The organism is Phycobacter azelaicus, from assembly GCF_014884385.1.
Classification (GTDB): domain Bacteria; phylum Pseudomonadota; class Alphaproteobacteria; order Rhodobacterales; family Rhodobacteraceae; genus Phycobacter; species Phycobacter azelaicus.
The window spans coordinates 3,710,822-3,768,065 of the sequence record NZ_WKFH01000003.1 but is presented as its reverse complement, the minus strand read 5'-3'; the positions used below and the strand labels follow the sequence as shown (position 1 = coordinate 3,768,065).

The 57,244-nt window shown below is 60.9% G+C and carries 50 protein-coding genes (2 of these 50 cut by a window edge); 25 read left to right on the top strand and 25 right to left on the bottom strand.

Annotated features, from left to right (window positions below):
* Positions 1–919, bottom strand: the 5' portion of a protein-coding gene (gatB, locus tag INS80_RS19090) for an Asp-tRNA(Asn)/Glu-tRNA(Gln) amidotransferase subunit GatB (RefSeq protein WP_192967133.1). The gene continues 590 nt to the left of window position 1, outside the view; the window shows 919 of its 1,509 coding nt (coding positions 1–919); its start codon is at positions 917–919; the stop codon falls past the left edge of the window.
* Positions 920–1,099: 180 nt separating this feature from the next.
* On the opposite strand from gatB, the gene INS80_RS19085 reads away from it, so the two are divergent.
* A complete protein-coding gene (locus tag INS80_RS19085; RefSeq protein ID WP_369411437.1) occupies positions 1,100–3,469 on the top strand; it encodes a Tex family protein in 2,370 nt (789 codons plus the stop codon).
* Positions 3,470–3,681: 212 nt separating this feature from the next.
* On the opposite strand, the gene queF is transcribed toward INS80_RS19085, so the two are convergent.
* From queF to pepN, 7 genes are all read right to left on the bottom strand, one after another.
* Complete coding sequence (gene queF / locus INS80_RS19080) at positions 3,682–4,146, bottom strand: preQ(1) synthase (RefSeq protein ID WP_192967132.1); 465 nt, start codon at positions 4,144–4,146, stop codon at positions 3,682–3,684.
* Between the two features lie 16 nt (positions 4,147–4,162).
* Entirely contained in the window at positions 4,163–4,870 is a 708-nt protein-coding gene (queE, locus tag INS80_RS19075; RefSeq protein ID WP_192967131.1) for a 7-carboxy-7-deazaguanine synthase QueE, read from the bottom strand.
* Positions 4,867–5,220 (bottom strand): 6-carboxytetrahydropterin synthase QueD, encoded by a 354-nt coding sequence (gene queD / locus INS80_RS19070; RefSeq protein ID WP_192967130.1) that lies wholly within the window; start codon positions 5,218–5,220, stop codon positions 4,867–4,869. Before queD ends, queE begins: the two co-directional genes overlap by 4 nt.
* Entirely contained in the window at positions 5,220–5,921 is a 702-nt protein-coding gene (gene queC, locus INS80_RS19065; RefSeq protein WP_192967129.1) for a 7-cyano-7-deazaguanine synthase QueC, read from the bottom strand. The genes queD and queC overlap by 1 nt, the downstream gene beginning before the upstream one ends.
* Positions 5,922–6,255: 334 nt before the next feature.
* On the bottom strand, positions 6,256–7,548 hold the full coding sequence (locus INS80_RS19060; protein WP_226892675.1) for a hypothetical protein: 1,293 nt from the start codon (positions 7,546–7,548) through the stop codon (positions 6,256–6,258).
* Positions 7,549–7,710: 162 nt separating this feature from the next.
* Positions 7,711–8,184, bottom strand: a complete 474-nt coding sequence (locus INS80_RS19055) for a hypothetical protein (protein ID WP_226892674.1) — start codon at positions 8,182–8,184, stop codon at positions 7,711–7,713.
* A complete protein-coding gene (pepN, locus tag INS80_RS19050) occupies positions 8,177–10,729 on the bottom strand; it encodes an aminopeptidase N (protein WP_192967128.1) in 2,553 nt (850 codons plus the stop codon). Before pepN ends, INS80_RS19055 begins: the two co-directional genes overlap by 8 nt.
* 196 nt (positions 10,730–10,925) lie before the next feature.
* Between pepN and INS80_RS19045 the strand changes: the two genes are divergently transcribed.
* The 7 genes from INS80_RS19045 to INS80_RS19015 all read left to right on the top strand — a co-directional run bounded on the left by INS80_RS19045 (position 10,926) and on the right by INS80_RS19015 (position 17,595).
* Positions 10,926–11,552 (top strand): VPLPA-CTERM sorting domain-containing protein, encoded by a 627-nt coding sequence (locus INS80_RS19045; RefSeq protein ID WP_192967127.1) that lies wholly within the window; start codon positions 10,926–10,928, stop codon positions 11,550–11,552.
* A gap of 45 nt (positions 11,553–11,597) precedes the next feature.
* Entirely contained in the window at positions 11,598–13,106 is a 1,509-nt protein-coding gene (locus tag INS80_RS19040) for an FAD-binding domain-containing protein (protein WP_192967126.1), read from the top strand.
* Complete coding sequence (locus INS80_RS19035) at positions 13,106–13,270, top strand: DUF2256 domain-containing protein (protein ID WP_192967125.1); 165 nt, start codon at positions 13,106–13,108, stop codon at positions 13,268–13,270. Before INS80_RS19040 ends, INS80_RS19035 begins: the two co-directional genes overlap by 1 nt.
* Positions 13,271–13,379: 109 nt before the next feature.
* Entirely contained in the window at positions 13,380–15,512 is a 2,133-nt protein-coding gene (locus INS80_RS19030; RefSeq protein ID WP_192967124.1) for a malate synthase G, read from the top strand.
* An 85-nt stretch (positions 15,513–15,597) separates the two neighbouring features.
* Complete coding sequence (locus tag INS80_RS19025; protein WP_192967123.1) at positions 15,598–16,023, top strand: GlcG/HbpS family heme-binding protein; 426 nt, start codon at positions 15,598–15,600, stop codon at positions 16,021–16,023.
* A 205-nt stretch (positions 16,024–16,228) separates the two neighbouring features.
* Positions 16,229–17,008, top strand: coding sequence for a gamma-glutamyl-gamma-aminobutyrate hydrolase family protein (locus tag INS80_RS19020; protein WP_192967122.1), 780 nt, complete (start codon positions 16,229–16,231; stop codon positions 17,006–17,008).
* 137 nt (positions 17,009–17,145) lie between these two features.
* On the top strand, positions 17,146–17,595 hold the full coding sequence (locus tag INS80_RS19015; protein WP_192967121.1) for a hypothetical protein: 450 nt from the start codon (positions 17,146–17,148) through the stop codon (positions 17,593–17,595).
* 117 nt (positions 17,596–17,712) lie between these two features.
* Here the strand turns inward: INS80_RS19015 and INS80_RS19010 are convergent, their stop codons facing one another.
* Positions 17,713–19,953 (bottom strand): xanthine dehydrogenase family protein molybdopterin-binding subunit, encoded by a 2,241-nt coding sequence (locus INS80_RS19010; protein ID WP_192967120.1) that lies wholly within the window; start codon positions 19,951–19,953, stop codon positions 17,713–17,715.
* A 3-nt stretch (positions 19,954–19,956) separates the two neighbouring features.
* Positions 19,957–20,421, bottom strand: a complete 465-nt coding sequence (locus INS80_RS19005; RefSeq protein ID WP_192967119.1) for a (2Fe-2S)-binding protein — start codon at positions 20,419–20,421, stop codon at positions 19,957–19,959.
* Positions 20,422–20,517: 96 nt separating this feature from the next.
* On the opposite strand from INS80_RS19005, the gene INS80_RS19000 reads away from it, so the two are divergent.
* A complete protein-coding gene (locus INS80_RS19000; RefSeq protein WP_192967118.1) occupies positions 20,518–21,087 on the top strand; it encodes a TetR/AcrR family transcriptional regulator in 570 nt (189 codons plus the stop codon).
* A gap of 197 nt (positions 21,088–21,284) precedes the next feature.
* Here the strand turns inward: INS80_RS19000 and kynA are convergent, their stop codons facing one another.
* The 3 genes from kynA to INS80_RS18985 form a co-directional block, all read right to left on the bottom strand.
* On the bottom strand, positions 21,285–22,118 hold the full coding sequence (kynA, locus tag INS80_RS18995) for a tryptophan 2,3-dioxygenase (RefSeq protein ID WP_192967351.1): 834 nt from the start codon (positions 22,116–22,118) through the stop codon (positions 21,285–21,287).
* A 162-nt stretch (positions 22,119–22,280) separates the two neighbouring features.
* The gene (gene kynU / locus INS80_RS18990; protein WP_192967350.1) at positions 22,281–23,474 is read right to left on the bottom strand and encodes a kynureninase; all 1,194 of its coding nucleotides are present in this window, start codon (positions 23,472–23,474) and stop codon (positions 22,281–22,283) included.
* A gap of 169 nt (positions 23,475–23,643) precedes the next feature.
* Entirely contained in the window at positions 23,644–24,414 is a 771-nt protein-coding gene (locus INS80_RS18985) for an SDR family NAD(P)-dependent oxidoreductase (RefSeq protein ID WP_192967117.1), read from the bottom strand.
* A gap of 173 nt (positions 24,415–24,587) precedes the next feature.
* Here INS80_RS18985 and INS80_RS18980 point away from each other — a divergent pair, with 173 nt between their 5' ends.
* From INS80_RS18980 to INS80_RS18960, 5 genes are all read left to right on the top strand, one after another.
* The gene (locus tag INS80_RS18980; protein ID WP_192967116.1) at positions 24,588–25,541 is read left to right on the top strand and encodes an MBL fold metallo-hydrolase; all 954 of its coding nucleotides are present in this window, start codon (positions 24,588–24,590) and stop codon (positions 25,539–25,541) included.
* 222 nt (positions 25,542–25,763) lie between these two features.
* Positions 25,764–26,213 carry a methyltransferase family protein gene (locus INS80_RS18975; RefSeq protein WP_192967115.1) on the top strand — a complete coding sequence of 150 codons (450 nt, stop codon included), beginning with the start codon at positions 25,764–25,766 and terminating at the stop codon, positions 26,211–26,213.
* A 139-nt stretch (positions 26,214–26,352) separates the two neighbouring features.
* On the top strand, positions 26,353–27,927 hold the full coding sequence (locus INS80_RS18970) for a Re/Si-specific NAD(P)(+) transhydrogenase subunit alpha (RefSeq protein WP_192967114.1): 1,575 nt from the start codon (positions 26,353–26,355) through the stop codon (positions 27,925–27,927).
* Between the two features lie 13 nt (positions 27,928–27,940).
* Positions 27,941–29,374, top strand: coding sequence for an NAD(P)(+) transhydrogenase (Re/Si-specific) subunit beta (locus INS80_RS18965; protein WP_192967113.1), 1,434 nt, complete (start codon positions 27,941–27,943; stop codon positions 29,372–29,374).
* Between the two features lie 177 nt (positions 29,375–29,551).
* Positions 29,552–30,832 (top strand): DUF3422 family protein, encoded by a 1,281-nt coding sequence (locus tag INS80_RS18960; RefSeq protein ID WP_192967112.1) that lies wholly within the window; start codon positions 29,552–29,554, stop codon positions 30,830–30,832.
* Here the strand turns inward: INS80_RS18960 and INS80_RS18955 are convergent.
* The 4 genes from INS80_RS18955 to INS80_RS18940 all read right to left on the bottom strand — a co-directional run bounded on the left by INS80_RS18955 (position 30,768) and on the right by INS80_RS18940 (position 35,937).
* Positions 30,768–31,841 carry a YeeE/YedE family protein gene (locus INS80_RS18955; protein ID WP_192967111.1) on the bottom strand — a complete coding sequence of 358 codons (1,074 nt, stop codon included), beginning with the start codon at positions 31,839–31,841 and terminating at the stop codon, positions 30,768–30,770. The genes INS80_RS18960 and INS80_RS18955 overlap by 65 nt on opposite strands.
* 251 nt (positions 31,842–32,092) lie before the next feature.
* A complete protein-coding gene (locus tag INS80_RS18950; RefSeq protein WP_192967110.1) occupies positions 32,093–33,085 on the bottom strand; it encodes an ABC transporter permease in 993 nt (330 codons plus the stop codon).
* On the bottom strand, positions 33,078–34,085 hold the full coding sequence (locus INS80_RS18945; protein WP_192967109.1) for an ABC transporter permease: 1,008 nt from the start codon (positions 34,083–34,085) through the stop codon (positions 33,078–33,080). Before INS80_RS18945 ends, INS80_RS18950 begins: the two co-directional genes overlap by 8 nt.
* 151 nt (positions 34,086–34,236) lie before the next feature.
* Complete coding sequence (locus INS80_RS18940; RefSeq protein WP_192967108.1) at positions 34,237–35,937, bottom strand: peptide ABC transporter substrate-binding protein; 1,701 nt, start codon at positions 35,935–35,937, stop codon at positions 34,237–34,239.
* Between the two features lie 370 nt (positions 35,938–36,307).
* Between INS80_RS18940 and INS80_RS18935 the strand changes: the two genes are divergently transcribed.
* The 5 genes from INS80_RS18935 to INS80_RS18915 all read left to right on the top strand — a co-directional run bounded on the left by INS80_RS18935 (position 36,308) and on the right by INS80_RS18915 (position 43,170).
* Complete coding sequence (locus INS80_RS18935; protein ID WP_192967107.1) at positions 36,308–38,128, top strand: ABC transporter ATP-binding protein; 1,821 nt, start codon at positions 36,308–36,310, stop codon at positions 38,126–38,128.
* A gap of 4 nt (positions 38,129–38,132) precedes the next feature.
* On the top strand, positions 38,133–39,299 hold the full coding sequence (gene argE, locus INS80_RS18930; RefSeq protein WP_192967106.1) for an acetylornithine deacetylase: 1,167 nt from the start codon (positions 38,133–38,135) through the stop codon (positions 39,297–39,299).
* Positions 39,300–39,600: 301 nt separating this feature from the next.
* Entirely contained in the window at positions 39,601–40,773 is a 1,173-nt protein-coding gene (locus tag INS80_RS18925; RefSeq protein WP_192967105.1) for a M20 aminoacylase family protein, read from the top strand.
* Between the two features lie 10 nt (positions 40,774–40,783).
* Positions 40,784–41,944 carry a M20 aminoacylase family protein gene (locus INS80_RS18920; protein WP_192967104.1) on the top strand — a complete coding sequence of 387 codons (1,161 nt, stop codon included), beginning with the start codon at positions 40,784–40,786 and terminating at the stop codon, positions 41,942–41,944.
* Positions 41,945–42,006: 62 nt separating this feature from the next.
* Positions 42,007–43,170: a M20 aminoacylase family protein gene (locus INS80_RS18915; RefSeq protein ID WP_192967103.1), complete on the top strand. Its 1,164-nt coding sequence runs from the start codon at positions 42,007–42,009 to the stop codon at positions 43,168–43,170.
* Positions 43,171–43,229: 59 nt separating this feature from the next.
* Here INS80_RS18915 and INS80_RS18910 read toward each other — a convergent pair whose 3' ends face one another.
* Genes INS80_RS18910 through moaA form a run of 3 tightly spaced genes read right to left on the bottom strand, consistent with a single transcriptional unit; the run spans position 43,230 to position 46,615 of the window.
* The gene (locus INS80_RS18910) at positions 43,230–44,273 is read right to left on the bottom strand and encodes a glycosyltransferase family 4 protein (protein ID WP_192967102.1); all 1,044 of its coding nucleotides are present in this window, start codon (positions 44,271–44,273) and stop codon (positions 43,230–43,232) included.
* The gene (locus INS80_RS18905; protein ID WP_192967101.1) at positions 44,266–45,606 is read right to left on the bottom strand and encodes a 3-deoxy-D-manno-octulosonic acid transferase; all 1,341 of its coding nucleotides are present in this window, start codon (positions 45,604–45,606) and stop codon (positions 44,266–44,268) included. Before INS80_RS18905 ends, INS80_RS18910 begins: the two co-directional genes overlap by 8 nt.
* A gap of 1 nt (position 45,607) precedes the next feature.
* Positions 45,608–46,615 carry a GTP 3',8-cyclase MoaA gene (moaA, locus tag INS80_RS18900; RefSeq protein ID WP_192967100.1) on the bottom strand — a complete coding sequence of 336 codons (1,008 nt, stop codon included), beginning with the start codon at positions 46,613–46,615 and terminating at the stop codon, positions 45,608–45,610.
* A gap of 112 nt (positions 46,616–46,727) precedes the next feature.
* Here moaA and INS80_RS18895 point away from each other — a divergent pair, with 112 nt between their 5' ends.
* Entirely contained in the window at positions 46,728–47,198 is a 471-nt protein-coding gene (locus tag INS80_RS18895; RefSeq protein WP_192967099.1) for a hypothetical protein, read from the top strand.
* Here the strand turns inward: INS80_RS18895 and INS80_RS18890 are convergent.
* The 3 genes from INS80_RS18890 to glmU are packed head-to-tail and all read right to left on the bottom strand — an operon-like array spanning position 47,177 to position 51,075.
* Entirely contained in the window at positions 47,177–47,893 is a 717-nt protein-coding gene (locus INS80_RS18890; protein ID WP_192967098.1) for a DNA alkylation repair protein, read from the bottom strand. The genes INS80_RS18895 and INS80_RS18890 overlap by 22 nt on opposite strands.
* Positions 47,894–47,896: 3 nt before the next feature.
* On the bottom strand, positions 47,897–49,720 hold the full coding sequence (glmS, locus tag INS80_RS18885) for a glutamine--fructose-6-phosphate transaminase (isomerizing) (protein ID WP_192967097.1): 1,824 nt from the start codon (positions 49,718–49,720) through the stop codon (positions 47,897–47,899).
* Entirely contained in the window at positions 49,720–51,075 is a 1,356-nt protein-coding gene (gene glmU / locus INS80_RS18880; protein ID WP_192967096.1) for a bifunctional UDP-N-acetylglucosamine diphosphorylase/glucosamine-1-phosphate N-acetyltransferase GlmU, read from the bottom strand. The genes glmS and glmU overlap by 1 nt, the downstream gene beginning before the upstream one ends.
* 130 nt (positions 51,076–51,205) lie before the next feature.
* Between glmU and INS80_RS18875 the strand changes: the two genes are divergently transcribed.
* Both INS80_RS18875 and INS80_RS18870 read left to right on the top strand, forming a co-directional pair.
* On the top strand, positions 51,206–51,868 hold the full coding sequence (locus tag INS80_RS18875; RefSeq protein ID WP_192967095.1) for an HAD-IA family hydrolase: 663 nt from the start codon (positions 51,206–51,208) through the stop codon (positions 51,866–51,868).
* A 48-nt stretch (positions 51,869–51,916) separates the two neighbouring features.
* Positions 51,917–53,119, top strand: a complete 1,203-nt coding sequence (locus tag INS80_RS18870) for a DegT/DnrJ/EryC1/StrS family aminotransferase (RefSeq protein WP_192967094.1) — start codon at positions 51,917–51,919, stop codon at positions 53,117–53,119.
* On the opposite strand, the gene INS80_RS18865 is transcribed toward INS80_RS18870, so the two are convergent.
* On the bottom strand, positions 53,112–54,080 hold the full coding sequence (locus tag INS80_RS18865; protein ID WP_192967093.1) for a capsular polysaccharide export protein, LipB/KpsS family: 969 nt from the start codon (positions 54,078–54,080) through the stop codon (positions 53,112–53,114). The two genes, INS80_RS18870 and INS80_RS18865, sit on opposite strands and share 8 nt — an antisense overlap.
* A 260-nt stretch (positions 54,081–54,340) precedes the next feature.
* Between INS80_RS18865 and INS80_RS18860 the strand changes: the two genes are divergently transcribed.
* Together INS80_RS18860 and INS80_RS18855 are read left to right on the top strand one after the other, a co-directional pair.
* On the top strand, positions 54,341–55,504 hold the full coding sequence (locus INS80_RS18860) for an isovaleryl-CoA dehydrogenase (RefSeq protein WP_192967092.1): 1,164 nt from the start codon (positions 54,341–54,343) through the stop codon (positions 55,502–55,504).
* The gene (locus tag INS80_RS18855) at positions 55,504–55,848 is read left to right on the top strand and encodes a hypothetical protein (protein ID WP_192967091.1); all 345 of its coding nucleotides are present in this window, start codon (positions 55,504–55,506) and stop codon (positions 55,846–55,848) included. The genes INS80_RS18860 and INS80_RS18855 overlap by 1 nt, the downstream gene beginning before the upstream one ends.
* 138 nt (positions 55,849–55,986) lie before the next feature.
* Here the strand turns inward: INS80_RS18855 and INS80_RS18850 are convergent, their stop codons facing one another.
* Positions 55,987–56,592 (bottom strand): OmpW/AlkL family protein, encoded by a 606-nt coding sequence (locus tag INS80_RS18850; protein ID WP_192967090.1) that lies wholly within the window; start codon positions 56,590–56,592, stop codon positions 55,987–55,989.
* Between the two features lie 149 nt (positions 56,593–56,741).
* Here INS80_RS18850 and INS80_RS18845 point away from each other — a divergent pair, with 149 nt between their 5' ends.
* Positions 56,742–57,244 carry the 5' end (the start) of an AMP-binding protein gene (locus tag INS80_RS18845; RefSeq protein WP_192967349.1) on the top strand. 1,033 nt of this gene lie beyond the right edge of the window, so only the first 503 of its 1,536 coding nucleotides appear in the window; its start codon is at positions 56,742–56,744; its stop codon lies beyond the right edge, outside the window.

The following is a 57,244-nucleotide window of genomic DNA, read 5'->3' as shown; positions in this document are numbered from 1 at the left end:
GCAGGTCGGGATCGGGGAAATAGCGGTAGTCATGCGCCTCTTCCTTGGAGCGCATCGACCGCGTCTCGCCCTTGTCCGGATCGTAAAGGCGGGTCTCCTGCTCGACCTCTCCGCCCGCTTCAACGATGGCGATCTGGCGGCGGGCCTCGACCTCGATCGCTTGCTGGATAAAGCGCATGGAGTTCATGTTCTTGATCTCGCAGCGGGTGCCGAGGTGGCTGAAATCCTGCGTTTCCTGGTATTTATCATAGGCGCCGGGCAGGCAGATCGAGACGTTCACATCCGCGCGCAGGTTACCGTTCTGCATGTTGCCGTCGCAGGTGCCTAGGTAGCGCATGATCTGGCGCAACTTGGCGATATAGGCGGCGGCCTCTTCGGGGCCACGGATATCAGGGCGGGAGACAATCTCCATCAGGCAGACGCCGGTGCGGTTGAGGTCCACGAAGGACATGTTAGGGTCCATGTCGTGAATGGATTTGCCCGCATCCTGCTCCATGTGGATGCGCTCGATCCGCACCATGCGCGCGGTGCCGTCGCCCAGTTCCACCAGCACTTCGCCTTCGCCCACGATGGGGTGGTAAAGCTGCGAGATCTGATAGCCCTGCGGCAGGTCGGGGTAGAAGTAGTTCTTGCGGTCAAAGGCGGACCAGAGGTTGATGTCGGCCTTGAGACCCAGACCGGTGCGCACCGCCTGCTCCACGCAGTATTCGTTGATCACCGGCAGCATGCCCGGCATCGCCGCATCCACGAAAGACACGTTCGAGTTCGGCTCGGCGCCGAACTGGGTTGAGGCGCCGGAGAACAGTTTCGCATTGGAGCTGACCTGAGCATGCACCTCCATGCCGATGACAAGTTCCCAGTCGTGCTTGGCGCCCGAGATCACTTTGGGCTTGGGGAGTTCATATGTCAGGTCGAGCATGTTTTTCCGCCGTATGAAATGTCCATGTTTGGCAGGTGTTCTAGGCCTCTGCCGCGCGCGGGGCAAGGGGCAATGCTGTACGCGGCGGGTGCGGTGCATCGCTGATGGTGAAACATGCTCTTGGCGATGCTTTCGCGGGCAGCTAAGACGGACCTCCGACAAGACAAAGGAGCAGCCCCCGTGGACACTTCCCCTGAGATCAGCGCCCGCATAGCACAGACCATCGCGACCGAGATCGGCGCCGGGGCCAAACAGGTGAGCGCCGCCGTCGCACTGTTGGATGAAGGGGCGACCGTGCCCTTTGTGGCACGCTACCGGAAGGAGGCGACCGGGGGCCTTGATGACAGTCAGCTGCGGACCTTGGATGAGCGGCTGTCCTACCTGCGTGAACTCGAAGCGCGCCGCGCCAGTATCGTTGAAACGATCAAGAGTCAGGACAAGCTGACCGACGATCTGGCCGCAAAGATCGCCAAGGCCGAGACCAAGGCGCAGCTGGAAGACATCTATCTGCCCTATAAGCCCAAGCGCCGCACCAAGGCGATGATCGCGCGGGAAAACGGGCTGGAACCACTGGCCGAGGCCATCCTCGCCGATCGCAGCCTTGAGCCCGAGGCGCTGGCCGAGGGCTACGTCTCCGAAGCGGTGCCGACGGTGAAGGATGCCCTCAATGGAGCGCGTGACATCCTGACGGAACGGCTGACTGAGGACGCCGATCTTCTGGGCCGTCTGCGGGACTTTCTGCAGCGCGAGGCATATCTCACCGCAAAGGTGGTCGAAGGAAAGGAGCAGGAGGGCGCCAAATTCTCGGACTATTTCGACCATAGGGAGCGTTGGGCCGATGTGCCCTCGCATCGGGCGCTGGCGATGCTGCGCGGATCGAACGAGGGCGTGCTGACGCTGGACATCGGCCCGGACCCGGAGGAAGGCGTGGCTCGGGCCGAGGCCATGGTGGCAGCTGTGCTTGGCGCAGGCGGCGATGGTCCCGGCGACAAGTGGCTGCGCAAGGTGGCGGGCTGGACGTGGCGGGTGAAACTGTCCCTTTCCATGATGCTGGAGCTGATGGGCGATCTGCGTGCCCGCGCGCAGGAGGATGCAATCCAGGTCTTTGCGCGCAACCTCAAGGACCTTCTGTTTGCAGCGCCAGCCGGTGCGCGACCAACGCTTGGGCTGGACCCGGGCATTCGCACCGGCGTCAAGGCGGCAGTGGTGGATGCAACCGGGAAATTGGTGGCCACAGAGACGCTATACCCGTTTCAGCCGAAGAATGATCTGCGCGGCGCTCAGGTATCCATCGTCAAGCTGATCGCAGAACATGGCGTTGAGCTCATTGCCATCGGCAACGGTACTGCCAGCCGCGAGACGGAGCGGATGGTGGCCGAGGTGCTGAAACACTTGCCTGCCAAGGTCAAGGCCCCGACCAAGGTGGTGGTCTCAGAGGCGGGGGCCTCGGTCTATTCCGCCTCCGAGCTGGCGGCGCGGGAGTTTCCCGATCTCGATGTGTCCTTGCGCGGCGCGGTCTCCATCGCGCGGCGTCTGCAGGATCCGTTGGCGGAACTGGTAAAGATCGAGCCGAAATCCATTGGCGTTGGCCAATATCAGCACGATGTGGACCAGCACAAACTTTCGAAATCGCTGGAGGCGGTGATCGAGGATGTGGTGAACGCGGTTGGCGTCGATCTCAACATGGCCTCTGCGCCGCTCTTGTCACATGTGTCGGGCCTTGGCCCGGGTCTGGCTGAGGCGATTGTCGCGCACCGCGATGCCAATGGCGCTTTTGCGACCCGCAAAGAGCTGCTGAAAGTCGCACGTCTTGGCCCCAAGGCCTTTGAGCAATGTGCGGGGTTCCTGCGGATCCGGGATGGAAAGGAGCCGCTGGATGCCTCGGCCGTGCACCCCGAAAGCTATGATGTGGCGCGCAAGATTGTCTCGGCCTGCGGGCGTGATATCCGCCAGATCATGGGAGACGGGCAGGCGCTGAAGCGGTTGCGGGCCGAAGACTTTGTTGGCGGCGGCGTAGGCCTGCCCACAGTGCGCGATATTTTCTCTGAACTGGAAAAGCCGGGCCGCGACCCGCGCCCCAGTTTCGTCACGGCGTCCTTCACCGATGGGGTAGAGGAGATCACTGACCTGAAACCCGGTATGGTGCTGGAAGGCACCGTCACCAACGTGGCGGCCTTTGGCGCCTTTGTGGACATCGGGGTGCATCAGGATGGCTTGGTACATGTCAGCCAACTTGCCGACCGGTTCGTCAAGGACCCCCATGAGATTGTGAAAACTGGGCAGGTGGTGAAGGTCACGGTGACCGAGGTCGATGTGCCGCGCAAGCGTATTGGTCTGACGATGAAAAAGGACGGCGGCGCCTCGGCCCGAGACAGCCGCAATGAGCGCGGCCAGGACCGGCGCGACCGGCAAGGTCCGCGTCACGGCGGTAAGCCGGCTGGCAAGGGCAAGATGTCGGGCTCTCCGAAAGGGAAGGCGGCCAGCAGGTCCGAGGGTACCTCAACCGGTGCGCTGGGCGCGGCCCTGATGGATGCGTTCAAAAAATCCTGATGCAGGGCAAAGGCAACGGGACTGGGTTCGCCCCAGTCCCTTGGATGCGTTGATCAAGGCTTGACGTCAGCTGTGCGGGACCTTGCTGCCGCTCGCTGCACCCGCTTGGTTTCCGCTGCGTCTGCGCGGGTTCTGGGAGGATGGGCGGGAGAGCTGCCATTCGCTGCGATGTGCGCGTATGTCCGGATTACGCAAGGCAGGTCTTGCGGCCTTTAACCCCTGCCACGGTAAGGGGGAACACCCTGATCAGGAACCCACACATCTTCCGGAAGCGGGCCGGTCTGCCAGAACACATCAATCGGGATGCCACCGCGCGGATACCAATAGCCACCGATCCGCAACCATTGTGGATCAAGGAAATCAGCCAGACGGCGCGCAATGGAGATGGTGCAATCTTCGTGAAACGCGCCGTGGTTGCGGAACGATGTGAGGAACAGCTTGAGCGATTTCGACTCGATCAGCCAAGGGCCGGGAACATAATCGATCACCAGATGGGCAAAATCCGGCTGGCCGGTCATCGGGCAGAGCGAAGTGAACTCAGGCGCGGTGAACCGCACGTTGTAGGCGACATCCGCCTGCGGGTTGGGCACCCGCTCCAGTTCTGCGTCTTCCGGGCTGGAGGGGATGCGGGTCTCGCCGCCGAGCTGCTTGAGGTTGCTGTAGATATCTTGGGACATGGTGGGTTCCATCATTTCAGACGCCGCGCTGGTTGCCCCAGATCAGGACATGCAGCTGCGGCAGGATACGGGCGGCGAACCAGCCATCGGCCATCGCCTTCTCGGTCAGCCAGCGCAGACGGCCGGCGAAAGCTTCCAGATCGACCGGGGTCGCGGGGTCGACATCCGGGTTGCCGGGCTGAAGATAGAGCGGCAGATCAGGGTGGCGGCTGTGCGCCTCCTGCGCCCATTGGTAGTCGGCCTCTTCAAAAATCACGATCTTCATCACCTGCTGGCGCGCGGCGGCGCCGGCCTGGCGGCAGGCGTCAAACGCCTCCCAGTTCACCTGTTCGCCGCTTGACGGCGGCTTGGGAGACAGCACCAGCGTATCAAGTCCGGCGAACCAGGGCCGCGCCACCGAGCCCTGCGTCTCGCAGGCAAAGCGGTAGCCTTGGGCGCGCCCGAGTTCGATCAGCGGGCCGAAGTCCTGGATCGCGGGGTTGCCGCCGGACAGGGACACTGTCAGCGGCTGCCCGCTGGAGAGCCGCCGGACCTCGTCCCAGACCTCTCCGGTCTGCATTGCCGCCCAGCTATCGCGGTTCTGGCTGTCGACCGCATGCAGGCTGTCGCACCAGCTGCAGCGGTAGTCGCAGCCGCCTGCGCGGACAAAGACGGTGGGCTCCCCGATCAGTGCGCCTTCGCCCTGGATCGTTGGGCCGAAAATTTCGGCGATGCGCAGGGTCATGGCCTGTATTCCGCCCAGGTCTTGGGGGTTTCGCTGACCAGCACCGCGCTGGTTTCCGGCCAGCGCTGGGCGCACCACTCGTAGAAATGCCGGGCCATGTTCTCGGCCGTCGAGGGGGCGTCCATGACATCATTCAGATGGCGGTGATCGAAGCTGTCGTCGATGTAGGTCTTGAGCGGCTTCAGGTCATGGTAGTCGCGCACGAACCCATCGGCATTCAGCGTCTTTGCGGCCAGTTCGACCACGACGATGTAGTTGTGCCCGTGCAGGCGCGCGCATTGGTGATCGGCGGGCAGATGGGTCAGCTGGTGCGAGGCGGAAAAGTGGAATTCCTTGCGGATACGGAACATCAGCCCTCCTCCTTGCCTTTGATCGCCGCGGCCCAGAAATCCGGGTCGGCGTAGGCGGTGGGGTCGCTGACCCCGGCAAGGTGGAAGGCCTCGCGCCGTTCAACGCAGGTGCCGCAGCGGCCGCAATGCAGGTCGCCGCCCTTGTAGCAGGACCAGGTTTCGGCAAAGGGCGTGCCATAGCGCGCGCCCTGGCGGACGATTTCGGCTTTGCTGTGCTCGACGAAGGGCGTGTGCAGCCGCACCTCCGCATAGCCGTCCAGCGCCGCCTGCTGCATCGCGTCAAAGGCGCGCGTGAATCCGGGGCGGCAATCGGGATAGATGAAGTGGTCGCCGCCATGCACGGCGGTGGCCACCGCATCGTCGCCCTGCGCGGCCGCAATGCCGAATCCGATCGACAGCATGATCGCATTGCGGTTCGGCACCACGGTGACGCGCATCGTGTCCTCGGCATAGTGGCCGTCGGGGACGTCGATGTCGTCGGTTAGCGCCGACCCTGAGAGGGCCGCTCCGATGCCGCGCATGTCGATCAGGTGGAACGGAACGTCCAGCCGCCGGGCGGCGGCTTCGGCGAAGTCGATCTCCTTGCGGTGGCGTTGGCCATAGTCGAAGGAAACAAGCCGGGTGAGCTCATGCTCATCAGCGGTGATATGTGCAAGCGACACGGAATCGAGTCCGCCCGAGCAGATGACAAGTGTTTTCATTTTGGGGCCCTTGTTTTGATGTCCGGGTAGGCTGCGACCGGATGGTGGGGCTTATTGCAGATCTTACACAGATTGCAAGCGGGGTAGGTATCGCATCGTGATGTGCTCGACGTGATCATTTTGTTCAAGAGCGGCCGTTCACCACAGAGCGTCTTGATGTTCGGTTAGGGCCGTGGACTGTCTTGCGCTATTTTGCTGCGGTTGCAAAGTGCTGCAACTGCTCGCTCGGTGGACTGGGCTCAAACCGGACAGCCTGATCCTAGGCGGTGAGCTTCTGACCCGGACCGCAAGAGGCAAAACACTTGGAGGGGCGGTCTTTGTCAGAAAACTTGCCTTATCCGGCTGACATGTGAAGCCCGTCTGGCGAAATGGCGATCTTTTGTCCGCGCGAGAGCTCTTCGCGGAAGATCTGCGCAATGAACTCGGTGGCCTGGGCCTGCCCGCGTGCCGAGAACCGCCGCAGCGACTTGACGCGGGCGTTATTGTCAAATCCCTGTCCGGCATGGGCCCAGATCAAAGGGTGCACCTCGCGCAGATGGTCCCGGATCAGCCAGTCTGCGGCGGTTGCGATCTCTTCGCGGGGGGTTCGGGCCGATTTGCCGTTCAGTTGCGCCCCGCCCAAGGCCACGGCGCAATATGCGCTTAGCAGGTTCGCCATGGCCTGTGACGGGACATGGTTCAGAATGTCTCGCAGGCCATCCACGAAAAACTTTGTATCCACATGTCCGCTGGCCTCAGGGTCCGTCGTTAGGGCATCGAAGTAGACCCAAGTGTAGCCTCCCGCGCCCCAGATGTCTTCGGTCCGTGCAGCTGTGCGCCGTGCCTCCAGCTCCAGCGCCGCATATGAGCCAGAGCAGCGTGGCAGCATTTGAAGCCCAAGCGCCCGCATGGGGCGGTGGTTTCGCGGCGCTAGATCTATTAGCCGCGCATAGGCATCGGCCACATGTAGGGTACCAGCCTTTTGGGCGGAGAAGAGGGAGCAATCCGCAGCGGCGAGGAAGGCGCTGTCGCTAGGTTGATCCGACAGTTTCGCCAGTAGCACTCTGGCCCTCTCAAAATGCGCAGCGCAGCGGCGCAGGTGGACCCGCGACGGGGGCTCTTCCAGCCCAGGTCCGCGCCAAAGCCAGCCGATGTCGATATGCGCAAATGCGATCAGTGCCGTGAGGTAGGGGTCACTGCGATGATCCTTTCGGATCGCCTCGAGGGCCATGATGCCATCGATCAGCTGTCTTTGATCCCAGGGAGCCCCATCGCTGAGAGCATGTTCGACGGCGTTGACGACATCGGCACGGGCGCCATAGGCCAATAGCTCAGCTTCGGGCATTCCGCAGGGCGTGCTGTGGCTGGCAGCGTCTGCGGCAGCGAGCCGTTCGGACAACTCCTGCCAACGTTCCTGCCGGGCGAGGAACTGGCCCTCTTCCTGAAGGGCGCTGCAGGCAGCGTCCTCTTCGCTTTCGGTGCGAACGGAGATCGAAAGGCACTCTTCCGGCCTTGGCCAATCTGCGCTGGCCGCACGCGGTGCTCCGATCGGAAGGCCTGACGCTTCCCGTCGCGGCTTTTGCCCGATCGCAAAGGCCGCCGGAAGACGGGACAGGATCTCCATAAACGGAAAAGAGGGTCTTGGCATTCTTGTTCCCTGCACGTTTCGCACTGCTTAGCTGTCTTGCAACGTGATCAGGTTTTGCGGCGCAAACATGGCAGCTCTGAGGTATGGAAGGTGCCAATTTGGGGAATTAGACGTAGCCACCGCGAAAAGGGTTAGTTTGTGGCCTGAACCCATAAAATATGACTAAAAAAGAGAAAAATGATGTCGCTCGTGTGGGATTCCCCGGGCGTCCAACGCCTGCGTAAGCGCTTCGACCGGCGGGGTCGCGGGCAGAGGCAGGCGCAGTTTGTCACCCGATGTCAGGATGAGTGTCGCGCGCACCGACAGATCCAGTCGCGTATCGAGCCGTAGCCGCGCGATCTGAGAGACCGGGACTGCGCCCTGTAGGGATCCAGTGAACCAGCTCAACCTGTCTTCCGTCAAATCCAATCCGGACTGCGGATTCTTCCCCAACTCGTAAAGGCCGGGCAGGGTGGGCAGGCCAAGAAGTGCAATCAGCCAGAGACTGGCCTGCGCAAAGATCGCCAGAGCTGCCAGGGCCAATAGCCAGGCGGCCAGAGCCAGCGCTAGCGCCAAAGAGCGTCCCTGCCTGCGAAAACGATAGTCTGCTGCAGGCAGGGGAGGATTGCTTTCCTTGATGTCGCCCGGATCAGGCATCAAGGATCCGGCTGACCATTTCGGTCGTGTCGCGGCTCAGCCCCTCGGTGCCTGCGATCCGCTGCAATTCGGCGCGGATCAGGCCCTGTCGGTTCACATCATAGCGTTTCCAGGTCTGGAAAGCGGCACACATGCGGGCAGTGGTCTGCGGGTTAAGACTGTCCAGCGCAATGAGGTTCTCGGCCAAGAGGCGATAACCCGCGCCGGATTGGTGGTGGAAGCCCGCGTGATTGCCTGCCAGCGCCCCCATGACGGCGCGGAACCGGTTGGGGTTCTTCAGCGTGAACAGCGCATGTCCGGTCAGATCCCGGGCAACCTTTGCAGCGGCTTCGGGGGCGGCGGTGGCGATCTGCAGGGCGAACCACTTGTCCATCACCAGCCGGTCGTCCTTCCACTGCTCATAGAAGGCCTGCGACTGCGCCGTGCCTTTCTCTGCTTTCAAAAGGCAAGCGAGCGCGGTGTACTGCTGGGTCATGTTGTCGGCGGCCTCGTACTGGCGCGCGGCCTGCTGCCCACCATCAATCCGCGTCAGCAAGGACAGGATGCGCCCGTTGAGGTCCCGCTTGCCGGTGCTGGTGGCATCGGGGCTGTAGGCGCCGTCGACCGTTGTGGCGGCATAAAGGCGGGGCAGCGTATCTGCCAACTGTTCGGCCAGGGTCTGCGCAAAGGTTTCTGACGCGTCGTAGATCTTTTGCGGATCGGGCACATGGCCACGCTCGAACAAGGTCTGGGCAATGTCCGACTGGCTTGGAGGCGACAGAACCAGCGCACGGAACGCCGGGTCCAGTTCGTCGTCCCGCAAGAGTTTCTGCAGCGCATCGAGATAGTCCGCATCGGGCGCTGCGCTTTCGAGGATCATGTCAACGCGCGCCTCGCGGGCCAGCGCATTGCCCGCTTCCCATCGGTTGAAGGGATCGGTGTCATGGGCCAGCAGGAAGGCGCGTTCGGCGTTGGTCGTCTCGCGTTCCAGGATCACCGGCGCCGAGAATTCCCGCAGGATCGAAGGTACGGGTTTCGCCGCAAGGCCCTCGAAGCTGAAGCTCTGCTTTGCTTCGGTCATCTCCAGCACCTGGGTTGGCAGCACCTCGTCTCCATTGGGCCCCAGAAGACCAACGGCGATGGGGATCACGCGGGGCGCCTTGTCGGGCTGGCCGGGCGTGGGCGCGGTCTTTTGTTCAAAGGTCAGCGTATAGGTGCCGTCGGCGTAGCTTTCCTCGACGCTCAGGCGTGGGGTGCCCGCCTGGCTGTACCAGAGCTTGAACTGGGTCAGATCCCGGCCGGTGGCGTCTTCGAACACCTTGAGCCAGTCCTCGATGGTGCAGGCCTGCCCGTCGTGACGCTCAAAGTAGAGATCCAGCGCCTTTGAATAGCCTTCATCCCCCACCAGCCGCTTGAGCATCCCGATCACCTCGGCGCCTTTTTCGTAGACGGTGGCGGTGTAGAAGTTGTTGATCTCCTGGAACTGTTCCGGGCGCGGTGGATGGGCGAGGGGGCCTCCGTCCTCGGGAAACTGGCGCGCGCGCAGATCGATCACATCGGAGATCCGTTTTACCGGGGCCGAGCGCATGTCAGAAGTGAACTGCGCGTCGCGGAAGACGGTTAGCCCTTCTTTCAGGCACAGCTGGAACCAGTCGCGGCAGGTGATGCGGTTGCCGGTCCAGTTGTGGAAATACTCATGGGCGATGATCGCCTCGATCCGCTCATAGTTGGCATCGGTCGAGGTGTCGGGCGAGGCCAGCACGCAGGAGGAGTTGAAGATATTGAGACCCTTGTTCTCCATCGCGCCCATGTTGAAGTCATCGACGGCCACGATGTTGAAGATATCCAGATCGTATTCGCGCCCGTAGACATCCTCGTCCCATTTCATGGATTTTTTCAGCGCTTCCATGCCAAAGGCGCATTTCCCCTCGTCGCCGGGGCGGACCCAGATGTTCAGTTCCACGTCCTTGCCGGATTTGGTGGTGAACCTGTCGGGGTGGTTCACAAGGTCGCCTGCCACCAGTGCAAACAGATAAGCCGGCTTGGGCCAGGGATCATGCCATTCGGCCCAACCATCACCGCTGCCGGTCGGGTTGCCGTTTGTAAGCAACACCTTTTCCTGCCCTTCAATGCGCACCTTGAAGGTGGACATCACGTCGGGGCGGTCAGGGTAATAGGTGATCTTGCGAAAGCCTTCGGCCTCACACTGGGTGCAATACATGCCGTTTGACATGTAGAGCCCTTCGAGCGCGGTGTTGCCTTTCGGGTCGATCTCGACTTCGGCCTCCCAGGTGAAGGGGCGGTCCGGTGCATCACAGGTCAGCCCTTCCGCCGTCAGGGTGGGCGTCACCTCGTTGCCGTCGATTGCAGCGCGGATCAGCTTCAGCTCTTCCCCATGCAGGAACAGCTGGCCAGTTGCCGCGCCCGGACGCGGAGCAAAGCGGATCTTGCTCAGCACGCGCGTTGCGCTGGGCGCCAGCTTGAAGATCAGTTCGACACTCTCAACCGTGAAGGGGAAGGGCGCGTAATCCTTGAGGTAAAACGTCTGTTGGGCGCTGTCGGTCATGGCATTTCTCCTTTGCCCTATCAGTTAGCGAGGAAGGAGCCGGGTGACCAGAGGGACACGCATGGATTGTTTTGTGGCCAATGTTTTCGCAAACATCACCACGATAGCGGGAATCGTCACGAATCTCTTTGGCGATAGACGCGTTAATACTGTTTAATAAAATTATTCGCTCCTTGTTTCACGAAAGGTTATTGCAATGCCAAAGACTGCCATCTTTGCTGCCGCTGCGCTGTGTTTGTCCGGCGCTGCTGTCAGCGCGGCTTCGGTCAGCCCAGTCAGCTATTCCATGCAGAACGGCGAAACCGGTAGTTACACTTACTGGGACGACTCCTACAACGCGCCCGGCGCGCCGACGACGACCAGCAAGGCGTTTCTCAGCGGTGGCGTCGGGGATCTGACCGACGGCGTGATCGCGACCCAGAACTGGAACTCTACGCCTGGTCCCTACGTCGGGTGGGTTAGTATTTCGCCACGGATCAGCTTCTTTTTCGGCCAGGTTTGGGATTTTACCAGCGTCACTTTTCACTTCGATGACTCCAATGGCACTGGTGGGGTGAGAACGCCGCAGAAGATTGAAGTGAACGACAGCTTCTTATCCTATGTGACTGACCCGGGCGGAAGCGCGCCGATTGCGCATACGATCAATCTTGCTTCGGTGGCGCCTACAAATACCCTGGTCTTTGATATCTTCGCTCAGAACAGCAGTTGGATCATGCTAAGCGAGGTGACCTTTGATGCCGCGCCCGTGCCGATCCCGGCCTCTGGCCTGTTGCTTCTGGGGGCGCTTGGCGGGTTTGCCGCATGGCGGCGCAAGCGCGCCTGAGACACATCTTTTGACTATGCGCGTGCGGCGCTTATCTGATGTCGCATGACTTCGATCTTGTGGTTCAAGCGCGACCTGCGCGTTGATGATCACCCGGCCTTGGACCGGGTGATCTCTTTTGATGAACCGATCCTGTGCCTATACATTGTGGAACCCGACCTGTGGCGGCAGCCGGATGCCTCCTTTCGTCAGTATCGCTTTCTAGAGGAAAGCCTGCGGGATCTGCGTCTGTCCCTGCAAAAGCGCGGTGCGGATCTGGTGGTGCGGACTGGCGATGCGGTCGCTGTGCTGGATGACCTGGTTGAGCAGCACCGCTGCCTGCGTTTGGTCAGTCACGAGGAAACCGGCAACGCTTGGACCTATGCGCGGGACAAGCGTGTTGCGGCTTGGGCGCGCGGGCGCGGTCTGCCTTGGATCGAGGTTCCGCAATGTGGGGTGGTGCGCCGTCTTGCAGCGCGAAGCGGCTGGCAGTCCACGCGAGACCGCTTCATGAAAGAGCCGTGCCTGTCCGCGCCAATGCGGATTGAGGCCGTTACAGCGCAAAGCGCGCCCTGTCCAACACCCGCCGATCTGGGACTCGATGCCGATGGGATCCGCAAGCCGCAGCCCGGAGGGCGTCGCGCGGGCCGTGACTGTCTGATGAGTTTTCTGGAGTATCGCGGCCAGCCCTACCGGCGCGCCATGTCGTCGCCGCTGGAGGGGGCTCGGGCCTGTTCGCGCCTGTCGCCGCATCTGGCGTTGGGAACCCTTTCGGTACGCGAGGCAGTGCAGGCCACACGCAGGCAGCAGGAAAGGGGGCGGCACGGCGGCTGGTCAGGGTCGCTCAAGTCCTTTCAGGCGCGGCTGGCCTGGCGCGATCACTTCATGCAAAAGCTGGAGGATCAGCCCGATATCGAACACCGTTGTCTGCATCCTGCTTATGAAGGGCTACGCCCGACCGAGCCCGATCAGGCGCGGCTAGAGGCTTGGCAGGCGGGCGAGACGGGAATGCCCTTTGTCGATGCCTGCATGCGCTCGCTCAGGGCGACGGGCTGGCTGAACTTTAGGATGCGGGCCATGGTGATGTCGGTGGCCTCCTATCACCTATGGCTCGATTGGCGCAGCTCCGGGCATCATCTGGCGCGAATGTTCACGGATTACGAGCCGGGCATTCACTGGAGCCAGGTGCAGATGCAGTCCGGTACCACTGGAATGAACACGATCCGTATCTACAATCCCGTGAAGCAAGGGCTGGATCAGGACCGGGCCGGAGCCTTTACACGCCAGTGGCTGCCAGAGCTGAGCGCGGTCCCGGATCAGTTCCTGCAGGAGCCTTGGAAATGGGATGGGGCGGGTCAGCTTCTGGGGCGCAGATACCCCGAACCGATCGTAGATGTGAAAGCTGCGGCACGCGCGGCCCGTGACGCGGTCTGGGCCGTGCGCCGATCGGACGGGTTTCGCCCTGTGGCGCAGCGCATCGTGCAGAAACACGCCAGCCGCAAATCACCTTCCCGTCGCGGCAGATCGGGCAAAAGCGCAGCCAAAAGGTCTGCCCAGATGAGCTTTGATTTCTGATGGCACGGATGCGCAAGAAATCCGAATTGCCGAGCAAAATCTGCCCGGTCTGCATGCGCCCCTTCACCTGGCGACGCAAGTGGGCGCGCGATTGGGAGCATGTGATCTATTGCTCTGTGCGCTGTCGTGGCGCGGCTAAGACGCGACCTGCAAAGAAGATTTGAAACACCCTTGGGTGAATTGGTCAGGAAAATTGACCACAATTGTTGCCGATAGGAAACTTTTCCTGTATCGGGGAAACAGCTACGGATCACCTCGGAGGAAAAAGAGCCCATGTCCGACATGAAAGACATTCACGGGATGCAGGTCGCATCCGAGTTGGCTGACTTCATCGAAACCAAGGCTTTGCCCGGGACCGACGTCAGTTCGGAGGCCTTTTGGGGAGGGCTGTCAGGGTTGGTGAACGGCATGGGGGATGAGAACCGCGCCCTTTTGTCCAAACGCGAGGAGTTTCAGGGCCGCATCGACGCATGGCACCTTGAGCGTCGCGGCCAGCCTCATGATGCCGAGGCCTACACCGCCTTCCTGAAAGAGATTGGCTATCTCGTGCCCGAGGGAGGTGACTTTGAGGTGGAGACCGCGAACGTCGATCCCGAGATCGCGCTGACGCCCGGGCCGCAGTTGGTCGTGCCGATTACCAATGCGCGCTTTGCCCTCAATGCAGCAAATGCCCGTTGGGGCTCTCTTTATGATGCGCTTTATGGCACCGATGCCATGGGCGATCTGCCTGCCGGTGGTGGCTATGATGCGGCGCGCGGAGCGCGCGTGATTGCTTGGGGACGTGCCTTCCTTGATGAAACCTTCCCACTGGCCTCTGGGTCCTGGGCGGATATCGATGGTTTGTCGGTCGCCGACGGCGCCCTTGTGCCCGCCTTGAAGGATGCCGGTCAATTCGCAGGCTATGCGGGCGCGGTTTCTGCTCCCTCGCGCGTGTTCCTCAAGAACAACGGGTTGCACGCCATCGTCGAGATTGATGCCTCTGGCAATATCGGCAAGGACGACCGCGCGGGCATTAACGACATCACCCTGGAGTCCGCGCTTTCCACCATCATGGACTGCGAGGACTCTGTCGCCTGCGTTGATGCTGCGGACAAGGTGCAGGCCTATTCCAACTGGCTGGGCCTGATGAAGCGGGATCTGGCTGAGGAAGTCAGCAAGGGTGGCAAGACCTTCACCCGTGTTCTGAACAATGACATCTCCTACACGACCCCTGCCGGTGAGCCTGCAACGCTGAAAGGCCGCTCGCTTTTGCTGATCCGCAACGTCGGCCACCTGATGACCAACCCAGCAGTGCTGGATAATGAAGGCCGGGAGGCGGGCGAAGGCTTCCTTGACGCGATGATCACAGTGCTGATCGCCATGCATGACCTGAAATCCGAGGGCGGCAACTCAACCCACGGATCGGTCTACGTGGTGAAGCCCAAGATGCACGGCCCCGAAGAGGTCGCTTTTGCGGTGCGCATCTTTGATCACGTCGAAGATGCGCTGGGCCTGCCGCGCAACACCGTCAAGATCGGCATCATGGACGAAGAGCGCCGCACCTCTGCGAACCTCAAGGAATGCATCCGCGCCGCCAAATCCCGCGTGGCCTTTATCAATACCGGCTTCCTGGATCGCACCGGCGATGAGATCCACACCTCGATGGAAGCGGGGCCAATGCTACGCAAGGGCGAGATGAAATCGACCCCCTGGATTGCCTCCTATGAGGATCGCAACGTCGATATCGGCTTGGCTTGCGGCCTCAAAGGGCGCGCGCAGATCGGCAAGGGCATGTGGGCCATGCCCGATCGCATGGGCGAAATGCTGGAGGCCAAGATCGGCCATCCCCAATCTGGTGCGACCTGTGCCTGGGTGCCGTCCCCGACCGCCGCGACCCTGCATGCAACGCACTACCACAAAGTGGACGTGCTGGCGCGCCAGGATGAACTGAAGGCAGGCGGTGCGCGTGGCACGCTTGCGGACCTGCTGACCATCCCGGTGATGGAAGGGCAGAACCTGTCGGACGCCGAAATTGCCAACGAGATCGAAAACAACGCGCAAGGCATCCTTGGCTATGTGGTGCGCTGGGTCGATCAGGGCGTTGGCTGCTCGAAAGTGCCGGACATCAACGATGTGGGCCTGATGGAAGACCGCGCGACCTGCCGGATTTCTTCTCAGGCGCTGGCCAACTGGCTGCACCATGGCGTTGTCTCCGAAGAACAGGTCATGGCTGCGATGCAAAAGATGGCCGCTGTGGTGGATGAACAGAACGCGGGCGATCCCGCCTACCGCCCCATGGCGCCCGGCTTTGACGGCATCGCCTTCCAGGCCGCCTGCGATCTGGTCTTCAAGGGTCGCATTCAGCCCTCGGGCTATACCGAACCGGTGCTGCACGCCCGCCGCCTGGAACTGAAGGCCGCCGGGTAAAACCACACCAACGGACCGCAGCCTGCCTGCGGTCCTTTTCTTTGACCGATCTCGATAGACATACTTCAACGGAAGGAAACCGGAGATGACGATCTCACTCAGACGCGCACGCACAATCATTCGCAAGGCCCTGGAAAAGGGCCGCGAGATGGACCTCAAACCCCTGTCGGTTGTGGTGCTGGATGCGGGCGGCCATGTGCAGGCCTTTGAACGTGAAGATGGCGCGGCGCCGGGACGTTTTGCCATTGCCCACGGCAAAGCCTATGGCGCGGTGATGCTGGGCATGTCCGGCAGCGCCCAGATGGCCCGCGCCGAGCAGCAGGCCTATTTCATGGCCGCTGTAAACGGTGTCTATGGCGGTCAGGTCGTGCCGGTGCCGGGTGGGGTTCTGCTCCGCGACAAGAAGGGCACCGTGCTGGGCGCGGTTGGTGTGACTGGCGACACCTCGGACAATGACGCTGCCGCTGCCCTCGCCGGGATCGAGGCTGTCGGGCTGGTGGGCGAGGCCTGATCCCCCACATCAAGCGAAAGAGCGGCCCGTGCGCAGCCTGCGTGCGGGCCTTGTCGTTGTTGGGGCTATAGCATGAATGCCTTAAGATTCACCGCTACATGCCCTGTGCGGGGCTGAACAAGCGCCTGCGCCATGCTGTCGAGTTGAACGAGAGGCAAAGCCTCGGTAGATTTTCTCAACTTCAACAGACTTTTGCGAGTAGATCATGGCGCGGCCCAAAGTTGGCATTATCGGCAACTCCTATCTGATCAACGATCAGTATCCGGCCCACGCAGGTGGGACGATGAACTCCGAAGCGGTGGCCGAAGTTTCCGGCTGCATGCCGCTTCTGATCCCCTCCGATCCGCGCTTTGTCTCGGTGGAAGAACTGCTTGAGAGCTTTGACGGCTTCCTGCTGACCGGCGGGCGCCCGAACGTGCACCCAAATGAGTACGGTGAGGCAGAGACCGAGGCCCACGGCGCCTTTGATCGCGCCCGCGACGCCATCGCCCTGCCACTGGTACGCGCCTGCGTCGAGCGGGGCCAGCCCTTCCTTGGCATCTGCCGCGGCTTTCAGGAGGTGAACGTGGCCATGGGCGGCACGCTTTACCCCGAAATTCGCGATCTGCCGGGCCGGATGAACCACCGCATGCCTCCCGATGGCACGCTCGAGGAAAAATTCGCCCTGCGCCATTCGGTGAAACTGACCACGGGCGGCGTCTTCCACCGCCTGTTCGGTGCCGATGAGGTGATGACCAACACGCTGCACGGGCAGGGGATCAAACACCCCGGCGCGCGGATTGTGATCGACGGCCACGCCCCCGACGGCACGCCCGAGGCGATCTACGTCAAGGATGCCCCCGGCTTTACCATGGCCGTGCAATGGCACCCGGAGTGGGATGCGGCCAACGACCCCGTGTCGCGCCCGCTGTTCCAGGCCTTTGGCGAAGCCGTGCGCGACTGGGCGGATGGCGCGCGTCCAAAACCGTTGCAGAAGTCTGCCTGATCGGGAGCTCGTCTCAGTCGAACGTGGGGGGAGAGGGTGAACGAAATATCCCCTCCCAATCGAACTGGTCCGCTTTGAGCCCAAAGTGACGGGTGCCAAAGCTTGTTTCCATCGGTCTTGCCAACTATCAATAGTGTATGGGTCGATACACAATCTATTACGTTCTTTTGTTGGTCTTGGGGATCATCATTGCCTTCATGCTGTCTTCCTTGATCCACTACTCGCTTGATAAACCTCGTGGCGTCCCTTTGGCGAGATTGGGCCTTGCAGGAACCATCACTCAGATTGGGTTGATGGTATTCCCATTCGTCTTTGCGCCAATTCCCTTGGGTCTTACGTTCTTTGGCCGCCAGCAGCGCAAGCCGACGCAGAATGAATGCCGACGACTTGCCTTCAACGTTGGCCTCTTGATCTTTGTGATTTGGTTGATCTTGTTCGTGGCAAGTGGCGCTTGGTTCGGCATAATCCAGGGCGGTGTATGGTTGTTAGTCGGAGCCTTACTTGGGCCACCACTGTTGGCCGCCGCGACTCTTTGGGGGCTTTTCCCATTGGCAATCCGCTCGTTTAACATGCTTCAAAGCCGCTAATTGGCAAGTTCTCGGAGGTCCGCGTCGTCCTTATTGTCGACCAACAAGGCTAGCGCAAAGAAAAAGCCCGCCGGGTCAGCGGCGGGCTCTTCTTGTTCATAGTCTCGCCTCGCCGGATCAAACCAGCAGATCGAACTCATGCATCAAGGGCAGGCTGCGGGCGCGTTTGCCGGTGAGGTCGAACAGCGCATTGGCCAGTGCCGGGGCTGCCGGGGGGGTGCCGGGCTCGCCCGCGCCGCCCATGTGGGTCTGGTTCTGCAACACTGCGACCTCGACCGCTGGCATGGTATGCATGCGCATCGCCTCGTAGTCGGGGAAGTTCTGCTGCTCCACCGCGCCACCTGTAAAGGTGATCTCGCCGAAACAGGCGGCTGACAGACCATAGGCGAGGCCGCTGAACAGCTGTGCCTCCACGTTGCGGGGATCCACGGCCAGGCCGATGTCGGCGGCGATCCAGGCCTTGTTGATGCGGATCTGGCCGTCCGCGTCCACCACCTCGATCACCTCGGCCACGGGGGTGCCGAAACTATAGGCCAGCGCGACGCCGCGCCCGACGCCATCCGGCGTTTTCCCGGTCCAGCCGGACATATCGCGGACCTTTTCCAGCACCTGTGCCGCAGGCTCCCATTCGGCGCGGGCCAGTTCCAGCCGGAACTCCAGCGGGTCGCGGCCTGCGGCATGGGCCATTTCATCCAGGATGGTGTCCGAGAAGAAGCCGTTGAAGGAGGCCGCGACCGAGCGCCAGAAGCCGACCGGCACCATCGGCTTCACAAGATAGCCCTCGACGCGGAAATTCGGGATCGCCAGCGGCTGGTTGAAGGCCGCATCCACATGACCCTTGTCCGGCCCCGACATGGGCAGGCCCAGCATGCGGCCCGCGCCCTCCACCGTGGTGGACTGCGCGGCGATCTTGCCGTGCACCATCACCGCCTTGCCGTCCTTCACCGCCGCGCGATAGCGGGCAATGGCGCCGGGGCGGTAGAAGTCATGGGTCATGTCCTCTTCACGGCTCCAGGTCAGCTGCACGGGCGTGCCGCGCATCTGCATGGCCACCTGAACGGCGCGGTTTGCATAGTCGATCTCGATTCTGCGACCAAAGCCGCCGCCAAGGTATGTGGTGTGAACCTCGACCGCCTCTTTCGGCAAACCTGCGATCTTGGCGGCGGATTTCTGGACCACAGTCGGCCCCTGGTTGGGCGCCCAGATCTGCAGGGCATCACCGGTGTAAAGCGCGGTGGCGTTCATCGGCTCCATGGTGGCATGGGCGAGGTAGGGCAGGCGGTATTCGGCCTCGATCACCTCGGCGCCCTCGGGCAGGCTTTCGACATCGCCATCATCGCGCATGGTCGAGTTTGGGCTATCGTCAAAGGCCTTTTCGATCTTGGCAAAGATGGCATCGGTGGTTTCGGGGTAGGGTGCAGGCTCCCATGTGATGTCTATTGCATCCACGGCCTGCTGGGCGAGCCATGTGTTCGTCGCAACCACTGCCACGGCATCCCCGAGATCCAGCACCTTTTCGACGCCCGGCATGCCTTCAGCCGCACTGGCATCAAAGGAAGTCTTGCCGACGCCAAAATGGGGGCTTTGCCGGATGGCGGCGAATTTCATACCTTCAAGGCGCACGTCGACACCAAAGCCCGCCGTTCCGGTGACCTTGGCCACCATATCGAGGCGCGGCATGTCCTTGCCGACGTATTTCCACTGGGAGGCAGGGCGCAGCTCGGCCTCCTGCGGCTCAAGCCCGGCGGCCTCGACCGCCAGATCGGTATAGGCGATCCGGCTGCCGTCTGGGGCGATCACATGGCCGTCCTCGGTGCTCAGCAGCGCCCGAGAGGTGCCAAGGCGCTGCGCGGCGGCTTCTTTCAGGGTTTCGCGCGCGGTGGCACCGGCCATCCGCATCCGTTCGAACCCGTCTTTCATCGAAGAGGAGCCACCGGTCACTTGCAGGTCCAGAAACTTGGACATATGGCCGACGATCTGCCCCAACGAGTGCTGGAAATTGCTGGCGTCATAGCCGCGACCGGGCAGGGCCTCGGCCATCATGGCGCTGTTGTAATAGGCCTTGGCGGCGGGGCCGTGGATCACCTTGACCGCCTCGGGACGTACATCCAGTTCCTCGGCAATCAGTGCGACCCAGGAGGTTTCAACGCCCTGGCCCATCTCGGCGCGCGGGGCCACCAGCGTCACCCCGGATTGATCCACCATGACGAAAGGATTGAGCGCGGTCTGGCTATCCTTGGGTGTCAGCGGGTTCGGCGCGGGCTGGTGGTATTTGTAGGTGCCAAAGGCCACCCCACCCAAGATGGCGGCAGAGCCAATGAGGAAGCTGCGGCGGGCGATTTTTCCGATGCTGGCCATGGTTTATGCCTCCTGCATCATCTTGGCGGCGGCGTGGATCGCAGCGCGCATGCGCGGGTAGGTGCCACAGCGGCAGAGGTTGCCCTGCATTGCAAAGTCGATGTCATCGTCGCTTGGGGCTGGGTTCTCGGCCAGCAGGCTGGCGGCCTGCATAATCTGGCCTGACTGGCAATAGCCGCATTGGGCCACCTGATGATCGACCCAGGCCTGCTGGAGGACGGCCATCGCGTCAGGGGTGCCGACGCCCTCGATGGTGGTCACCTCCCCCCAGACATCACCAAGCGCCACCTGACAGGAGCGGGTTGCGACCCCGTCGATGTGCACGGTGCAAGCCCCGCAGGCGGCAACGCCGCAGCCGAATTTGGTGCCGGTGAGGCCGATTTCGTCACGCAAGACCCAGAGTAGGGGGACGTCCTGCGGCAGGTCGACCTCGTGGTTTGATCCGTTGATCCTGAGCGTGGTTGGCATGGGGCTCACCTTCGGTTGTGAATGTTCTGACAAAATGATCTTAATCTGTCAGGGTGTCAATTGACAAAATTGGCGGATAGTGTCAGTTCACTGGATATGCTTCGTAGTGTTACAGATCCCAAAGCCGAGACCATTTTGCAGTCCGCCTGGCAGGCCTTTTCGGCCTACGGGTTTCGCAAGACCTCAATGGATGACATAGCACGGGGTGCGGGAATGTCCCGTCCGGCGGTCTATCTGCATTTTCGCAACAAGGAGGCGATCTTTACCGCATTGGTAGAGGCCTATTATGCGCAAGCGGTCGAAGACGTTCATGCGGCGCTGGAGCGAGAAGGGGCCTTGGTCGATCGTTTCGGGCAGGCCTTTGCAGAACACGGGGGGCAGACGATGGAGACCATGATGTCGTCGGCGCATGGCATGGAGCTGTTCGAGGCCAGCCTGAGCGTCGCGCCGGAGGCGATCCAGGAAGGCGAGGCTGCTCTGGCCGGTGTCTACGCAAAGTGGTTGGAGATGCGGGTCTTGCCGGAAGGAATCGGTGAGGCTGCAGAAATTGCGGGGGTCATCTGCGCGGCGCTCAAGGGCATCAAGCATACCTCGGAGGATTATGAAACCTATCGGACAAAGGTGGCGCAATTGGCCGTTCTAATGGCGCGCGCACTGCAAACTTAGAGTCTTTGGCGTCAGTGGCTTGTGGAAAGGGAAGGGGCAGGTGCTCCCGCGCCTGAAACCTGCCCTGCCTTTTGCAGAGCCGGTTTATAGCCTTGGGCCCGGCGCCGCGCCAAAGGCGCGGCGCCGGGCCCAAGGGGCGAGGGGTTCGCTAGAACCCAGAGGCCGGGCGGGAGGGCTGCATTAGCGGTGCGCTTGCCTCAGAGTTCGGTGCGCAGATGCCAGAGTTCGGGGAACAGCTCCACATCCAGCATTCGCTTGAGATAGCTGACGCCGCCGGTGCCGCCAGTGCCCCGCTTGAAGCCTATGACGCGCTCAACGGTGGTGACATGGTTGAAGCGCCAGCGGCGGAAATAATCCTCGAAATCCACAAGCTTTTCAGCCAGTTCGTAGAGTTCCCAATGCGTTTCAGGCGTCTCATAGACTCTGGTCCATGCTTCTTGAACTGCGTCATGAGCCTGATAGGGCTTTGAAACGTCACGGCTGGTGACCTCTTCAGGCAGGGCGATGGTGTTCGACAGGATGCGTAGCGCAACATCATAGAGCGAAGGTTGCGCCAGCTCGCCCTCAAGTTGCGCTGTGATCGCCGGATCATGGGCATGCGGGCGCAGCATCGCGACATTGCGGTTCCCCAGCATGAATTCGATCAGCCGGTACTGGTGGGATTGGAAGCCCGAGCTTTGCCCAAGAGAGTCCCGGAAATGGGTATAATCCGAGGGCGTCATGGTGCGCAGCACGTCCCAGGCCGAGTTCAGTTGCTCGAAGATCCTCGCAACACGCGCGAGCATCTTGAATGCGGGGCGGGAATCGCCCGCCAGCAGGCAGTCGCGCGCACCGTTCAGTTCATGCACCGCAAGGCGCATCCACAGTTCGCTTGTCTGGTGCTGTATAATGAACAGCATTTCGTCATGAGCATCGCTGAGCGGCTTCTGTGCGTCTAGGATCGTGCCAAGCGACAGGTAATCGCCATAGGACATGCGCCCGTCAAAGGACATCTCGGCGCCGTCCTCGGCCGGGTCAAAGGGGGTGGAGATTGGGCATTTGGTCATCGGATCTTTCCTGTTCCTTGGGGTAGCATACATCAGGGAAAGGAAAGGGTCTTCCGATTTAGACGGCCACACATGGCCAGGCGACGCCAGAGCGCCACCCAGCCTGATGGCCTGCACAGGGGGAGGTGATGGGCAGTGCCGATCATGTCAGGTCACAGCGGCGCGCTGTTTGTACTCGGCGCAATCCCACAGGGCATTGTCCATAACGTCCTTCAGGATTGCGGCAGCGCCGCGCACGTCATCCTCGTCGATGAACAGAGGGGTAAAGCCGAAGCGCATGATGTCGGGGGCACGGAAGTCTCCGATTACACCGCGTGCAATGAGCGCCTGCATGGCGGCATACCCTTCGTGGAAGCGGAATGAGACCTGGCTGCCGCGCTGGCTGCCATCGCGCGGGGAGGCCAGCTCAAGCTGAGGACAAGCGGCTTCGACCTCGGCGATGAAAAGATTGCACAGGGCGATCGACTTTTCTCGCAGGGCTTGCATGTCGACCGTGTCCCAGATGTCCATCGAGGCCTCAAGCGAGGTAAGCTGTATCACCGGCGGTGTGCCAACGCGCATCCGTTCGATCCCACGGCCCGGGCGATAGTCCAGATCAAAGGCAAAGGGGGCCTCATGCCCGAGCCAGCCCGACAGCGCCGGGCGGGCGACTTCGGCATGGCGCGGCGCGACATAGATGAAGGCCGGGCCGCCGGGGCCGCTGTTGAGATACTTGTAGGTGCAGCCCACGGCGAAATCGGCCTTGCAGCCTGCCAGATCCACCGGCAGGGCGCCTGCGGAATGGGCCAGATCCCAGACGGTCAGGGCGCCCACGTCATGGGCCTTGGCGGTGAGGGCCTTCATGTCATGCTTGCGCCCGGTGCGATAATCCACCTCGGTCAGCATCAGAACGGCGATTTCTTCGTTGATATTCTCGGATACGGCTTCGGGGTCAACCACGCGCAGCTCGTATTCCTCGCCAAGGGACTTCAGCAGGCCTTCGACGATGTAAAGGTCCGAGGGGAAGTTGCCGTTGTCTGACAGAACCACCTTGCGGCCCTTGTTCATCTCCAGTGCCGATGCGACCGCCTGGTAGACCTTGATCGACAGGGTATCGCCCATGATTACATGATCCGTCTCGGCGCCGATCAGCCGGGCGATGCGATTGCCGACCGCGGTGGATTTCTGCATCCATCCCGCCTTGTTCCAGCCGGTGATCAGCATCTTGCCCCATTCCTCGGTCATCATCGTCGACACGCGCGTCGTGGCGGCCTTGGGGAGCGGGCCCAAAGAGTTGCCATCGAGGTAGATCACGCCCTCGGGCAGGTCGAAAAGGGCCTTGGTGGCGGCAAAATCGGTCATCGGAACCTCATATGGAGAATCGAGGCGAGCGCCTTGATGTTTCATGCTTGAACAATTTTGTATCCAATATTCAAAAATCTGTCCAGAGATGTTTCTCCATCGATTCTCTGGACATGAAAACGCCGCCAAGATCCTCGGCGGCGCTTGTTGAGTTGCGATTTGTGGCGGATCAGACCTGCCCGCCGGAAATCTGGATGGTTTGCCCGTTGATCGACTGTGAGCCTGGGCCCACCAGCCACATGGCCGCAGCCGCAACCTCTTCGGGTTCGATCAGGCGCTGGTGCCGGTTGGCATGGGTCATCATCTTGAGCGCTTCTTCCTCGCTAACCCCGGCGCGGGCCGAGATCGAGGTGATATTGCGCTCGACGATGGGTGTATCCACGTAGCCCGGGCAGATCGCGTTGAAGGTAAAGGGTGTGCCCATGTAATCCTCGCTCAGCGCGCGGGTGAGGCCGATCATGCCGTGCTTGCTGGCCGAGTAACAGGCGCCGCCCTTGAGGCCCCGCAGCCCGGCGATAGAGGCAACGGTGATGACCCGCCCCCAATCGGTTGTGCGCATGGACTTGAGTGTTTCGCGGATGGTCAGGAAAGCACCGTCAAGGTTGGTGGCCATCATGTTGCGCCAGAAGTCGAGCGAGGTTTTGTGCACCGCCTTGCCCTCGGCGATGCCCGCATTGGCGACGCAGATCTGGATGGGTCCGCGGGCCGCAACGGCGGCTTCGATCTTGGCGATAATGTCGTCCTCGTTGCGCACATCCATGGCCATCGGATGCAGGCCTGTGGTTGCGACTTCCTCCAGCACCTCCTGACGGCGCCCGGTAATCGTGACCTCGGCGCCCTGATCGGCCAGTTCGCGTGCGATGGCGAGGCCGATGCCGGTGCCGCCTCCCGTGACCAGCGCATGTTTGCCTTTCAGCGATTGCGTGTTCTGCGATGTCATTCTTTCTGTCCTCCCGTAGTCCCATGCAGCCTAACGTGCGGTTGGGGCAGGGCAAGAAAGCCGTCCCGTCACATGTGCCGATGTGGCTCAAAGCGATCGCTCTTTTTCCATCTGACCATTTACAATCATATTCATAAGTGTGAATTATTCCGCATCCATTTCGGGAGGACACCATGAAACCATTTTTCACCAGCCTGCTGGCCGCCGCGTTTGGCGCGAGCGCCGCTTTTGCCAGCGAAGACATTGCTGACCAGTACCCGCAGTCCGAGCTTTACTCCAAGCCGGTTGAGGTCATCCCGCATGTATTCTCGGCGATTGGCGCCACCGCGCCGCCGACTTATGAAAACTCCGGCCACAACAACAACCTGTCCTTCATCGTGACGGATGAAGGTGTGGTCGTCATCAATGGGGGCGCGTCGGCCCGGCTTGCCGCTGCACTGCATGAGGAAATCAAGGCCGTCACAGATCAGCCTGTTGTCCTGGTGATCAACGAAAATGGCCAGGGCCACGCGATGCTGGGCAACTCCTACTGGGTGGACCAGGGGGTCGATATCCTGGCCCATGTGGATGCGATTGAAGCCTTTACCGCAGAGGCGGATTTCATTCTGCAAGGCATGGAGCGCTACAATCGCGACAAGGCGGAAGGTACGCGCATCGTGACCCCGAACCTCAGCTTCGAGGACAGCTATAGCCGCACCCTTGGCGGGGTCGAGATTGAGGTGATGCACATGGGTCCTGCTCACGATCCGGGCGACACTCAGGTCTGGCTGCCGCAGTGGGACATGCTGATCGCCGGCGATATTGCCTTTCATGAGCGCATGTTGCCAATCTTTGAGGGGATCTGCACCTCCTGCTGGCTTGAGACCTGGGAGACCAAGATGGAGCCTCTGAACCCGACATACGTGATTCCCGGCCACGGCCATCCCACGAATCTCGCCCAGGTGCGGCGGTATACCTATGACTACCTCAAGGACCTGCGGGAAAAGATCGGCGCCCATATCGAAGAGGGCGGAGACCTCGCGGGCGCCTATTACGTGGATCAGGAACGCTGGAAGATGCTGGACACCTTCGAGGAACTGGCAACCAAGAATGCGGGGCGCGTGTTCGAGGAAATGGAATGGGAATAGCACCCCCTGTTTGCATGCCAAAGTATACGTAGGAAAACCCGTAGAATTGTGCAGGATCATGCCGCGTCCCGGAACAGAATCGCCGTTTTGGGAGCATTTTGGACATTCTGTCCTTTTTTGTTTGCCAAATTGTGCAAATGGCTGGACCCATTGGCCGGATCAGGAGAGTTTGCGCCGGATGACCTTGTGTTTCCTTCCAGTTATCGTGACGGTGCGGCCCTGATGCGCTGGATTGATCTTCCTCCCCTTTGGCTGCTGGCCTGCGTCTTGTTGGCGTGGCTGCAAGCCAGCCATTTGTCCTATGGGCTCAGCTTTGGCGGGCCCTGGGCTGATTTTTCGGGCGGTTTGCTGGTTGGGGGCGGGATCCTGTTGATGCTGCTCGCCGTTGTCGAGATGCGCCGCCAGCGTACAACGATCATCCCGCATCAAACGCCCAGCCATCTGGTGCAATCGGGGATATTCAGCCGCAGCCGGAACCCGATATACCTTGGAGACGTTCTGGTGTTGACCGGTTTGATCCTCAGGTTTGACGCGGTGTTGTCCTTGCCGCTGGTGCCGATCTTTGTCTGGATCCTCGAACGAAGGTTCATCGAACCCGAGGAAAACCGGATGCGACGGACGTTCCGGCAGGACTGGGCCAGATACGAAGGAAAGGTGCGCCGCTGGGTCTAAAGTTCATGCGGCGGCGCGGCAAAATGATGCGGCGACGCGGCGAAACGGTTGCGCAAAAATATTGCGCAGGATAATCAAAATATTTGCGATCCGTACCCGGTGCTTTGCTGGCACGGGCAAGACGAGGGGGACCGACAAGGTGAAAATAGGTACACCAAAAGAAGTAATGAAGGGCGAGGCGCGCGTCGCGATGACGCCGGACTCCGCCAGGCAGCTGCAGAAGCTGGGCTATGACTGCGCCATCGAAAGCGGCGCAGGTCAGCTGGCCGGTTTCAGCGATGCCGCCTACGAGGAGGCCGGGGTCGAGATCATCAAGACGCCGGCCGCTCTGTGGAAGGCCTGCGACATCGTCGCCAAGGTCCGCATCCCGACCGAGACCGAGCTGAAGCGGATGACAGCGGGCAAGACGCTGATCTCCTTCTTCAATCCGGGCGCCAACGAAGAGGGCCTGGAACTGGCCCGTTCCAAGGGTGCCAATGTCATCGCCATGGAAATGGTGCCGCGCATCAGCCGCGCGCAGAAGATGGACGCGCTGTCCTCGATGGCGAACATCGCCGGCTACCGTGCCGTGATCGAGGCGGGCAACAACTTTGGCCGTTTCTTCACCGGTCAGATCACTGCTGCGGGCAAGGTGCCCCCGGCGAAGGTTCTGGTCGTGGGCGCGGGCGTTGCCGGTCTGGCCGCCATTGGTGCCTCCACCAGCCTTGGCGCTGTGACCTACGCATTTGACGTACGTCCCGAAGTGGCCGAGCAGGTCGAATCCATGGGCGCCGAGTTCGTCTATCTCGACTTTGAAGAGGAACAGCAGGACGGTGCGGCGACTGGCGGTTACGCTTCTGTTTCCAGCCCTGAGTTCCGCGAAGCGCAGTTGGCCAAGTTCCGCGAGCTGGCGCCCGAAGTGGATATCGTGATCACCACCGCGCTGATCCCCAACCGCGAAGCGCCCAAGCTGTGGCTTGAGGACATGGTTGCGGCGATGAAGCCGGGCTCGGTGATCGTGGACCTTGCAGCCGAAAAAGGCGGCAACGTCGAAGGCACCGTGATGGACGAGAAGGTCGTCACCGACAACGGCGTGACCATCATCGGCTACACCGACTTCCCCAGCCGGATGGCGGCGCAGTCTTCGACCCTTTATGCCACCAACATCCGTCACATGATGACCGACCTGACCCCCGAAAAGGACGGTCAGATCGTGCACAACATGGAAGATGATGTGATCCGTGGGGCGACCGTCACCTTCGAGAAGGAAATCACCTTCCCACCGCCGCCGCCAAAGGTTCAGGCGATTGCAGCGCAGAAGAAACCGGAGGCGCCCAAAGAACTGACGCCAGAGGAAAAGCGCGCGCAAGAGATCGCCGCGTTCAAAGCGCAGACCAAGCAACAGGTGACCTTGCTGGCCGTCGGCGCAGCGCTGCTCTTGGGCGTGGGTCTTGTCGCTCCGGCCAGTTTCATGCAGCACTTCATCGTCTTCGTGCTGGCGGTCTTTGTTGGCTTCCAGGTGATCTGGGGCGTGGCGCACAGCCTGCACACACCGCTGATGGCTGTGACCAATGCGATCTCGTCGATCATCATCCTGGGTGCGCTGATGCAGATCGGTTCTGGGTCTTTCCTGGTGATCCTGCTGGCGGCACTCTCGGTCTTCATGGCTGGGATCAATATTTTCGGCGGCTTCCTTGTGACACGGCGCATGCTCGCCATGTTCCAGAAATCCTAAGGAGTACAGGTAGATGGAATACGGATTTACGACAGCGGCCTATGTGGTCGCGGCTGTGCTCTTCATCCTTTCGCTGGGCGGCCTTTCAGGGCAGGAAAGCGCAAAGCGCGCAGTCTGGTATGGCATTGTCGGCATGGCAATTGCGGTCTTCGCAACGCTAATCGGGCCGGGCTCCGGCTTCTGGCTGTTGTCGCTGGTGCTGATCGCTGCTGGTGGTCTGATCGGCTATCAACTGGCAAGCAAGGTCGAAATGACCCAGATGCCAGAGCTTGTGGCTGGCATGCATGCGCTGGTCGGTCTTGCCGCGGTTTTCGTGGGCTTCAACGCACATTTCGAACTGGGCAATGTTCTGGCCATGGACGAGGCTGCGAAAAAGTCGCTTGAAGGTTTTGCTGCGCTTCTTGCCAAAAAGGACGCGGTCGAGATCAATATCCTGCGCGTCGAAGCCTCGCTGGGTATCTGGATCGGGGCTGTGACCTTTACCGGGTCGGTGATTGCTTATGGTAAGCTGTCAGGCCGGGTGACATCGGCTGCGACCAAGCTGCCGGGCGGTCATGCGCTCAATGCAGGAGCGGCGGGTCTCTCGTTCCTGTGCCTGATCTGGTACCTCTCCTCCGGTTCGGTTCTGCCGCTGCTGATCCTGACCGTGGCTGCGCTGTTCATTGGCTACCATCTGATCATGGGCATCGGCGGCGCCGACATGCCGGTGGTTGTCTCGATGCTGAACTCCTACTCGGGCTGGGCGGCCGCTGCGATCGGCTTCTCCCTTGGTAATGACCTTTTGATCGTTGTGGGTGCGCTGGTTGGTTCTTCGGGTGCGATCCTCTCTTACATCATGTGTAAGGCGATGAATCGCTCTTTCATCTCAGTGATCCTCGGCGGCTTTGGTGGCACTTCGGGTCCGGCAATGGAGGTCGAGGGCGAACAGGTCGCGATCGACGCCGACGGCGTCGCACAGGCGCTGGATGAGGCTGACAGCATCATCATCATCCCGGGCTACGGCATGGCTGTTGCACAGGCTCAGTCCAACGTGGCAGAGCTGACGCGCCGTTTGCGTGCTAAGGGCAAAGAGGTTCGTTTTGCGATCCACCCTGTTGCGGGCCGACTGCCGGGGCACATGAACGTGCTTCTGGCCGAGGCCAAGGTGCCTTATGACATCGTTCTGGAAATGGACGAGATCAACGAGGATTTCCCGGATACCGATGTGGCCATCGTCATTGGCTCCAACGACATTGTGAACCCTGCTGCACAGGAAGACCCGAACAGCCCCATCGCCGGCATGCCGGTTCTGGAATGCTGGAAGGCAAAGCAGGTATTCGTCTCCAAACGCGGTCAGGGCACCGGCTATTCCGGCATCGAGAACCCGCTGTTCTACAAGGAAAACACGCGCATGTTCTACGGCGATGCCAAGAAGTCGCTGGACGACCTTCTGACCAAAATCAACTGATCTGCCTGAGGGTAGAACGGATTGAAAAGGCGCTCCTTCGTGGGCGCCTTTTTTCGTCATAGCCCGTTGTACGGCAACTGTATGCCGTTGTATTCCTGTAAGCTATTGAATTAATGCGCTTCTTTACAGGGGGTGTCGCCTCGTCTATGGTCAGCCTACCCGCAGAGGAGCCTCGCAATGCCCCCGATCCAGGATCACCCGTTGCGCTATCAGCTCGCCAATGAGTTGCACGCCCGGCCCTTCCCGACAATGACCTGTCCCAGTACCGTCGTTTACCTGGCGATCAAACAGCCCGAGGAGGCGGTGCATCGGGACCGGAGCCTGGACATTGCGCATCTTGTGGATCTCCTTGATCGGCACGGCGCGCCGCATCCCAAGCCGGGCGCCACCCATCACGCAGCCAAGCTGGGCCGTCACATGCTCAAGTGGGAGCAGCACACCGAATTCGTGAGCTACACCCTGTACAGCGATGGGGTCAGCGAACGCCCCTTTGACCCCGTGGATTTCGAGGTATTCCCTGCGGACTGGCTGGAGCAGGCACCGGGGCAGCGGATCACCTCCCTGATGGTACGGGTTCTTGAACGGCCGCAAACCTCCGCTATCAAATCCATTCTGCAGGACTGGCTTGTCCCCGAGAGCATGGCTGTGTCGCGGGTTCTGGATGACAATGCGGTTGTCGCCGGGGATTTCCGTATCGATCCGGCTGGGCATATGCGCTTTGTTGCCTTTGTGAACCGGGAAACCGGCAGCCGCCGTATCGGACGCATTATTCAACGGCTCTGCGAGATCGAAACCTATCGTGCGATGTCGATGCTGGGGTTCTCCCGCGCGCGCAGTCTTACGCCGACTATTGGCAACCTTGACACGCATCTTAGCGAGATCATGGTTGAAATGACCGGCAGCAGCGTGCCGGCAGAGCAGACCCTGTCGCATCTGCTGACCGTGTCCGCCGAGTTGGAAGCAATGGCGGCACGTGCCGCCTTTCGGTTTGGCGCAACCGGGGCCTATGAGGCCTTGGTGAACCAGCGGATCAAGCTGTTGCGGGAAGAGCGGCTCGAGGGCTACCAAACCTTTTCAGAGTTCATGCTGCGCCGGTATGAGCCGGCGATGCGAACGGTGAAATCCACCGAAAAACGCCTGGTGACGCTGGCGGATCGGGCGCGTAGAGCAGGGGAGTTGCTTCGGACCCGGGTGGATGTGGAGCGCAGCGCGCAGAACCAGGCGCTGCTGGAGAGCATGGACCGGCGGGCGGATACCGCTTTGCGCCTGCAACACACGGTCGAGGGACTGTCCGTTGTTGCGATCAGCTACTACGCGGTCTCCCTTGCCTCCTACGCGCTCTATCCCCTCGCCGGGCCCGTGGGGCTCAGCAAGGGGATGATGACTGGGCTGATCACTCTGCCGGTTGTGGCGCTGGTGTGGCTCGCTGTGCGGCGGATCCGGAAGAAACTGCATTGAGCGCAGCATGGGTGGCGATGCCGCCGAGGATGATCGCGGCAAGCGCCAGAATGGCGGCCACACCAAGGGTCGGAACGCCTGCAAGGCCTGCGCCTACGGTGCAGCCTCCGGCCAGAACACCGCCGACGCCCATCAGAACTGCCCCGAAGAGGTAGCGACCGGTTTGCGCAGGGCTTTCAAAGCTCTGCCACTGGAACCGGCCTGTCATCAGCGCAGCGATCAGTGCACCGACCAGCACACCGCCCACAAGACCGGTTCCAAAGCTGCCGGACACGGCGCTTGAGGCGACCACGTAGAACAGCGAATCGGCTGACGGCGCGGTGAACGAGAGGCTCTCCATCGCGATGGGGTCGAATTCATCATAGAGAACATAGCCTGTGCCGACCCAGGCCAGCGGCACCAAGAGGCCGATGACAGCTGCCCCCGCAAGGGCCGGGATGCGATTGCCAGACCGCAGGGCGACCACCAGCGCGGCAATGGCAATCAGGGCGGCCCAGACGAGGCCTCCGCCCGGCAGCGCCGCCAGAGAAGCCGTTTCGCCCAGGGGAAGGGTGACCGAACCTAGGCTTGTGCGCAGCGGCGCCAGAATTCCTTTAAGGGTGGCATGGGCGGTGATGGCAAAGACGGCAATCACCAGAAGCGCGCGCAGGTTGCCGGTGCCGCTCAGCACCATCAGTCGGGAGACACAGCCGCGCGTGAGGATCATGCCCGCGCCGAACATCAGCCCTCCGGTGACAACAGCCAGAACCGGCAAATCAGCGGCCAGCAGACGGTGATCCTCAAAGCTGATCCAGCCCTGTGAGACGGCGCCTTGGGTGCCAAGGACTGCAACCGCCAGGGCCAGCGCCCAGACGCCGGCCGCCTGGCTGCGGTCGCTGCCGGTGATGGTGCGGCGCAGGCAGAAGCTGGTGAGCTGCGCCAGCACGCCAAAGACAAGACCAATGCCAAGCGCGAAGAGAACAGATGCCTCGCGGGCCGTGGTCTCTTCAAAACCAAGTGTTTCGAACATGACGTTCTCCATCGGTAAATCGGAACTTTTTCCCGAAATGGCGGGAATTAGCCGACCGGACAAGGGGAAGGTCTGCGATTTTTGCGTGTGTGTGCGGGAAGCTTTCCCGTTTCGAGATGGGGGTCTGGTACGGAGGTTCTGGCGGGGGAATGCTGGAAAAACAAACCGGCCGTCCAACTGGGGCGGCCGGAGGTTATGTTTTTATTTGAATATGTGCGGACGTTGGAAGCGTTTCGCCCGGTTAGGCCCGCTTAACGTCCGCGGATTCGCGGATCCAGCGCATCGCGCAGGCCGTCGCCAAGATAGTTGACGCTCAGAACAGTCAGCGAGATCAGGATGCCGGGCCAGAGAACGCGCTCAGGGAAGAGCGTCATGCGGTCCACCGCGTCGTTCAGGAGGCGTCCCCAGGTGGGGAAGTCCGGCGGGAAGCCGAAACCAAGGAACGACAGCGCCGATTCCGTGATGATCGCGGTTGCGATCCCCAGAGTTGCCGAGACCATGATGGGCGACAGCACGTTTGGCAGGATGTGGCGCGTGATGATGCTGCGCGGTGTGGTGCCGATGGAGCGAGCTGCCAGAACGAACTCGCGCTCCTTGATGGCCAGCACATCGCCCCGCACGATCCGCGCGGTGGGCATCCAGGAGGTGATGCCGATCAGGCAGACGATCAGAACGAAAACGCCGCCCTCGGGGCCGATGCTTTTGGACAGGGCTTCGCGGAAGAGAACCGCGGCTACCAGGATCATCGGCAAGAGGGGCAGGGCCAGGAACAGGTCAGTCAGACGCATCAAAAGGCCGTCGAGCTTTTTGAAATAGCCTGCGATCACGCCAACGAGCGAGCCCAGCAGCAAGGCTAGGATCATCGCGGCCATGCCAACCGCCAGAGACACGCGACCACCGAACATCAGACGTGCGAGGGTGTCGCGGCCCAGATTGTCGGTGCCAAGAGGGTAGGCCCAGTCCATCTTGGCCGAGGGATCCCACAGCATGTGATAGATCGGGCGCATGTCGCGCAGCTTGATGAAGTCGCGCCCGGTTGGAACGAATTGCGCATCGTTCCAGTAGACGAAGGGACCCACGATCACGCCAAGACAGATGAACAGGAACATACAGCCGCCGAACAGGGCACCACGGTGGGATTTGAACTGATCCCAGATGTCGCGCCACTGACTACGAGCGGGCTTGTCGGATTCTTGCTGCACGCTGGAGTGCTGTACGGCCTTATCTTTGGCTGCATCAGTCATAGCGAATCCTCGGGTCAAGAATGCCGTAAAGCACATCGGCGATCAGATTGAACAGCACGATAAGCACGGCAAAGATAAAGGTCAGGGTTTGCACCATGGGCAGGTCGTTGGCCTGAATGGCGCCAATCAGAAGCTGGCCGATGCCGTTCACCTTGAACACCTGCTCTGTGATGATTGCGCCGCCAAATATCGACGGGATGCCAAGCGCAATGACAGTTACCACGGGGATCATCGAGTTGCGCAGAACGTGAACCATCACGACAACATACTCGCTGAGACCCTTGGCGCGGGCGGTGCGCACGTAGTCCTGATTGAGGTTGTCCAGCATCGAGGCGCGCATGAAACGGCTGAGCTGCGCGGTGATCTGCAGGGCAAGCACCATAACTGGCATGATCATCTGTTGCAGCTGTTTGACAAAGCTGTCCCAGCTGTCGACCACCAATGTGGTGTCATAGATCGAGGGGAACCAGCCAAGTTGGACCGAGAAGATCACGATGACCAAAACACCCGAGAAGAACGGCGGCACCGAAAAGCCAACCATGGATACGAATGTGCCCATCTGGTCGAACCAGCTGTACTGGCGATAGGCGGAGTAGATGCCGATAGGCAGGGCGATCAGGATGGCGACCACATATGCGGTGCCGACAACCCACAGGGTCTGAGGCATACGCTGGATCACGATGTCCATCACCGGCGAGCGAGTCTGCCATGAGATCACGCGCAGATCGCCTTGGGAGAAACTGGTGCCAAAGTAATGGTCGATCATGACCTGCGGCTCGATCCAGAAGAACTGCACAAGCCATTTCCAGAACCGGATGTAGGCAGGCTCGCCCAGACCAAGCGCCTGGCGCATTTTTTCTTTGACTTCAGGGGGAACGGTCAGGGGGACCTGTGCCATGGGGTCGCCCGGGGCGAGCTCCAGCAGCATAAAGATAACGAGGCTGATGAACAGCAACGTCGGGACTGACAGGATCAGTCGCCTGATTGTAAAGGTCAGCATCAGTGAGGCGCCTTTGGATTTTCGTTTGTGTCAGGGCAGAGCGGCGGAAGGTCCGCCTATGCTCCATTTGTCCGGCGCGCTAAAGCGGATCAGGACGGAAATGGCAAGAGGCCCCGGCGCTGAACCGGGGCCTCAAGGGACCTAAGGTCGCTTACTTGATGCGGTACCAGTCAGCGATATCCCAGAGTTCGCTGTCCCAGACGTTCAGGACGTGACCACCGAGGGAGTTTGCCTGACCGGACAGACGACCACGGTGAACCAGCGGGATCATGCCGCCTTTTTCGAAGATCATCGTGTTCAGCTGCTGGCCGATTTCGGCGCGCTTGGCAGCGTCCGCGGTCTTGGTCAGCTCAGCGTGCAGCGCGTCGAACTCCTCGTCGCAGAAGCGGGAGATGTTCTCACCCTGCCACTGGGACGCGGGGCTCGGTGCCTTGTCGCACAGGCCGTTACCAAAGTAGGACTGCGGGTCGGTACCGTTGAAGGTGTTGGCGTACATTTCAACGTCGGCATAGAACTTCTGGAAGGTATCCGGGGAGCCCGGGTCACCGCCAAAGAAGACCGATGCGTTGATGTTGCGCAGTTCGGTTTCGATGCCGATCTCGCTCCACCACTGCTTGATCAGAGCCTGGAAGTCCTGACGCACGGCGTTGGTCGAGGTCTGGTACAGGATCTTCATTGGCTTGCCGTCCGGGGTCTCGCGAACGCCGTCACCGTTGGTGTCCTTGTAGCCAGCATCGTCCAGCATCTTGTTGGCGCCAGCGATGTCCTGGACTTCACAGCCCGGAATATCGGCCGCGTAAACCGCAGGTGCAGGCACCCAGTTACAGGTCACTTTGCCGGCTTTGCCGTAACCGATTTCCACCAACAGGGGCCGGTCGATGGCCATGGACATTGCCTTGTAGACGGCCGGGTCGCCCAAGAAGGGGTGCGGACGCACCACGGAACGCTCGTCCGGGCCAAGCGCCGGATCGGGGTTGGTGTTGTTCAGCATCAGGCGCTCGACCAGCGGACCAAAGCCTGCGATGGCCTTGCCTTTGCCGCCTGCTTCCATCTGTGCGATCACATCGGGGGCCAGCTGCAGGTTCCAGGCGTAGTCGAATTCGCCGGTTTCCATCACGGCACGGCCGGCTGCGGTTGCGTCACCACCACCCTTGAACAGGACCTTGCCGAAGGCAGGCTTCGCCGGGTCACGGTAGTTCGGGTTTGCCGAGAAGGTGATCACGTCGTTCGGCTTGAATTCGTCAACGACGAACGGGCCGGTGCCGATCGGGTTGAAGTTTGCCTCGGTGCACTCGGGCGCTTTTGCACCCAGGCACTCGGCGAACTGAGCAGCCTGGATGATCGGGCTTTCACCGCCAACGAAGGGGCCATAGGGGAAGGGGGTCGGGCCTTCGAAGGTGACCTTGACGGTCAGATCGTCCGGGGTTTCGACCGAGGTTACGCCTTCGAACTTGGTGACCTGCGCACAGCCGCCTTCGGGGTGGGTGCAGTAGTCATAGGTGAATTTCACATCCTTCGAGGTAAACGGGGTGCCATCGGACCAGGTGAGACCGGATTTGATCTTCCAGGTGATGGAGGTCAGATCTTCGCTGACGCCACCGTTAGCAACCGTCGGGATCTCTTCGGCGAGGAAGGGAACCATCTGACCGTTGGGATCGTAGCGGGCGAGCGGCTCAATGACCAAAGAGGCGGCCTCTACGTCCTTTGTACCACCCGACAGGAACGGGTTCAGAATCGACGGCGCCTGCCAGTAAATGATGCTGACCTGGCCATCTGCGCCGCGTTCGGCAAAAGCTGCCGGGGCAAGCGCCGCAGACGCAATAGCACCCATCAATAGGGTTTTGATTTTCATTTCACACTCTCCTTGTCGAACACAGAAACGGTGCTCTTCGTGTTATGTGGCCGGACTTTAAGGACCGGACCTGTTGCCGCATCACTGCGGATGGTTCGTCGTACCACCATGAGGCATGGATGAGGAGCGCAAAAGCCAGCGCTGCGTTTCCGCAAAGCAGCTATCGCTTGGTCCCATTCCCCTGATGCCCCCTGATGGCCAGTGCGCGTATCGAAACAGAGTTTGCGGAAATTGCAAGCCTTTGGATCCAAAAATTCCCCCAGACCGGTCTCATGGGTTTGACGAATGTTCGTCGATCAGCTTACATCACGACCTTGAAACACTGCCATCGATGCGGTGAGCAATAGAACGCCAAAAGGGGACGACTGGGGTGCTGGACCAACCAATTGCACAAATTAAAGGCTTGCGGGTCGAATTTCAGACCAAGGACGGACCGGTCGTCGGCGTTGAAAACGTTTCTTTCGACGTCAATCCGGGGGAAACCGTTTGTATCGTTGGCGAATCCGGATCGGGTAAGTCGGTGTCCTCTTTGTCTCTCATGCGCCTTGTAGAGTTCGGGGGCGGCGAAATCGCAGGCGGTGAGTTGATGTTCAACGGCCGTGGTGGAGAGACGACGGATCTTGCCAAGGCCGAGCAGGAGATGATGAAGCAGATTCGCGGCAACGAGATCGGCATGATCTTCCAGGAGCCGATGACTGCGCTCAATCCGGTCTTCACCGTGGGCCGTCAGCTGACCGAAGGGCTACGCATTCACAAGGGGATGACCAAGAAACAAGCTGAAGAGCGCGCGCTCGAACTGCTGCGTCAGGTTCGCATTCCCGAGCCAGAGCGCCGTCTCAAGCAGTACCCGCACGAGCTGTCGGGCGGTATGCGTCAGCGGGTCGTGATTGCGATGGCCATGGCCTGCGAACCGCGACTGCTGATTGCGGATGAGCCAACAACCGCACTGGATGTGACCATTCAGGCCGAAATCCTCGTCCTGATGGACCGCCTCAAGCGCGAGACCGGCACGGCGGTGATGTTCATCACCCATGACATGGCCGTGGTGGCGCAGATGGCGGACCGGGTAGTTGTCATGTTCCGGGGCAACAAGGTTGAGGAAGGCCCCGTAACCGAGATTTTCGAGAACCCGCAGCATGACTACACCAAGGCGCTCTTGGCCGCGGTGCCGAAGCTGGGCGAGATGGAAGGCAAGCCCTATCCTGAGCCGATGAAGCTGATGGGTGTCGAGGGTCAGAAGATTGAGCCGATCAAGGGCACTGATGAGGTGCTGCTCGAGGTGAAGAACCTCACCACGCGGTTCCCGGTCAAAGGCGGACTGTTGCGCCGCACCGTAGCGAATGTCCACGCGGTGGAGGATGTCTCTTTCAAGGTTTTCAAGGGTCAGACCCTGTCGCTGGTGGGCGAATCCGGGTGCGGCAAGTCCACGGCGGGCCGGTCGATCCTGCGGCTTGTTGAGCCGCTGTCGGGGGAGGTGAATTTCGAGGGGCGCAATATTCTGGATCTGAACAACTCAGATCTGCACAAAGCGCGCCTTGATATGCAGATGATCTTCCAGGATCCCTTTGCCTCGCTCAATCCCCAGATGCAGCTGATGGACCAGGTTGCCGAGCCGATGCGCAACTATGGGCTCGCTTCCGGGTCTGAACTGCAAGACCGGGTCGCATCACTGTTTGACCGGGTACATCTGCCGCGCAGTTTCATGCGCCGCTTCCCGCATGAAATGTCCGGCGGTCAGCGTCAACGGATCGCCATTGCCCGCGCCCTGGCTCTGAACCCGAAACTGATCGTCGCGGACGAGGCCGTGTCGGCGCTTGACGTGTCGGTGCAGGCGCAGGTTCTCAACCTGATGATGGAACTGCAATCCGAGCTGGGCCTTTCGTTCCTCTTCATCAGCCACGACATGGCCGTTGTGGAACGTGTTAGCCATCAGGTCGGCGTGATGTACTTGGGCCGTATTGTAGAAATTGGCCCGCGTGACCGGGTCTTTGCCAATCCGCTCCACGCTTACACACAGGCGCTGATGAAGGCTGTTCCGATTGCCGACCCGCGCAAGCGCAAGAGCGAGAAGGACCTGAACTTCAAACCGATTCCCTCTCCGATCCATCCGGTTGGTTACACACCGGAGCCCTCGGAATACCTGGAACTGGAACCTGGCCACTTCGTGCTGACAACCGACAGCGGGTATTGATCCCGTGACCGAGGTTCTCTCGCCGCTCCAGTTGATGGAGAAACTGGTGTCTTTCCCGACGGTCAGCCGGGACACCAACCTGCCCTTGGTAGAATGGGTGGAGGAGTATCTCTCTGCCCATGGCATCACCCCGCACCGCTGGACAGATCCCGATCAGCCGCACAAGGCCGCAGTTTTTGCGCACGTGGGGCCGATGGTCGAAGGCGCGGTGGTCCTGTCAGGCCATACCGATGTTGTTCCGGTCGATGGCCAGCCCTGGGACACGGATCCCTTCACCGTCGTTGAGCGAGACGGCAAATACTATGGTCGCGGCTGTTGCGACATGAAAGGCTTTGATGCGCTGGCCATCTGGGCGCTGGTCGAGGCACACCGCCGCGGCGTCAAACGTCCCTTGCAGCTGGCGCTGTCTTTTGATGAGGAAATCGGCTGCACCGGGGCACCGCCAATGATCGAGGCGATGCAGCCGGTTCTGCCCAAGGGCAGCGCGGTCATCGTGGGGGAGCCGTCGATGATGAAGGCGGTGACCGGCCATAAGGGCGGCATTGGGTACAATACGCATTTGGTGGGCTTCGAAGTGCACAGCTCGCTGATGCACACCGGGGTCAGCGCCATCATGCAGGGCGCGCGGCTCATCGACTGGGCCAACCATCGCAATTCGGAAAACGCGGCTCAGGATCCAGGCGAAATCCCGGCCATGTTCACGCCGCCCTATACCACCTGTCACGTGGGCATGATCGAGGGCGGCACCGCGCATAACATTACGGCAAAAGACTGCCACTTCGTGATGGATTTCCGCGTGGTCCCTGGCGAGGACACCGCCGATTGGGAGGCTGCCTATCTGTCAGAGGTGCGTCGCATCGAAGCGGAGATGCAAGCCATCCACCCGGATACCCGGATCGAGATTGACAAGAAGTTCAACGTCCCCGGACTGGTGCCCGAACAGGACGGCGAAGCTGAATCGCTTGTCCGGGCTATCACGGGTGACAATGGCACCCATGTGGTCAGTTACGGAACTGAGGCGGGACAGTTTCAGGAGGCTGGCTATTCCGCCGTGATCTGTGGCCCTGGCGATATTGCCCAGGCCCATCAGCCCAACGAATTTATCACCGTGGCACAGTTCAATGCCGGTCACGACTTCATGCGGCAATTGGTTGATCGGTTGGCGGCCTGAGGGTTCTGCACAGCGGCTCGAGGGCGGTGCAGCTTTGGCTGCCTTGGTCACGCCTTCGATCATAATCCGTGCATGTAGAAATATTTTTTTGAGACTTTGCCGCTGTTGAGGTTTCAGTCGCTGCCAATGTGTGTTTCGTAAGCTGTTGAAAGATAAAGCTTGTGCGCAAGGCGCGCAAGGCTGGTGTGGGTGTTTGAAAATTGGCGGCACCCGCGCTGACTTGAGATACTTGCGAAGGCAACTTAATTGCCTGAGAGTGCACGAACGCCAAAGAGCGACCGTTTCAATCGAGAGGAACAGGATGCCAGTCAAGAATCGTTTTGCCGAGATGCAGGAGGAGATCACCAAGTGGCGTCGCCATCTGCATGAGAACCCCGAGCTTCTCTACGAAGTTCACAAGACGGCTGCCTTTGTGGTGGAGCGGTTGAAAGAGATCGGCCTTGATGACAGCGCCATCACCACGGGAATTGGCCGCACCGGTGTGGTCGCGGTAATCGAGGGAAAGACCAACACATCTGGACGGGTGATTGGCCTGCGCGCCGATATGGATGCCTTGCCCATCCACGAGGCCTCGGGTGTGGACTATCCGTCAAAGACACCGGGTGTAATGCATGCCTGCGGCCATGACGGCCACACCGCCATTCTGTTGGGCGCTGCGAAATACTTGTCCGAGACCCGCAATTTCGACGGAACCGTCGTGCTTATCTTCCAGCCGGCCGAAGAGGGCGGCGCGGGCGGCAAGGCCATGTGCGACGATGGATTGATGGAGCGCTGGGGCATTCAGGAGGTTTATGGTTTGCACAATATGCCGGGCCTGCCGGTTGGGCAGTTCGCGGTGCGCCCCGGCGCGCTTCTGGCGTCCTCCGACGAGTTCGAGATCACCGTGACCGGCAAGGGCGGCCATGCTGCCGCGCCTCATGATGCGATCGACACCACCTTGGTGGCCTCGCAGATCGTCGTGTCACTGCATTCGATCGTCTCGCGTAATGTGAACCCGGTAAAACGGGTTGTTCTGACCGTGGGAACCTTTGAGACCGACAGTACGGCGTCCAACGTGATCGCCCATCAGGCGCGCCTGCAAGGCACCGTGCGCACGCTCGACACGGAATACCGCGCGCTCGCCGAGGGCTGGGTACGGCAAGTGGCGGAAAATGTAGCAGCTGCCTATGGCGCCTCGGCAGAAGTGACATGGACCCCGGGCTATCCCGTGACCATCAATACGCCGGATGAAACCCAATACGCGGTGGAGGCTGCCCGCGCCGTCTCGCCGGATGTGAACGACGACACCGATCCGATCATGCCGTCCGAAGATTTCGCCTACATGCTGGAAGAACGCCCTGGCGCCTATATCTTCCTTGGAAATGGCGACACGGCCATGTGCCATCACCCGGCCTATGTGTTCGACGATGAGGCGATCCCTGTGGGATGCAGCTGGTTTGCCGAACTGGTCGAACGACGAATGCCCGCCGCCTGAGGAGACAAGAATGCCCGTCAAGAACCGCGCCGCAGAGTTTCAGGAAGAGGTTGCCGGCTGGCGCCGCGACATTCATGAACACCCCGAGATCCTGTATGACACGCACCGGACTTCGGCACTGGTGGCGGAAAAACTGAAAAGTTTTGGCTGTGACGAGGTGGTGACCGGCATTGGCCGCACTGGCGTCGTAGCCGTGATCCGCGGCCGCAGCGATAGCAAGGGGCGCGCGATTGGCCTGCGGGCCGACATGGACGCGCTGCCGATGCAGGAACAGACCGGCCTGCCGCATGCCTCCAAGATCCCTAACGCGATGCACGCCTGTGGCCACGATGGTCATACGGCGATGCTGCTTGGTGCTGCAAAATATCTATCAGAGACGCGCAATTTCGATGGCACCGCCGTGGTGATCTTTCAGCCCGCCGAAGAAGGCGGCAATGGCGGCGAGGCCATGGTCAAGGACGGTATGATGGAGCGGTTTGGCATCGACGAAGTCTATGCCATCCACAACAGTCCCGGCATCGAGGCAGGTAAATTCGCGATCCGTCCAGGCCCGATCTTGGCCTCGGTCGATGAGTTCACCCTGCACCTCAAGGGGCGCGGCGGCCATGGTGCCAAGCCACATATGACCGTCGATACGACGGTGATGATGTGCCACATGATCAGTGCGCTACAGACCATTGTCTCGCGCAATATGGATCCGATTGAGAAGGCCGTCATGACGCTGACCAGCGCCGAGACCTCCTCCAAGGCCTTCAACGTGATCCCCGACAGGGCCGAGGTGCGCGGCACGATCCGCACCCATTCCGAAGAGGTGCGCGCCATGATCCCCAAACGGATCAAAGAGATCGCCGAGGGTGTTGCGCAGACCTTCGGCGGCTCGGTCGAAGTCGAGATGCGCATAGGCGTCCCGGTCACCATAAATGACGAGGCCGCGACTGAATACGCCCGGGAGGCTGCAGAAGCCGTGACGAGCTGCGAAGACGTGCCGATCCTGATGGGCGGGGAGGATTTCTCCTTCATGCTGATGGAGCGCCCCGGCGCCATGATCCGCCTTGGCAATGGCAACAGCGCAGGGCTGCACCATCCCGAATACGATTTCAATGACGAGATCATCCCGGCCGGTATCAGCTGGTTCGCGGAGGTCGTCGAAAGAAGAATGCCCGCAGCCTGAAGGGCGGGGCCTACCGGTGCAGCCAGCACCGGACAAAACAGATAACAAAAGGAGTGAATGAAATGCCGGTTAAGAACCGTTTTGCCGAGCTTCAGGAGGAAATCACCGCCTGGCGCCGTGATATCCATGAAAACCCCGAGATCCTGTTTGAAACCCACCGCACCTCGGCGCTGGTGGCAGAAAAGCTGAAGGAGTTCGGCTGCGACGAGATCGTCACCGGCATCGGCCGCACCGGCGTTGTCGGCGTGATCAAAGGCAAATCCGACACTTCGGGCAAGGTCATTGGCCTGCGTGCCGACATGGACGCGCTGCCGATTCACGAGCAGACCGGGCTGGAGTATGCCTCCAAGACCGCGAATGCCATGCACGCCTGTGGCCATGACGGTCACACCGCGATGCTGCTGGGCGCGGCCAAGTACCTGTCGGAAACACGCAACTTCGACGGCACTGTCGTGGTGATCTTCCAGCCCGCTGAGGAAGGCGGCGGCGGCGGCAAGGAAATGTGCGACGACGGCATGATGGAGCGCTGGAACATCCAGGAAGTCTACGGCATGCACAACTGGCCGGGCAAACCGGTGGGCAGCTTTGCCATCCGCTCCGGTGCCTTCTTTGCGGCGACCGACCAGTTCGACATCACCTTTGAGGGACGCGGCGGTCACGCGGCCAAACCGCATGAAACCATCGACACCACCGTGATGTCCGCCCAGGCTGTTCTCGCGCTGCAGACCATCGCATCGCGCAATGCGGACCCGGTGGATCGTGTTGTTGTCTCGGTGACCTCGTTTGAGACCTCCTCCAAGGCGTTCAATGTGATCCCCCAGCGGGTTCAGATCAAAGGCACCGTGCGTACGATGTCTGCAGAGATGCGTGACCTGGCCGAAAAGCGGATCAAGGAGATCTGCGCAGGCGTGGCCGCGACCTTTGGCGGCACGGCTGATGTCACCTACCACCGTGGCTACCCGGTCATGGTGAACCACGAAGAACAGACAGACTTCGCAGCCAAGGTTGCAAGTGACATATCTGGTAATTGTGAGGAAGCGCCCCTCGTCATGGGCGGTGAGGATTTTGCATTCATGCTGGAAGAGCGCCCCGGTGCCTATATTCTGGTTGGCAACGGCGACAGCGCCGATGTGCACCATCCTGAATACAACTTCAACGACGAAGCCATCCCGGCTGGCTGCAGCTGGTGGGCTGGTATTGTCGAGCAGCGCATGCCTGCCGCGTAAGGCTTTGCTTGATGTAAAACGAAAAGGCCCGGTTCATCACCGGGCCTTTTTCATTTCGTTCAGCCTTCGGACCAGAGTGCATGATAAACGGCTTCGATCCCCTCAGCCTCGGACCTTACGCTGAAGCTGTGCTCAGCGATGTCCCTGGCATCCTGGGCCATTTGCGCATGGCGGTCTGCATCGTCCAGAATGCTGCGGGCGGCTTCGGCTGCGGCTGCGGCATCATCCAGAGGGACCACCAGGCCGCTTTTGCCTTGGGCGGAAAAGGCTCGGTAGTAGCCTGCGTCAGATCCAACGAAAGGTACGCCGCTCGCCATGCCTTCGAGTGGCGCCATACCGTAGCCTTCGTAGCGGGGCAGTTGCATCACCAGCGACAGGGCGCGCATGACCTGGGGCAGGTCTGTGGCTGGGATTTCGCCGGGAAACAGGATCCGATCAGTCAGACCAGCCGTGGCGATGCGGGATTTCAAATTCTTCAGGAAGCCTTGGTGTTCGCGTGCGGCCCGGCCAATGACCAAAGCCACGGCCCCGGGCTGGGAGGGTAGAAGATCTATCATGGCATCGACAAAGACATCGGTGCCCTTTTCGGGGCGTATGCGCCCGACGGTGGCAATCCCGATGTCGCCGCCATACCCGAGGGCCGCCCAGGCGGTGCTGCGGTTCTCCGCAGGTTGAAACAGATCGGTATCCACCCCATGAGGCACCACCGCGCGCACATTGGGGACGAACTCGGCGGCTTTCTCGGTGGTGGCAATGACCGCGTCCATGCGGCTGATCAGCCAGCGTGGAAAGGCCGAGTGCCGCCGCTGTGCCGCCGAAGTAAAAACGATGCGAATTGGCAGGCGCAGCACATCCCGCGCCCAGATCGCCGCGCGCATTTCGGTGTTACGGCGCACATGCCAGATGGCAAAGGATTTGCCGTTTGGGGCTTTGCGGCACAGACGTTTCGCCCCAGCAGTGCTGATTGGTTCGGGGCAGCTGGGCAGGGGGCGACCCACAAGCCGCAGATCATGGGTCAAGGCCTGCTGGCGGATCACATTGGCGGCTGTCGCCGAAACCCCTGTGAAATTGCGGTTGAAGTTGGTGACAAAGAGGTCAGGCATCAACCTGCGCCCTTGCTTTTTCTAACCTCAGACGCTCAATCAGCAGATCCGTGATCCCATCTAACCGTCTCGCCTGTTCTGTGTTAAAGCTCTGTGCAGACTCGCGCGCGGCGGCCAATGCATCGTTGTCGCAAAGCCAAGTGTCCACAGCCTCGGCCAGTTCACCAGCGTCAGCCACCTCGATGGCCCCGCCAGCGGCGATCAGCGGTGGGAAGGTTTCAGCGAAATTGCTGGTGCCGGGGCCTGTGATTACGGCAGCACCTGCGCTGGCCACCTCAAACGGGTTGTGCCCTCCGATAGGCAAGAACGAGCCGCCGAGGAACACGATCGGTGAGAGCGCATAGAAAGTCCCAAGTTCGCCGAGCGTATCGGCAAGATAGACTTGGGTTTTCGGCGTAAGTGCTGCGCCAGCGCTGCGCCGCGCCGAGATGAGGTTTGCCGCTTCGATCAGCGCGGAAACCTCATCAGCGCGTTCCGGGTGACGGGGGATCAGCACCAAACAAAGGCCCGGATGACGCTGCAGAAGGGTTTTGTGAGCTTTCAGGACTGTTTCTTCTTCGCCTTCATGGGTGGAAGAGGCGATCCAGACAGGGCGATCTTCGATGGCCTGACGCAATGGCTCAAGGGCCGTTTGATCGACCGGCAGTGGCGCTGCGCCTGCCTTGAGGTTGCCCCCGGGAAGGACACGCGCGGGGTCGGCGCCAAGCGAGATGAGATCTTGCGCCATCTGTTCGTTCTGGCTGAGCAGCAGGTCAAATCGTGACAGGATGAACCCGGCGGTAGCAGCGCGTTTTCGCCAACTGTCCAGCGAGCGTGCGGAAAGGCGCGCGTTGACCAGCGCCAAGCGCGTACCGGCCTTGCGGGCTTCCGCCAAGGTGACAGGCCACAGCTCGCTTTCCACAAATATTCCCGCATCGGGGCGCCAATAGGCGAGGAACCGGCTGACCGGCCCGGTTGCATCCAGCGGCGCGAACTGGTGGATTGCGCGATCCGGCAGGCGTTTCTCAGCCATCTGCGCAGAGGTCGCTGTGCCGGAGGTCAACAGAAAACGTGCATCTGGCAGGCGCTCGGCCAGTCGGTTGATCAGGGTAATCGCCGCAAGGCTTTCCCCGACCGATGCGCCGTGAAACCAGATCAATGGTGCGCCGGGGGCAAGGTCAGGGCGCGGCTGGCTGGCGTGGCCCAGGCGTTCGCGCTGGCGCACCTCGGTAATGCCTTGCGCGGCCAGCTTTGCGGCCACCTTGCGATAGGCAAAGGGCGCAATCAGCGCGGTTGCGGCTCGGTAGGCTTGAAACAGGGCTGTGGCCTTGCCGCCGGTATGTCGAGCGGCCATCTCAGCCGCCGGTGTGGCTCATATGGCGCGGCATCTGCCCGCCAAGCGTCTGCCGGGAATAGTCGAAATCATGGCCCTTGGGCTTGAGGTTGATGGCGGCTCGGATGGCCTCTTCGAGCGGAGCCTCAGTGTCGGGGTGATCACGCAGGGGCGCGCGCAGATCCGCCATGTCTTCCTGGCCGAGACACATGTAGAGTTCGCCCGTGCACGTCAGACGCACGCGGTTGCAGCTTTCGCAGAAATTGTGGCTGAGAGGCGTGATGAAGCCGATTTTCTGACCTGTCTCCTCAAGCCGCACATAGCGGGCCGGGCCGCCGGTACGCTCGGCAAGGTCCGTGACCGTGTAGTGGTTCTCGTACTCTTTGCGTACGTCCTTTAGGGACCAGTACTGATCCAGGCGATCTTCATTTCCTATATCGCCCATGGGCATGACCTCGATCCAGGTGAGATCCATGCCCCGCTCGGCGCACCAGCGGGTTATCTGAGGCAGCTCCGGCTCGTTGAAACCCTTGAGGGCTACCGCGTTTATCTTGACTCTGAGCCCTGCCTTCTGCGCCGCATCGATACCGCGCAAGACTTGCGGTAGACGCCCCCAACGGGTGACATCCGCGAATTTCTGCTCGTCCAGAGTATCTAGCGATACATTAACGCGCCGCACGCCTGCATCAAAAAGGTCCTGAGCGTATTTCTCCAGCTGCGAGCCATTGGTGGTCAGCGTCAGCTCCTTGAGGGCGCCGCTGTCCAGATGCCGCGTCATGGCACGGAAGAATGTCATGATATCGCGCCGTACCAGAGGCTCGCCGCCAGTGATGCGCAGTTTTTCCACCCCCATGCCGACAAAGGTGGAACAGAGCCGATCAAGCTCTTCCAGAGTCAGCAGCTCTTTCTTGGGCAGAAAGGTCATGTTTTCCGACATGCAGTAGACGCAGCGGAAATCACAACGGTCGGTGACCGAAACGCGCAGGTAAGTGATGGCGCGGGCGAAGGGATCTATCAACGGAGCAGTCATGGAGAAATAGGTAAAGCGCGCTTTGTCCTGCGGCAAGAGGGGAGTGCATTTTCGTGAGCAAAGGTTCGATTTTCATCTGGTCAGATGCCCGGACGGGCCGTAGGTTCGGATCATGCGACTGTTGATCCTTACATCCTCTGCTCTTTCGCTTCTGCTGCTTGCCGGCTGTGGCGACTTTGAAATGCCAAAGCTACCGGGTTTCAAAAAGGAAGAGCCTGCACCTCTGCCAGAGCAGACCGGGCCGCAGGTGCCCTTGGATGCAACGGGTGGAGCCATGGATGTGCCGGAACAGATTGTCGATACTCCAGAAGACGCCGAGGTCGCGCCTGAGACGGTTTTCACCGGCACCGAACAGGTTGTCGCTTCGCTCGGCGATCCGGCAGTGCCGGGGCTGTGGATGGAGACCTCGCTGGTCAGCAACGAGCAGCGGGCGCTGCTGCGCAGTGCCAATGGGGCTGAAGTCGTCGTGACTCTTAGGCCTTCGCCAACGACGGGCAGCGCGCGGGTCTCCATCGCTGCCATGCGCGCCCTTGGCGTACCGCTTACCGAATTGGTCGAACTTCAGGTGCGTCCCGCAAACTGATCTGCATGTGGCGTATCGCCTTTGAGATATTTTCCCGCCTCCTTGCGGGCAAAGGGCTTCATTGCATCGCCATGGGTCGCAAGGAAAGCGCGTGTGGCTTCCGCGTCATGCTTGCTGAGATCGCGTAGCCACCAGGCGATGGCTTTCTGAATGAACCAGTCCCGTTCGGGCACATACGTCGCGGCCCAGCCGAGGATACGGCTGCGGCGCGCCTGATCTGCGGGCTTGATGTTGTTCAGCTTGGCCCAGGGCAGGGTCGCCACAAGGGCAGCGCGGCGGGTCCACATGTGATCGGACTGCGTCCAGCTCTCGACCTCCTCCAGACGAGAGGGATCCGCAACCAACCGTTTCTGAGCAGCCATGCAGGCGTGATCGGCAATGGCCCAGCTGTCGAAATCGGGCACCCAGGAGGTGATCAATTGCCAGACGGTGTCATCTCCCCTGATACGCGCCTGGGTCAGCAGCTTGGCCGCCGCAATGCGTGCTTCGAAAATATCCGTTGTCCAAAGGCTGTCTGCCAGCGCGACGCGGTCATCCACGGTCAGCGACTGACGCCAGCCCTTGGTCAGATCGTTCAGTGCGGGGTTTGGAATGCCCAGAACTTTACGCGTCTGCTTGTGGTAGGCGGCCATATGTTCTGCGCGCCCGGCTTCAACATGCGCGTTCAACTGCTCCAGCGCCTCCTCCAAGGTCATGGGCTATTCCACAGTCACGGATTTGGCGAGATTGCGCGGCTGATCCACGTCGGTGCCCTTGGCCACGGCTGTGTGATAGGCCAGCATCTGCGCGGGCAGAGCATACAGGATCGGCGTAAGGCTGTCGTGGATCTGCGGCATGCGGATCGACTGCCAGACTTCCTCACTGGCTTCGGCCAGACCTTCAGCGTCCGAGACCAGCATCACCTTACCCTTGCGCGCCATCACTTCCTGCATGTTGGACACGGATTTGTCGAACAGATCATCGCGGGGGGCCAGAACGACCACCGGCATGTTGGCGTCGATCAGCGCGATGGGCCCGTGTTTCAACTCACCCGAGGCATAGGCTTCGGCGTGGATATAGCTGATCTCTTTGAGCTTCAGCGCGCCTTCCAGCGCCAGCGGGAACATCAGGCCCCGGCCCAGGAACAGCACATCGCGGGCTTCGCTCAGCTTGAGAGAGGCCTGACGGATTGCCTCGTTCTGCTCGAGCGCCGAAGACAGCACGTTGGGCAGTCCGCGCAAGGCCGAAATATGCGCCTGCAGATCCTCGTCGCTGATCTCGCCCCGGTCGGTCGCAGCTTTCAGCGCCAGCATCAGAAGAACGCTCAGCTGACAGGTAAAGGCTTTGGTCGAAGCGACGCCGATTTCGACACCCGCATGAATGGGCAGGGCCAGGTCGCTTTCGCGCGCGATGGAGCTTTCGGGTACATTGACCACCGACAGGATCTGGTCCGCCTTGCCCTCGCAATAGCGCAGCGCGGCCAATGTGTCGGCGGTCTCGCCCGATTGCGAGACGAACAGTGCCGCCGTGCGCGCCGGGATCGGCGGTTCGCGGTAGCGGAATTCAGATGCAATATCGACCTCGACCGGAATGCGGGCGAGTTTCTCGAACCAGTATTTCGCGGTGAGGCAGGCATAGAAGGCGGTGCCACAGGCCACCAGGGTCAGCCGTTCGATCTGTGTGAAGTCGATGCCTTCGCCGGGCAGGTGCACCTTATCCTCCCCCACCGGCAGGTAGTGGCGGATGGCTTCGGCAATCACTGTTGGCTGCTCGGCGATTTCTTTTGCCATGAAGTGCTTGTGGCCGCCCTTGTCCACTTGAGCTGAGTCGATCTGGATGGTTTTCACGGCGCGATTTGCCAGCTTGCCGTTAACGTCCCGGATTTCCAGGCTGGTCCGGGTGAGGACCGCGCAGTCCCCTTCTTCGAGGTAAGTGATCTGGTCGGTCAGCGGCGCCAGCGCGATGGCGTCGGAGCCAACGAACATCTCTCCCTCCCCATGACCGATCGCCAGAGGAGAACCCTTGCGGGCGGCCACCATCAGGTCTTCTTCTCCGTCGAAAAGGAAGGCGAGGGCAAAGGCGCCGTCGAGGCGCGAAAGGGTCTTTTGTGCCGCTTCGACCGCAGACATGCCGCCCTGCATGTAGCGTTCGGTCATCAGGGCGATGGTTTCGGTGTCCGTTTCGGTCTGAAACTCGATCCCTTCTTTGGCGAGTTCGGCGCGCAGGTCGCGATAATTTTCGATGATGCCGTTATGCACAACCGCGACAGCCCCGGCCCGGTGTGGGTGGGCGTTGTTCACTGAGGGGGCGCCGTGAGTGGCCCAGCGGGTATGCCCGATACCTGATTTGCCTGCCAGCGGTTCATGTACAAGATGATCGCTGAGGTTCACGAGCTTGCCGACCGCGCGGCGGCGGTCCAGCTTGCCTTCGCTGATCGTTGCAATGCCGGCGCTGTCATATCCACGATACTCAAGCCGTTTGAGCGCTTCCACCAGCAGGGGGGCTGCCTCATGATTGCCAAGAACTCCGACGATACCACACATCACTTGGCTCCTTTTGTCTTGCGGGCCTTCTTGGCGCGCAGCATGTCCATCAGTTTGCGCGCACGGCCGGGTTTGTTTTCTTGCGGGCTGCGCGCGATTGCTAGGTCGCCATCGGCAACCTCCTTGGTCACGACCGTGCCACTTGCCGTCATTGCTTCATCCCCGACGCGCACGGGAGCGACCAGCAGCGTGTTCGATCCGATAAAGCTGCGCGCGCCAATTTCGGTGCGGTGCTTCATGACGCCATCATAGTTGCAGGTGATGGTGCCGGCGCCGATGTTGGTTGCTTCCCCGACCGTGGCATCGCCCACATAGGAGAGGTGGTTGACCTTGGCGCCCGCTTTGATTTCCGCGTTCTTGATCTCGACGAAGTTGCCGATATGCGTGTCCTCGGCCAGCTCCGCGCCGGGGCGCAGACGCGCGTACGGGCCGACCTTGGCACCACGGCTGACGTGGCAGCCCTCCAGATGCGAGAAGGCGCGGATCAAGGCACCGCTTTCCACCGTCACACCGGGGCCGAAGACAACATTGGGTTCGATGACCGTGTCGCGGCCTACAACCGTATCATATGCGAAGTAGACGGTGTCGGGCGCCATCAGGGTCACGCCATTGTCCAGCGCCTCGGTTCGGGCGCGGGTCTGGAACAGCGCATCGGCGCGGGCCAACTCCGCGCGGGAGTTGATGCCCAGCGTCTCGGCTTCATCGCAGGCCACGGCTGTGACGCGCAGGCCTTTGCCGCGGGCCAGCGCCACAAGGTCCGTGAGGTAATACTCGCCCGAGGCATTGTTGTTGCCAACTTCGGCGATCAGGTCGAACATCGTGGGCGCGGCACAGGCCATCAGGCCCGAGTTGCAAAAGGTGATTGCGCGTTCGGCGTCGCTAGCATCCTTGAATTCGACGATCCGCTCGAGGCTTTCGCCCTCCATCACCAATCGACCGTAGCGGCCCGGATCGGCAGCTTCAAAGCCCAGAACCACGAGGTCGGCGCTCGCGCGTGCCTTGATCATGCGGGTGATCGTATCTCCGCTGACAAAGGGCGTATCACCGTAGAGAACCACCACATCCCCGGTGAACCCTGTCAGTGCATCGCGTGCCTGATCCACTGCATGCGCCGTGCCAAGCTGTTCTTCCTGCAGCACGACTTCGGCGCTCTCGTCGATCTCGGCCACCGCGCCGCGCACCGCCTCGGCCCCATGACCTGCTACAACCACGATCCGCTCCGGTTCAAGTGCGCGGCCTGCCGCCATTGCATGCTCCAGCATCGGAGCCTGGGCGATAGGGTGGAGAACCTTGGGCAGGTCCGAATTCATCCGCGTGCCTTTGCCTGCGGCCAGGATGACGAGGGCTGTGCTCATGTGATGTTTCTCTTTGTCTTTTCAGCGCCCCCGTTTTATCCGCTAACCTTGGGCGTGCAAGCCGTTGAGTCATCAAACTAGGTTGCGGCTTGCAACATCATGCGGCGGAAATGCGCCGAAAGGGGACGATATGCGAACGGTGATCTTCGATCTTGATGGAACTCTGGCGGATACCTCGGGGGATCTTCTGGCGGCGGCCAATGCCTGTTTCCGCCAGATGGGACATGGAGATGTGCTGACTCATCCGAATGATGCCGGGATTGCTCTGCGTGGCGGCAAACGCATGCTGACCGAAGGGTTGAAACGTGTCGGCGCTTACCGTGAGGCCACGGTCGAGGACTATTACCCCGTCTTGCTGGACGCCTATCGCGAGGCGATTGATCTGCATACGTTCCTGTACCCTGGGGCAATGGATGCAGTGGAAGCGCTGAAGGTGCGGGGCTACGGCGTTGGCATCTGCACCAATAAACCCGAGGCCCTGGCCGAACAGCTGATGCGCTCCCTTGGCGTGCGCGATGCCTTTGCCTCGCTTGTCGGCGCAGATTCTTTGCCGGTGCGCAAACCCGATCCTGAGCCCTTGTTTGAAGCGGCCCGCCGGGCAGGCGGTGATCCGGCCAGAACGGTTTTGATCGGCGACAGTGACACCGACCGAAATACCTCGTCGGCGGCTGGTGTGCCTTCGGTGCTGGTGACCTTTGGCCCCTCGGGAGAGGATATGGCGGCGCTGCGGCCTGAAGCGCTGCTGCATCGCTACGAGGATCTGCCTGATATGATTGCTCAGTTGCTGCCCTGAGATGGCTTCCCCCTTGACCAGCGGGCAGGGGCGCCCCACAAAAGCATCATGAGCGAGATTTTCACCGGCAATTTTACCCAGCAGGAACCCATTCCTGAGGAGGCGATTGAAGCCGCCGTTGAGGTCATGCGCCATGGGCGCCTGCACCGTTATAACCTGGCTGAGGGAGAGGTGGGCGAGACCGCGCTTCTCGAGCGAGAGTTTGCGGATCAGGTGGGGGCCAAATACTGCCTCGCCGTGGCATCCGGCGGCTATGCACTCGCAACCGCTCTGAGAGCTGTTGGAGTGGGACACGGCGACCGGGTTTTGACCAATGCCTTTACGCTGGCGCCCGTGCCCGGCTCTATCGCGGCGGTCGGCGCGACCCCGGTTTACGTGGATGTGACCGAGGACTTGACCATTGATCTGGAGGATCTGACAGCCAAAGCGGGTCAGGCCAAGGTTCTGATGCTGAGCCACATGCGCGGGCACCTTTGCGACATGGACCGCCTGATGGAGATCTGCAACGCGGCTGGGATCATCGTGATCGAGGATTGCGCCCACACCATGGGGGCGGAGTGGAACGGGGTCCCCTCGGGGCGTCACGGAGCGATTGGCTGCTATTCCTGTCAGACCTATAAGCATGTGAATTCCGGCGAGGGCGGCTTGCTAGTCACCGATGATGCCGAGTTCGCGGCCCGCGCCATCATGCTGTCGGGCTCGTACATGCTCTTTGGACGCCATCTGGCAGCGCCGGAGCCTGAGGTATTCGAGCAGATCAAATTTGAGACTCCAAATATCTCCGGCCGGATGGACAATCTGCGGGCGGCCATTCTGCGGCCGCAGTTGCGGGATCTGGATGCGCAGGTTGCCCGCTGGAACGATCGCTACCGGACGCTTGAAAGCGGGTTGCGCGGCACGCCGGGGCTGCGCGTGGTAGAGCGTCCGGCAATGGAGACCTATGTCGGCTCATCCTTCCAGTTCCTGTTGCTCGACTGGGCGGCGGAGCGTGTACAAGAGGTGTTGCGCCGCTGCGCAGTGCGCGGTGTGGAGTTGAAGTGGTTCGGCGGGGCAGAGCCTGTGGCCTTTACCTCGCGCTATGACAGCTGGCGCTACGCAGAGACGCCCGCGCTTCCCAATAGTGACCGCATTCTTGCCGGCATCATCGATATGCGTGTGCCGCTGACCTTTTCTCTTGAGGATTGCGCCCAGATCGCCCGTATTATCCGCGCCGAAGTGGGCGCGGTGTTTCAGGGCGAACCCGCTACCTAAAGCGTGAACGCGGGAACCCGGCTTTGCTGAAAATCTTCCAGATTCTCTCTTCGAGGCGAGCATTGTTCAGCGGCAGGCACATTTTCAGGAAATACCAGGCGAGGAACTGCTCGTAGCCTTCGTCTCGGTCAAGTTCGCGGGCAAGGACCGTTTCGAACTCCTTTGGCGCGTGTACCCGCCCCGCCAAGTGGTGAAAGTCCGATTGGCCAAAGAGAATCGCGGGCTTGAGGTGCAGGAACCCTTCCAGGGCGACGGTTGAGTTGATGGAAACCGTTACACAGCTGGCACTGAGGATGTCGTGGATATTGGCGTCGGTCACGGTGATCCGGCTGTCTGTCTCGGCAAGGGCGAGGGTCTCGGCAATGTCGGAAAAGTTGCTCGCCAGTGGGTGTGGCTTCACGATGATGGGGCGGTCCCCGGCGCCAGCCTGCACCGCCCTCAGCATCTCGATGTCCGTGGTCGACGTTGCGCCGGAGGTGACCGGATAGTCACCCTGAAAGAAAACCGAGATCGCGTTGTCGGGAAACTGCTGCTGCGTCTCGGGCTGGGCGTATTTCGATTTGCGTGATTGCACGTAGCGTTTGTGCATATTGTCAAAGAAGCTCTGTGCCCGGCGCCGTGGCATCTGTTCCGGACCATAGTGTGCGGCGCCGGTTGAGCTGAAGGCTTTCACCCCTTGTGGGTCCAGCTGCCAGAAACGCCAGAAATAGGCTGCCCCCGCATTGAGCACATTGGGCGCATTGAGCGAGCGATCATCTATGATGTGGAGATTCCCATCATCAAAACGGCTGTCCCCGATGGTGCGCGTGTCGATGCGAATATCGCCGTCGCGCTGGCGACTTTCCGCCCGAATGTTTTGGCCTGCCATCAGATCGCCCAAGATCCGATAGAACTCAAGGTGTCGACCGGACAATCTGCGGGGCAAGTCGCTCGCTTTGAGATGAAGGACGATCTTAGGCATGGGGGAGGGACTGTTTTCTCTCGCGATCAGAGCGGCTTGGGGTGTGAGACTAGGAGCGACAAGGATCTCTGTCCATCTGTGGTTGAGGCATATTTCTTCTTGGAGACAAATTCGGAGTCCTGCGTCTGGATAATCAAAAGCAGACGTAGGACCGCCGGAAATACCCGATTGGGTCATCTGGTGCTTGACGTGGAAGGCTTTGATGGCGATAAATGAACGCATGTTCAAATAATGCGCGATGACTCGGGAGGAGACTTGGTATGTTCAACGCAAGCATGACCTTTGACTTGGGCGAAGATGTGAATGCGCTGCGCGATATGGTGCATCGCTGGGCGCAGGAACGCGTCAAGCCGATGGCGCAGGAGATCGACCAGAAAAACGAATTCCCCGCCGAGCTGTGGAAAGAGATGGGCGATCTCGGTCTGCTTGGCATCACGGTCCCTGAGGAATTCGGCGGGGCGGGCATGTCCTACCTCGCGCACACCGTCGCTGTTGAGGAAATCGCACGTGCCAGCGCGTCGGTCTCGCTGTCCTATGGCGCGCATTCCAACCTCTGCGTTAATCAGATCAAGCTGAACGCCAATGAGGAGCAGAAGAAAAAATACCTGCCGCGCCTGATTTCGGGCGAGCACGTGGGCGCGCTGGCCATGTCCGAAGCAGGTGCTGGCTCCGATGTGGTCTCGATGTCTCTGCGCGCGGAAAAGCGCAACGACCACTATCGCCTGAATGGCAACAAATACTGGATTACCAATGGGCCCGATGCCGACACGCTGGTGGTCTATGCCAAAACCGACCCCGAGGCGGGCTCAAAAGGCATCACCGCCTTCCTAATCGAAAAAGAGTTCAAGGGGTTTTCGACCTCGGTACATTTCGACAAGCTGGGGATGCGCGGCTCCAACACGGCCGAACTGATCTTTGAAGACTGCGAAGTGCCTTTTGAAAACGTGCTCGGCGAAGAGGGCAAGGGCGTCAAGGTTCTGATGTCCGGCCTAGACTACGAGCGTGTGGTTCTGGCGGGCATTGGAACCGGGATCATGGCGGCCTGTATGGACGAGATGATGCCCTATATGGCAGAGCGCAAACAGTTCGGACAGCCGATCGGGAACTTCCAGCTGATGCAGGGCAAGATCGCCGATATGTACACGGCTATGAACTCGGCCCGCGCCTATATCTACGAGGTGGCCAAGGCCTGCGACAACGGAACGGTCACCCGCCAGGATGCGGCGGCCTGCTGCCTTTATGCCTCCGAGCAGGCGATGGTGCAGGCGCACCAGGCGGTGCAGGCCTTTGGTGGCGCCGGCTATCTCAGCGACAACCCGGTGGGCCGGATCTTCCGTGATGCCAAACTGATGGAGATTGGTGCGGGGACTTCTGAAATCCGCCGCATGCTGATCGGTCGCGAACTGATGGCACACATGGGCTGATGCGGATTGCCTACTGGATCCCGGTTGCCTTGCTGACGCTTTTGTTGGCGGTGATCGGGCTTCGGAACGGCATTCTGCGACAGGGCATCACGGAAACCGATGTGATCACCCTTTATGCGCAGCGCTATCTGGCCGATCATGCCGGGTCAGGCAGGCCCGGCGAACCACAGGTGACGGATTGTTCGGCGCGCCCCGGTGAGGGTGGATGGAGCTGGCTCATCGTGACCTGTCGCCCGCCCGGAAGCGGCGCTGCGGCGCTGTATCGCTATGAAGTCAACGTCCTTGGCGGGCTGATCCGCTTTTCCGGGCCGGGCGGTGCGGGGCTGCCTCAACCGGAAGCGTGATGGCAGGTAGGGCGACAGATGCGCAGCTGGATCACATGCGGATCAAAAAAGAGTACAGGCGCCGCGCGGAGCGACGCCTGTTCAAGCGGGAACAGCGGGCAGGGACGAGGGAAGCACCTGCCCAACTGCAACACGGGATCAGAAGCGGTGCACGTAAGCGACACCAATCACGACCGGATCAATCTCAGCGGTGCCGATGGAGGCGCCGTTCAGGAAGGCTTCGCTGTCGATGTCCATGTAGCGCACGTTGAAGCGCAGCGCGCCGTTGTCCGAGACCTGCCAGTCAGCACCCGCGTTGATGGCAAGACCCCAGCTGTCATCAAGGCTCAGCGTTCCGAGGGGCGAGCTTTCCTCAAAGAAGGTGGTGTAGTTCACACCAACTCCGAGGAAGGGTTTGACCTTGCCCTTGGTCGGGAAGTGGTAGTTCAGCGACAGGGTTGGCGGCAGTTGCTTGGTGGTGCCCGCATAGCCCACGCCAGCGATGGTGATGTCGTGCTCAAAAGGGGTGGCGGCCAAGAGTTCGATCCCGAGGTTGTCGCGGATGAAATACTCAACGGTCAGCGACAGCTGGGTGTCGTCGTTGATCGTCGCCGCACCGCCCGCAAGCGTGCCGTTGTTCGACTTGGGGTTCACGTTGGCGATACCTGCGCCGAAGGTCCAGTCGCCTTGCGACTGAGCAACAGCCGGGGCCGCCCCGGCAACAAGCACCGCGGAGACGGCGAGAGCGGAAACCATGCGTTTCATGAGGGAAATCCCTTTTTTGTCTTTTGCCGCACCACTGTGTGCCATGAAGCGAAAACGGTCTCTGATCTGGATCAAGGCTGCTTCCGCTTTGCCTCTGAAATAAAAAGAAAATCGTGCATAGCCGCTATGCGTTTCGGAAAGGGCTGATCATGTCAGAGTTGCGCCATATTCCGGGTTTGACACATGACGGGGCATGGGATGTGCCTCGGGCACTGAACATGGCGGCGCAGGCCATGGCGCATGCGTCGGATGCCTGCGCGATCATCGATCTGACCGGGCCAGAGCGGCGTGACATTTCGCACGGCGAACTGGCATCTATGGTCGATGGGCTGGCGTGCTATCTTTTGTCGCGAATCCAGCCGGGGGATCGTGTTGGGGTGCTGCTCAGCCAATCGCCCTGGTGCGCTGCGGCCCATCTGGCGATCTGGAAGGTCGGTGCCATCTCGGTGCCGCTGTTCAAACTGTTCAAACGGGACGCGCTGGCCTCTCGCGCTGGCGATGCGGGGGTGCGGTTCGTGCTGACCGACCCCGAGGGCGCGATGCTGCTTGGCGATCTGGCAGAGGCGGTGATGGTGCAAGATGCCGGTATCGACGGCGCTCCGGTGCCCTTTGCCGAGACGACGTCGGAAACGCCAGCGGTCCTTATATACAC

Coding starts and splice junctions, on each gene's coding strand:
- queF (WP_192967132.1), bottom strand. CDS start 4,146: ATGTCCCAAGATATCTACAGCAACCTCAAGCAGCTCGGCGGCGAGACC.
- queE (WP_192967131.1), bottom strand. CDS start 4,870: ATGACCCTGCGCATCGCCGAAATTTTCGGCCCAACGATCCAGGGCGAA.
- queD (WP_192967130.1), bottom strand. CDS start 5,220: ATGTTCCGTATCCGCAAGGAATTCCACTTTTCCGCCTCGCACCAGCTG.
- queC (WP_192967129.1), bottom strand. CDS start 5,921: ATGAAAACACTTGTCATCTGCTCGGGCGGACTCGATTCCGTGTCGCTT.
- INS80_RS19060 (WP_226892675.1), bottom strand. CDS start 7,548: ATGCCAAGACCCTCTTTTCCGTTTATGGAGATCCTGTCCCGTCTTCCG.
- INS80_RS19055 (WP_226892674.1), bottom strand. CDS start 8,184: ATGCCTGATCCGGGCGACATCAAGGAAAGCAATCCTCCCCTGCCTGCA.
- pepN (WP_192967128.1), bottom strand. CDS start 10,729: ATGACCGACAGCGCCCAACAGACGTTTTACCTCAAGGATTACGCGCCC.
- INS80_RS19045 (WP_192967127.1), top strand. CDS start 10,926: ATGCCAAAGACTGCCATCTTTGCTGCCGCTGCGCTGTGTTTGTCCGGC.
- INS80_RS19040 (WP_192967126.1), top strand. CDS start 11,598: ATGACTTCGATCTTGTGGTTCAAGCGCGACCTGCGCGTTGATGATCAC.
- INS80_RS19035 (WP_192967125.1), top strand. CDS start 13,106: ATGGCACGGATGCGCAAGAAATCCGAATTGCCGAGCAAAATCTGCCCG.
- INS80_RS19030 (WP_192967124.1), top strand. CDS start 13,380: ATGTCCGACATGAAAGACATTCACGGGATGCAGGTCGCATCCGAGTTG.
- INS80_RS19025 (WP_192967123.1), top strand. CDS start 15,598: ATGACGATCTCACTCAGACGCGCACGCACAATCATTCGCAAGGCCCTG.
- INS80_RS19020 (WP_192967122.1), top strand. CDS start 16,229: ATGGCGCGGCCCAAAGTTGGCATTATCGGCAACTCCTATCTGATCAAC.
- INS80_RS19015 (WP_192967121.1), top strand. CDS start 17,146: ATGGGTCGATACACAATCTATTACGTTCTTTTGTTGGTCTTGGGGATC.
- INS80_RS19010 (WP_192967120.1), bottom strand. CDS start 19,953: ATGGCCAGCATCGGAAAAATCGCCCGCCGCAGCTTCCTCATTGGCTCT.
- INS80_RS19005 (WP_192967119.1), bottom strand. CDS start 20,421: ATGCCAACCACGCTCAGGATCAACGGATCAAACCACGAGGTCGACCTG.
- INS80_RS19000 (WP_192967118.1), top strand. CDS start 20,518: ATGCTTCGTAGTGTTACAGATCCCAAAGCCGAGACCATTTTGCAGTCC.
- kynU (WP_192967350.1), bottom strand. CDS start 23,474: ATGACCGATTTTGCCGCCACCAAGGCCCTTTTCGACCTGCCCGAGGGC.
- INS80_RS18985 (WP_192967117.1), bottom strand. CDS start 24,414: ATGACATCGCAGAACACGCAATCGCTGAAAGGCAAACATGCGCTGGTC.
- INS80_RS18980 (WP_192967116.1), top strand. CDS start 24,588: ATGAAACCATTTTTCACCAGCCTGCTGGCCGCCGCGTTTGGCGCGAGC.
- INS80_RS18975 (WP_192967115.1), top strand. CDS start 25,764: ATGCGCTGGATTGATCTTCCTCCCCTTTGGCTGCTGGCCTGCGTCTTG.
- INS80_RS18965 (WP_192967113.1), top strand. CDS start 27,941: ATGGAATACGGATTTACGACAGCGGCCTATGTGGTCGCGGCTGTGCTC.
- INS80_RS18960 (WP_192967112.1), top strand. CDS start 29,552: ATGCCCCCGATCCAGGATCACCCGTTGCGCTATCAGCTCGCCAATGAG.
- INS80_RS18955 (WP_192967111.1), bottom strand. CDS start 31,841: ATGTTCGAAACACTTGGTTTTGAAGAGACCACGGCCCGCGAGGCATCT.
- INS80_RS18950 (WP_192967110.1), bottom strand. CDS start 33,085: ATGACTGATGCAGCCAAAGATAAGGCCGTACAGCACTCCAGCGTGCAG.
- INS80_RS18945 (WP_192967109.1), bottom strand. CDS start 34,085: ATGCTGACCTTTACAATCAGGCGACTGATCCTGTCAGTCCCGACGTTG.
- INS80_RS18940 (WP_192967108.1), bottom strand. CDS start 35,937: ATGAAAATCAAAACCCTATTGATGGGTGCTATTGCGTCTGCGGCGCTT.
- INS80_RS18925 (WP_192967105.1), top strand. CDS start 39,601: ATGCCAGTCAAGAATCGTTTTGCCGAGATGCAGGAGGAGATCACCAAG.
- INS80_RS18920 (WP_192967104.1), top strand. CDS start 40,784: ATGCCCGTCAAGAACCGCGCCGCAGAGTTTCAGGAAGAGGTTGCCGGC.
- INS80_RS18915 (WP_192967103.1), top strand. CDS start 42,007: ATGCCGGTTAAGAACCGTTTTGCCGAGCTTCAGGAGGAAATCACCGCC.
- INS80_RS18910 (WP_192967102.1), bottom strand. CDS start 44,273: ATGCCTGACCTCTTTGTCACCAACTTCAACCGCAATTTCACAGGGGTT.
- INS80_RS18905 (WP_192967101.1), bottom strand. CDS start 45,606: ATGGCCGCTCGACATACCGGCGGCAAGGCCACAGCCCTGTTTCAAGCC.
- moaA (WP_192967100.1), bottom strand. CDS start 46,615: ATGACTGCTCCGTTGATAGATCCCTTCGCCCGCGCCATCACTTACCTG.
- INS80_RS18895 (WP_192967099.1), top strand. CDS start 46,728: ATGCGACTGTTGATCCTTACATCCTCTGCTCTTTCGCTTCTGCTGCTT.
- INS80_RS18890 (WP_192967098.1), bottom strand. CDS start 47,893: ATGACCTTGGAGGAGGCGCTGGAGCAGTTGAACGCGCATGTTGAAGCC.
- glmS (WP_192967097.1), bottom strand. CDS start 49,720: ATGTGTGGTATCGTCGGAGTTCTTGGCAATCATGAGGCAGCCCCCCTG.
- glmU (WP_192967096.1), bottom strand. CDS start 51,075: ATGAGCACAGCCCTCGTCATCCTGGCCGCAGGCAAAGGCACGCGGATG.
- INS80_RS18875 (WP_192967095.1), top strand. CDS start 51,206: ATGCGAACGGTGATCTTCGATCTTGATGGAACTCTGGCGGATACCTCG.
- INS80_RS18870 (WP_192967094.1), top strand. CDS start 51,917: ATGAGCGAGATTTTCACCGGCAATTTTACCCAGCAGGAACCCATTCCT.
- INS80_RS18865 (WP_192967093.1), bottom strand. CDS start 54,080: ATGCCTAAGATCGTCCTTCATCTCAAAGCGAGCGACTTGCCCCGCAGA.
- INS80_RS18860 (WP_192967092.1), top strand. CDS start 54,341: ATGTTCAACGCAAGCATGACCTTTGACTTGGGCGAAGATGTGAATGCG.
- INS80_RS18855 (WP_192967091.1), top strand. CDS start 55,504: ATGCGGATTGCCTACTGGATCCCGGTTGCCTTGCTGACGCTTTTGTTG.
- INS80_RS18850 (WP_192967090.1), bottom strand. CDS start 56,592: ATGAAACGCATGGTTTCCGCTCTCGCCGTCTCCGCGGTGCTTGTTGCC.